Source organism: Acinetobacter sp. SM1B (assembly GCF_003289665.1).
GTDB lineage: Bacteria > Pseudomonadota > Gammaproteobacteria > Pseudomonadales > Moraxellaceae > Acinetobacter > Acinetobacter schindleri.
In genome coordinates this window covers 1,443,436-1,488,259 of record NZ_QMBM01000001.1, presented here as the reverse complement: position 1 = coordinate 1,488,259, position 44,824 = coordinate 1,443,436, and the positions used below count along the sequence as shown (strand labels likewise).

48 protein-coding genes and 1 pseudogene are annotated in these 44,824 nt (G+C 41.8%); 21 read left to right on the top strand and 28 right to left on the bottom strand.

Annotation, left to right across the window (positions count from 1 at the left end; all coding sequences use genetic code 11):
* Positions 1–67: 67 nt before the first annotated feature.
* Positions 68–427, bottom strand: coding sequence for a hypothetical protein (locus tag C8322_RS07150; protein ID WP_004815853.1), 360 nt, complete (start codon positions 425–427; stop codon positions 68–70).
* A 219-nt stretch (positions 428–646) separates the two neighbouring features.
* Here C8322_RS07150 and C8322_RS07145 point away from each other — a divergent pair, with 219 nt between their 5' ends.
* The 3 genes from C8322_RS07145 (at position 647) to C8322_RS07135 (ending at position 1,933) form a co-directional block, all read left to right on the top strand.
* Positions 647–880: a hypothetical protein gene (locus C8322_RS07145; protein ID WP_004815850.1), complete on the top strand. Its 234-nt coding sequence runs from the start codon at positions 647–649 to the stop codon at positions 878–880.
* Positions 881–1,030: 150 nt separating this feature from the next.
* Positions 1,031–1,414, top strand: coding sequence for a DUF2750 domain-containing protein (locus C8322_RS07140; RefSeq protein WP_034424990.1), 384 nt, complete (start codon positions 1,031–1,033; stop codon positions 1,412–1,414).
* 87 nt (positions 1,415–1,501) lie between these two features.
* Positions 1,502–1,933: a CBS domain-containing protein gene (locus C8322_RS07135; protein ID WP_004815846.1), complete on the top strand. Its 432-nt coding sequence runs from the start codon at positions 1,502–1,504 to the stop codon at positions 1,931–1,933.
* A gap of 107 nt (positions 1,934–2,040) precedes the next feature.
* On the opposite strand, the gene trpB is transcribed toward C8322_RS07135, so the two are convergent.
* The 9 genes from trpB to C8322_RS07090 form a co-directional block, all read right to left on the bottom strand.
* A complete protein-coding gene (trpB, locus tag C8322_RS07130) occupies positions 2,041–3,249 on the bottom strand; it encodes a tryptophan synthase subunit beta (RefSeq protein ID WP_008304195.1) in 1,209 nt (402 codons plus the stop codon).
* A gap of 108 nt (positions 3,250–3,357) precedes the next feature.
* A complete protein-coding gene (locus C8322_RS07125) occupies positions 3,358–4,545 on the bottom strand; it encodes a vWA domain-containing protein (RefSeq protein WP_004815842.1) in 1,188 nt (395 codons plus the stop codon).
* 13 nt (positions 4,546–4,558) lie between these two features.
* On the bottom strand, positions 4,559–5,410 hold the full coding sequence (locus C8322_RS07120; RefSeq protein WP_004815840.1) for an AAA family ATPase: 852 nt from the start codon (positions 5,408–5,410) through the stop codon (positions 4,559–4,561).
* Between the two features lie 21 nt (positions 5,411–5,431).
* Positions 5,432–5,815 carry a hypothetical protein gene (locus C8322_RS07115; RefSeq protein ID WP_004815838.1) on the bottom strand — a complete coding sequence of 128 codons (384 nt, stop codon included), beginning with the start codon at positions 5,813–5,815 and terminating at the stop codon, positions 5,432–5,434.
* A 21-nt stretch (positions 5,816–5,836) separates the two neighbouring features.
* A complete protein-coding gene (locus tag C8322_RS07110; protein WP_026056700.1) occupies positions 5,837–6,142 on the bottom strand; it encodes a YcgL domain-containing protein in 306 nt (101 codons plus the stop codon).
* A 151-nt stretch (positions 6,143–6,293) separates the two neighbouring features.
* Positions 6,294–7,436 (bottom strand): ribonuclease D, encoded by a 1,143-nt coding sequence (locus C8322_RS07105; RefSeq protein ID WP_004815835.1) that lies wholly within the window; start codon positions 7,434–7,436, stop codon positions 6,294–6,296.
* 191 nt (positions 7,437–7,627) lie between these two features.
* Positions 7,628–8,224, bottom strand: coding sequence for a recombination mediator RecR (gene recR / locus C8322_RS07100; protein ID WP_004815833.1), 597 nt, complete (start codon positions 8,222–8,224; stop codon positions 7,628–7,630).
* 13 nt (positions 8,225–8,237) lie between these two features.
* A complete protein-coding gene (locus tag C8322_RS07095) occupies positions 8,238–8,567 on the bottom strand; it encodes a YbaB/EbfC family nucleoid-associated protein (protein WP_004815831.1) in 330 nt (109 codons plus the stop codon).
* 29 nt (positions 8,568–8,596) lie between these two features.
* Positions 8,597–9,778, bottom strand: a complete 1,182-nt coding sequence (locus tag C8322_RS07090) for an O-succinylhomoserine sulfhydrylase (protein WP_004815829.1) — start codon at positions 9,776–9,778, stop codon at positions 8,597–8,599.
* A 143-nt stretch (positions 9,779–9,921) separates the two neighbouring features.
* Here C8322_RS07090 and C8322_RS07085 point away from each other — a divergent pair, with 143 nt between their 5' ends.
* From C8322_RS07085 to yddG, 11 genes are all read left to right on the top strand, one after another.
* Entirely contained in the window at positions 9,922–11,019 is a 1,098-nt protein-coding gene (locus C8322_RS07085; protein WP_004815826.1) for an alpha/beta fold hydrolase, read from the top strand.
* Positions 11,020–11,074: 55 nt separating this feature from the next.
* Positions 11,075–11,947 carry an NAD(P)-dependent oxidoreductase gene (locus C8322_RS07080; protein ID WP_004815825.1) on the top strand — a complete coding sequence of 291 codons (873 nt, stop codon included), beginning with the start codon at positions 11,075–11,077 and terminating at the stop codon, positions 11,945–11,947.
* Between the two features lie 109 nt (positions 11,948–12,056).
* Entirely contained in the window at positions 12,057–12,299 is a 243-nt protein-coding gene (locus tag C8322_RS07075) for a YARHG domain-containing protein (RefSeq protein ID WP_372510725.1), read from the top strand.
* Positions 12,300–12,330: 31 nt separating this feature from the next.
* A complete protein-coding gene (locus tag C8322_RS07070) occupies positions 12,331–12,744 on the top strand; it encodes an HIT family protein (protein ID WP_004815822.1) in 414 nt (137 codons plus the stop codon).
* Positions 12,745–13,059: 315 nt separating this feature from the next.
* Positions 13,060–14,139, top strand: a complete 1,080-nt coding sequence (locus C8322_RS07065) for a porin (RefSeq protein WP_004815820.1) — start codon at positions 13,060–13,062, stop codon at positions 14,137–14,139.
* Positions 14,140–14,595: 456 nt separating this feature from the next.
* Positions 14,596–14,787, top strand: coding sequence for a cytochrome oxidase putative small subunit CydP (cydP, locus tag C8322_RS07060; protein WP_004893080.1), 192 nt, complete (start codon positions 14,596–14,598; stop codon positions 14,785–14,787).
* A complete protein-coding gene (locus C8322_RS07055) occupies positions 14,787–16,412 on the top strand; it encodes a cytochrome ubiquinol oxidase subunit I (protein ID WP_004815816.1) in 1,626 nt (541 codons plus the stop codon). Before cydP ends, C8322_RS07055 begins: the two co-directional genes overlap by 1 nt.
* Positions 16,409–17,554, top strand: a complete 1,146-nt coding sequence (gene cydB / locus C8322_RS07050) for a cytochrome d ubiquinol oxidase subunit II (protein WP_004893079.1) — start codon at positions 16,409–16,411, stop codon at positions 17,552–17,554. Before C8322_RS07055 ends, cydB begins: the two co-directional genes overlap by 4 nt.
* Positions 17,555–17,579: 25 nt before the next feature.
* Positions 17,580–17,681 (top strand): cytochrome bd-I oxidase subunit CydX, encoded by a 102-nt coding sequence (cydX, locus tag C8322_RS07045; RefSeq protein WP_004278713.1) that lies wholly within the window; start codon positions 17,580–17,582, stop codon positions 17,679–17,681.
* Positions 17,682–17,684: 3 nt separating this feature from the next.
* The gene (locus tag C8322_RS07040) at positions 17,685–17,987 is read left to right on the top strand and encodes a cyd operon YbgE family protein (RefSeq protein ID WP_004815813.1); all 303 of its coding nucleotides are present in this window, start codon (positions 17,685–17,687) and stop codon (positions 17,985–17,987) included.
* Positions 17,988–18,131: 144 nt separating this feature from the next.
* On the top strand, positions 18,132–19,016 hold the full coding sequence (gene yddG, locus C8322_RS07035) for an aromatic amino acid DMT transporter YddG (RefSeq protein WP_004893078.1): 885 nt from the start codon (positions 18,132–18,134) through the stop codon (positions 19,014–19,016).
* Positions 19,017–19,122: 106 nt separating this feature from the next.
* Here the strand turns inward: yddG and C8322_RS07030 are convergent, their stop codons facing one another.
* The 7 genes from C8322_RS07030 to C8322_RS07000 all read right to left on the bottom strand — a co-directional run bounded on the left by C8322_RS07030 (position 19,123) and on the right by C8322_RS07000 (position 25,795).
* The gene (locus C8322_RS07030; RefSeq protein ID WP_228127674.1) at positions 19,123–19,476 is read right to left on the bottom strand and encodes a hypothetical protein; all 354 of its coding nucleotides are present in this window, start codon (positions 19,474–19,476) and stop codon (positions 19,123–19,125) included.
* A gap of 116 nt (positions 19,477–19,592) precedes the next feature.
* On the bottom strand, positions 19,593–20,729 hold the full coding sequence (gene rodA, locus C8322_RS07025) for a rod shape-determining protein RodA (RefSeq protein WP_004893075.1): 1,137 nt from the start codon (positions 20,727–20,729) through the stop codon (positions 19,593–19,595).
* A 101-nt stretch (positions 20,730–20,830) separates the two neighbouring features.
* On the bottom strand, positions 20,831–21,544 hold the full coding sequence (gene ispD, locus C8322_RS07020; protein WP_004893072.1) for a 2-C-methyl-D-erythritol 4-phosphate cytidylyltransferase: 714 nt from the start codon (positions 21,542–21,544) through the stop codon (positions 20,831–20,833).
* Positions 21,513–21,899, bottom strand: a complete 387-nt coding sequence (locus C8322_RS07015) for a septum formation initiator family protein (protein WP_004815804.1) — start codon at positions 21,897–21,899, stop codon at positions 21,513–21,515. The genes ispD and C8322_RS07015 overlap by 32 nt, the downstream gene beginning before the upstream one ends.
* 13 nt (positions 21,900–21,912) lie before the next feature.
* Complete coding sequence (gene eno, locus C8322_RS07010; protein ID WP_004893069.1) at positions 21,913–23,202, bottom strand: phosphopyruvate hydratase; 1,290 nt, start codon at positions 23,200–23,202, stop codon at positions 21,913–21,915.
* Positions 23,203–23,266: 64 nt separating this feature from the next.
* Positions 23,267–24,124 (bottom strand): 3-deoxy-8-phosphooctulonate synthase, encoded by an 858-nt coding sequence (gene kdsA / locus C8322_RS07005; protein WP_004893050.1) that lies wholly within the window; start codon positions 24,122–24,124, stop codon positions 23,267–23,269.
* Positions 24,125–24,154: 30 nt separating this feature from the next.
* A complete protein-coding gene (locus C8322_RS07000) occupies positions 24,155–25,795 on the bottom strand; it encodes a CTP synthase (RefSeq protein WP_004893048.1) in 1,641 nt (546 codons plus the stop codon).
* 227 nt (positions 25,796–26,022) lie between these two features.
* Here C8322_RS07000 and C8322_RS06995 point away from each other — a divergent pair, with 227 nt between their 5' ends.
* Complete coding sequence (locus tag C8322_RS06995) at positions 26,023–26,457, top strand: hypothetical protein (protein WP_008304156.1); 435 nt, start codon at positions 26,023–26,025, stop codon at positions 26,455–26,457.
* A 24-nt stretch (positions 26,458–26,481) separates the two neighbouring features.
* On the opposite strand, the gene C8322_RS06990 is transcribed toward C8322_RS06995, so the two are convergent.
* From C8322_RS06990 to C8322_RS06980, 3 genes are all read right to left on the bottom strand, one after another.
* Entirely contained in the window at positions 26,482–27,630 is a 1,149-nt protein-coding gene (locus tag C8322_RS06990) for a YheT family hydrolase (protein ID WP_008304155.1), read from the bottom strand.
* A gap of 74 nt (positions 27,631–27,704) precedes the next feature.
* A complete protein-coding gene (locus tag C8322_RS06985; RefSeq protein WP_004815792.1) occupies positions 27,705–28,109 on the bottom strand; it encodes a nuclear transport factor 2 family protein in 405 nt (134 codons plus the stop codon).
* 276 nt (positions 28,110–28,385) lie between these two features.
* Positions 28,386–30,410: an NADPH-dependent 2,4-dienoyl-CoA reductase gene (locus C8322_RS06980; RefSeq protein WP_004815791.1), complete on the bottom strand. Its 2,025-nt coding sequence runs from the start codon at positions 30,408–30,410 to the stop codon at positions 28,386–28,388.
* A gap of 167 nt (positions 30,411–30,577) precedes the next feature.
* Between C8322_RS06980 and C8322_RS06975 the strand changes: the two genes are divergently transcribed.
* The 4 genes from C8322_RS06975 (at position 30,578) to C8322_RS06960 (ending at position 33,791) form a co-directional block, all read left to right on the top strand.
* On the top strand, positions 30,578–31,129 hold the full coding sequence (locus tag C8322_RS06975; protein ID WP_004893032.1) for a PadR family transcriptional regulator: 552 nt from the start codon (positions 30,578–30,580) through the stop codon (positions 31,127–31,129).
* Between the two features lie 24 nt (positions 31,130–31,153).
* Complete coding sequence (locus C8322_RS06970) at positions 31,154–32,083, top strand: alpha/beta fold hydrolase (RefSeq protein WP_004893031.1); 930 nt, start codon at positions 31,154–31,156, stop codon at positions 32,081–32,083.
* A gap of 17 nt (positions 32,084–32,100) precedes the next feature.
* Complete coding sequence (locus tag C8322_RS06965) at positions 32,101–32,808, top strand: SIR2 family NAD-dependent protein deacylase (RefSeq protein WP_004893026.1); 708 nt, start codon at positions 32,101–32,103, stop codon at positions 32,806–32,808.
* Positions 32,809–32,891: 83 nt separating this feature from the next.
* A complete protein-coding gene (locus C8322_RS06960; protein WP_004893023.1) occupies positions 32,892–33,791 on the top strand; it encodes a LysR substrate-binding domain-containing protein in 900 nt (299 codons plus the stop codon).
* A gap of 364 nt (positions 33,792–34,155) precedes the next feature.
* Here the strand turns inward: C8322_RS06960 and map are convergent, their stop codons facing one another.
* On the bottom strand, positions 34,156–34,950 hold the full coding sequence (gene map / locus C8322_RS06955) for a type I methionyl aminopeptidase (protein ID WP_108675289.1): 795 nt from the start codon (positions 34,948–34,950) through the stop codon (positions 34,156–34,158).
* Positions 34,951–35,299: 349 nt separating this feature from the next.
* Between map and brnQ the strand changes: the two genes are divergently transcribed.
* Together brnQ and C8322_RS06945 are read left to right on the top strand one after the other, a co-directional pair.
* Positions 35,300–36,586: a branched-chain amino acid transport system II carrier protein gene (gene brnQ, locus C8322_RS06950; protein ID WP_004893019.1), complete on the top strand. Its 1,287-nt coding sequence runs from the start codon at positions 35,300–35,302 to the stop codon at positions 36,584–36,586.
* A gap of 585 nt (positions 36,587–37,171) precedes the next feature.
* The gene (locus C8322_RS06945) at positions 37,172–37,387 is read left to right on the top strand and encodes a hypothetical protein (RefSeq protein WP_004893017.1); all 216 of its coding nucleotides are present in this window, start codon (positions 37,172–37,174) and stop codon (positions 37,385–37,387) included.
* A gap of 109 nt (positions 37,388–37,496) precedes the next feature.
* Here C8322_RS06945 and C8322_RS14560 read toward each other — a convergent pair whose 3' ends face one another.
* From C8322_RS14560 to C8322_RS06910, 7 genes and pseudogenes are all read right to left on the bottom strand, one after another.
* The gene (locus C8322_RS14560) at positions 37,497–37,982 is read right to left on the bottom strand and encodes a hypothetical protein (RefSeq protein ID WP_008304148.1); all 486 of its coding nucleotides are present in this window, start codon (positions 37,980–37,982) and stop codon (positions 37,497–37,499) included.
* 395 nt (positions 37,983–38,377) lie between these two features.
* Entirely contained in the window at positions 38,378–40,600 is a 2,223-nt protein-coding gene (locus C8322_RS06935; RefSeq protein ID WP_111810748.1) for a DUF6351 family protein, read from the bottom strand.
* 587 nt (positions 40,601–41,187) lie between these two features.
* Positions 41,188–42,410, bottom strand: a pseudogene (gltS, locus tag C8322_RS06930) (sodium/glutamate symporter).
* 124 nt (positions 42,411–42,534) lie between these two features.
* Positions 42,535–42,756 carry a hypothetical protein gene (locus C8322_RS06925; RefSeq protein ID WP_111810482.1) on the bottom strand — a complete coding sequence of 74 codons (222 nt, stop codon included), beginning with the start codon at positions 42,754–42,756 and terminating at the stop codon, positions 42,535–42,537.
* Positions 42,757–42,774: 18 nt separating this feature from the next.
* Positions 42,775–43,314: an adenylyltransferase/cytidyltransferase family protein gene (locus C8322_RS06920; RefSeq protein ID WP_213065967.1), complete on the bottom strand. Its 540-nt coding sequence runs from the start codon at positions 43,312–43,314 to the stop codon at positions 42,775–42,777.
* Positions 43,301–44,146, bottom strand: a complete 846-nt coding sequence (locus C8322_RS06915; protein WP_111810480.1) for a hypothetical protein — start codon at positions 44,144–44,146, stop codon at positions 43,301–43,303. The genes C8322_RS06920 and C8322_RS06915 overlap by 14 nt, the downstream gene beginning before the upstream one ends.
* On the bottom strand, positions 44,146–44,745 hold the full coding sequence (locus C8322_RS06910) for a hypothetical protein (protein WP_111810479.1): 600 nt from the start codon (positions 44,743–44,745) through the stop codon (positions 44,146–44,148). Before C8322_RS06910 ends, C8322_RS06915 begins: the two co-directional genes overlap by 1 nt.
* Positions 44,746–44,824 lie beyond the last annotated feature (79 nt).

Sequence of the window (44,824 nt, the reverse complement as noted above, 5' to 3'; positions counted from 1 at the left end):
ATCTGCTACCACAGAGAGTCTATAAATAACAGTGCGTAAGTCCTACTTTAGTTGAGTATTGCCTGTTCTATTTAAATAAAGCGATAAAAACGGTACTTCCCAGCATACCAGCAGTAATTGCCAGAATCAGGAAGATAGCAAACTTGCTCAGCCCAGACTCTGCACTGGCTGGGTGCAGGCGGTCGGGATCGGCAAGACGTACCAGTTCTGAATTATAAAGTTTGTAGAATTGTTCACGCTGATTCTCGTCTAGCTGACGGGTAAAATCATAGACTGCTTTACGCTGTGCCAGACTATACTCCCCTAAATGGATTTCTTTATGGAAAATAGCTGCATCTAATTTTTTCCGGTGCAGTTGCGCCAATGCCATTACTTGGCCAGCTGTCGGGGGAATATCAAAATCAATTCCATCTAATGTGCGCGACATGTTATTCTCCTTGTTGTTAGCTTAATAGTTACTTCTTATAGTAATAAAAAATATATTTGATGATAGTTTAATCATGTAAACTACATAACAAAAATAAAATTCGATGAAATAATTGACTTTTCACCCATTCTGTAATATTAGTTTAACATTACTCAGTTATATTTGTAGTTAGACTAAAAAGTCTATCCGTAATCATAATTAAAATTAAGGAGTTTTTATATGATTCAACAATTCTCTCCACATGAACTTGAACATCTGTATGCTGAAGCTGTGAATACAATTCAGTCACAAATGAATTTTTCAGATGCTGTCAAACAACTTGAAGATGCTGCACGTGCAGGCCATGGTAAAGCGGCGCTTTTTTTAGCTGAACTTTATTATCAAGGTTTCCGTGTAGAGCGCGACTCAATGAAAGCCCAATACTGGCAAAACATGGCCACCATGCAAGCCTAAAAAAACGTCACCCCGGTGGCGTTTTTTTATATTTACAATATTACTTATACATGATGAAGCATTAACATAACGATTTCTTGCAAAGCTGAAACAGTAATTTCATATAGTTTTCTTAAAATGACAGCGTTGTTCTACGATAGCTTGATCATAATGAAAATGCCAAATATTAAAGATATCCAACCACTGCCTAAAGACCTTGCGGTCAAAATCACCATCCTGAAATCGATGATGTACTGCGGGGTACTTTGGGGACTGTTCCATGAAGGCTGGGGCATGATGCGCGATCAGGATGAAACCCTGTTCCCGTTCTGGCTTAATTCATCTCATGCGGCAAATTATGCCAAAAAGAACTGGCCAAATTATAATCCGCGCAAAATCACGCCTGAGGACTTTGAGCGGGCACTGTTACCCACCTTGCATCGTCTGAATGTCACTCCTGTTCTGGTACGTGGCAGTGGCAAACAAATTAAGCTGACAATTGGACAGGTGCGTCATTTCTTTTTTTCAGGACAAGGGCTGCACTTCGCTGCATAACATGTTATTTATAGAGTCAGTACAGCAATTACCTGAAGATAAACAGCTTAAACTTCAGGATAAATAATAACAGCTAAGGACTTAATAATGACGAATGTAGCGCAAGTACTCAAAGACAAGCCCTCTCAAGAAATCTATACCATTCATCCAGAAGCAACGGTTCTTGAAGCCATTACTTTAATGGCAGATAAAGACATCGGTGCGATTGTAGTGGTCGAAGAAGATAAAGTGGTCGGAATTCTTTCCGAGCGTGATTACACTCGAAAGATTGTGCTGATGGAACGTACTTCCTTTGATACGACTGTCAGCCAGATCATGACTTCTAATGTAATCACGGTAGATTGCCACACTTCTGTGCCGGACTGTCTCAGCTTAATGACCAATAAACATTTGCGTCATTTACCAGTGGTAGAAGCAGGAAAACTGGTGGGATTGGCTTCAATTGGTGACTTGGTTAAAGCGGCCATGAATGATCAACAAATTTTGATTGATCAACTGCAACAATATATTTCGGGTTAAATATTAATTCAAAAAGCCATTTTGTAATGACATTAGATTGACAAAGAGATGATAGAAATAAAAAACCGCTCATATTGAGCGGTTTTTTATTTACAGCTATAGCTAGATTAGTTGAGACCTAACTTTTCAGCCACATAGTCAGAGTCTTTATCACCACGACCTGATAGATTCACAACAATTTTCACATCTTTTGGCAATTTACCTGCTTCACGAATCGCCCAAGCCACCGCATGTGAACTTTCCAACGCAGGCACAATACCTTCTACACGTGATAAAGTCATAAAGGCATCCAGACATTCCTGATCTGTTGCCGTCGTATATTCCACACGACCCAAATCTTTAAGCAGACTATGCTGCGGACCGACACCTGGATAATCCAGACCAGATGCAATTGAATGCACTGGTAAAGGTTCACCCTGCTCATCTTCTAATACATAACATGCCATACCATGAATCTGGCTGGGCTTACCTAAAGTCAGCGTTGCAGAGTGTTTGTCAGTATCCAGACCATGACCTGCCGGCTCTACACCCACCAGTTTTACTTCTGGTTCATTTAAAAACGCAGTAAATGCGCCCACCGCATTGGAACCGCCCCCTACACAAGCTACGACATAATCCGGGTTTGCACCAAAACGATCATTACTTTGTACCTTGATTTCATCACCAATAATCGACTGAAAATCACGTACCATCATTGGAAATGGATGCGGTCCGACCACCGAACCGATGGCATAGATATAATTTTTGGGATCTTTTAAATATTCCTCAAAAGCACTATCTACCGCATCTTTCAAGGTAGCTGTACCACGAGTGACTGAAATCAGTTTGGCACCGAGAATTTTCATTTTCACCACGTTCGGGTGTTCTTTCTCGATATCCACCTGCCCCATATGAATTTCACATGGAATACCAACCAATGCACACGCCGTTGCCAAAGCAACACCATGTTGTCCGGCACCTGTTTCAGCAATCACTTTGGTTTTACCCATGTATTTTGCTAACAATGCTTCACCCAGACAGTGATTGATTTTGTGCGCACCTGTATGGTTTAGATCTTCACGTTTTAGGTAGATCTGCGCCCCACCGAGTTGATCAGATAGACGTTTGGCATGAAATAATGGACTCGGACGACCAACATAGTTTGCAAACAGGTCTTTTAATTCATTCTGAAACTCAGCAGTTTGACGAATTTCCTGGTAAGCAACATTAATATCATCCATTGCCTGTTTTAGATCTGGCGGAATAAACTGACCGCCGTAGTTCCCAAAAAAACCCTCTTCATTTGGCAATGCAATACCATTAATTTGATGATCCATAGCGATCCTTAACAATCTGAACTAAATTTATAAAAACTACTTTATATTAAAATGTTTTGTTTTAAAGGACTAATAACTATAAATAAAGTCATCAATAGATAAATGGAATCAGCGCGCCAGATATTTGGTCATATCTTCAATGCCTTTTAGGGTCATTGGATACATATGCTTTTCAAAGATCTGCTGAATCAATCCGATGGTCTGCGTATAGTGCCAGTAACGCTCTTCTTCCGGATTTAACCAGGCTGTTTTTTCAAAATGCTGACGCAGACGCTGCAACCAGACCTGTCCTGCTTCATCATTCATATATTCCACCGAGCCTCCCACTGAATGCAGCTCATATGGCGCCATACTGGCATCACCAACCACGATTACCCGATAATCGCGACCATAAGTGTTCAGCAGATCCCAGGTATTCATACGGGTGCTGGAACGGCGAAAATTATCTTTCCAGACATAGTCATACAAACAGTTATGGAAATAAAAATATTCCAAAGTCTTAAACTCGGTTTTGGCAGCACTAAACAGTTTCTCACACTGGGTAATGTGTGCATCCATGGAGCCGCCAACATCAAATAGCATAAGCACTTTGATGCGATTACGGCGTTCCGGCACCAATTGCACATCCAGAATGCCCTGCTTGGCTGTTTCAAGAATGGTACTGTCAATATCCAGTTCTTCAGCAGCACCCTGACGGGCAAACTTACGCAGGCGACGCAGTGCCAACTGCATCTGACGGCTACCCAAAATTTGGTCATCATCCAGATTACGGTATTGACGCTGTTCCCAGACTTTGACTGCTGAACGCTTACGCCCCGGCCCGCCAATACGCACACCTTCAGGATGATCGCCATAGGCACCAAAAGGTGAAGTGCCGCCAGTACCAATCATTTTATTGCCGCCCTGATGTTTTTTATGCTGCTCGCGCAAGCGCTCTTCCAGCATTTTCATCAGTTCTTCTAGTGAACCGGCTTTTTTCAGCTCTTCACGCTGTTCTGGTGTCAGATGCTTTTCCAATAGTTCCAGATCAAACCAGTCTTTGGGCAGCTTATGCACCTGATTCAGCAATTCATCCAGATCGAAAGTGGCGATCCCATCAAAATAGTCCTTCATGGCACGATCGAACTTATCGAAATAGCGCTCGTCTTTGACCATGACGGTTTTGGCCAGCTGATAGAACTCGTCCTGATCGGCAAAGACCAGTTCTGCGGCAACTGCCTGATTCAGATCAATCAGCTCACGGGTCGATACCGGTACGCCGTATTTGCGTAAGGTATAAAACAGTCGCACGAACATGCATGTTTCTCCCTTAACGGCGTGACATGAATGCTAGGCGTTCAAGCAGCTGGACATCCTGCTCGTTTTTGATCAGCGCACCATACAGCGGTGGAATGGCTTTAGATTTATCGGCATTACGCAATACATCTTCTGGCATATCATCTGCCATTAACAGACTTAACCAGTCAATTAATTCGGAAGTTGAAGGTGGTTTTTTCAGGCCCGGAACCTGACGTAATTTAAAGAATACTTGCAATGCCTCATTTACCAAGGTTGCTGAAATATTCTCGAAATGCACATCAATGATGTCACGCATGGTTGCTTCATCAGGAAATTCGATGTAATGGAAAAAACAGCGGCGCAGGAAAGCATCCGGCAATTCCTTTTCATTATTTGAGGTGATGATGACAATTGGACGCTGTTTTGCAGTAATAGTTTCGCCTGTTTCATACACAAAGAACGACATCTTATCGAGTTCATGTAACAGGTCATTTGGGAATTCAATATCTGCCTTGTCGATTTCATCAATCAGCAATACACAGCGCTCTTCACTGCTAAATGCTTCCCACAGTTTTCCTGGCTTGATGTAGTTTTTGATGTCATAGACACGGTCATCGCCCAATTGGCTGTCACGCAGACGCGATACTGCATCGTATTCGTAAAGGCCTTGCTGGGCTTTGGTGGTGGACTTGATGTGCCAGGTGATGAGCTTCATTCCTAGGCTTTCAGCCACCTGTTCTGCCAGCAGGGTTTTACCTGTGCCCGGCTCACCTTTGACCAGCAGCGGTTTTTGTAAACTGCGTGCGGCTTTGACAGCCAATTTTAAACTATCAGTTGCAATATACTGACTTGTACCAGAAAACTGTTGATGATCCACAGACATGATTTAACCTTATTTTTTTATTTACAGTGGTGAAGTTTTTTTGTTTACAGCAATCTTTGCTTTATTTGTTACATAGCTTGACCAGCAATAGCCGATCAGTGAAGCAATACCAATCACAAACAGAATGAGTGAGGCATTGATCCAGACCAGTTCTTGTTCCTTGGTCAATACACCAAATATCAGTCCGAAAATCGCTGGGGCTAATGAGGCATTCGGGCCTTCGGATACTGTCGGCGTTAGCAGGATGGCAAACACTAAAATCCAGAGAAAGCCACCTGCCGGTTTTGGCAGGCGCTTAGTCACGCCATACCAGCACAACAGTGCAATTATACTGCCAATCAGGTATACCGCGATGGCAATCGATTCTTCAGGAATTGAATCTAATACAGTTACATAACCATTCATTTCACAACTCCTGAATAAATATTAAGCACCACGAAGACCTTCTGGTTCTACAGCATTCGGGTTAATCAAACCTTCAGGCGGCATTTGCAGGAAGAAACCACGGGTTTCAATCGAGTCGATCACGTGCAGCACATTAGCACGTGCCAGCTTGCGGGTTTCGCTCAGTTCAAGATGCATGACAAAAGTCGCACGACCAAATGCTACGCGGACAGCTTCGCCCAGTACGTGAAGTGGATCGAAAGTTTCAGCTTCATTTTCTTCAGCTGGACGAGCCACATAAAGGTACATTTCATCCTTTTTGCTCGATTTGTAGATAGACACTTGCATGATTTTGATTTAGACAACAATTTAGAAAAATCAGTAGCAAGGATACCTTAAAACGTCACCTGAGGCATTAGCCATAATTAACGCATCAGTCGTGATTTTGTATAATTGCTCTTTCTTTAATCAGTTTTGCAGTTAAGTTTCTATCCAGGCTTTAGTCGACAACTTTCATCTGTCTAGAAAGATAGGATTCATCCTGACGTAGCAGCTCAACCAGGGGCTTGGTCAGATGATCATAACGCCAGCCAAGTAAAAATTCCGGCAAATCCTGTTCATCATTGTGGAAAACAACATGCTGGTACAACGCATTCATCCATTTTTTGCGCATCAGGACTTCTTTCGGGATGGAAGTTTCATCTACAACATTTTGAATGATGGCATCAATTTTTGTACCGACTTCACTTGAAGAATGACGGATTGGACGTGCCAGACGTAATGGCCACTCGGATTGATCTGGCAAAAATTTCAGCAGGTCCAGAATCATCTTGCCATGATCACGAATAATATTGGCACGCAGATCTTTCACAGTGCTGAGCTGGAACATATTCTTAGGGTTCTTTTCCACCAGATTAATCATGGCAGAGTTTTTCATGATGAAACTGCGCGGAATATTCAGTGCCTTGGCAATCTGCTCACGCCATACTGCAAGCTGCTGTAGCTGCATCAGCTGACGGCGTGAATGACGATAGTTGCCAACATCCTGATATAACAAGGCTGTTGGTGTTTCCTCGCCAATTTCCCGGGTCATGAAGCGGCAATCTTCCAGTGCCAAGTCTAACAGGTGCTTTTGTTTCAACTCCTGCTTGATCTGATCACCCAAGTGCACCAGATAATGCACATCATTGGCTGCATACAACAATTGTTCATGACTTAAAGGACGTGCCAACCAGTTTGAACGGGTTTGATCTTTTTCAATTTCTACATCCAGCATCTGCTTCAAGGCATTCTGATAGCTGACCTGCAAACCATGCCCCAGAAACGCCATCCCTACTTGGGTATCAAAAACATTACTTAGAGATTTTTGCTGGGTATAGTGATAGATCAGATCAATGTCTTCTCCACAGGCATGGAAAATGTTCTGTTGTGCTGCAAAGAGACGCTTGAAGAACTCGGTCAGATCCAGCGTTGTGCCGTCGAGCAGATAGACATTGCCACAGACATTAATCTGGAACACACCAAGTTTCGGCCATAAAGTATCGACCTTGATGAACTCTGTATCCAAAGCATAAACCGAGCTTTGATCCATTTGTGCGAGTACTTGATCGAGTCCAGCTTGATCTTGAATAAATTGAAACATAAATGACTGAATCAGCGTAATGTGGATGTCCGAATATAGTTATCTTAACTGATATTTATAATATTTATGATAAAAAAATAAACATTTAGCTATAAAATTTCGCAATAACAATATCGATAAATTAAATGAATATTCTTGTATTTTTTCTAACTTGTTCTTCTCTTTAGTAAAACGCATGCAGAGAAACAGGTTTATTTCATCCGCATGCGGTTATGTACAGCTTGGCTTAAGGTATGGCTGTCTACATATTCCAGTTCACCACCTTGTGGTACACCTTGGGCAATCCGGGTAATCTGAATCGGTAAATGCTTGCTGGCTTCCATGAGGTAGTGCGCAGTCGCCTGTCCTTCTACAGTTGCATTCGTAGCCAGAATCACTTCACGAATCTGACCTCTGTTTAAACGCTCGAGTAGATATGGAATCCCAATTTCTTCAGGCCCAATTCCATCTAGTGGTGACAAATGTCCACCCAATACATGGTATTTACCACGAAAACTGCCACTCTGCTCAATAGCCATCACATCCGCTGGTGATTCCACCACACAAAGCAGCTCATCATCACGTTCAGTTGAGGTGCAGATATTACAGACTTCATCTTCAGTGAGTGAATGACAGATTGAACATTCATGAATATGGTTGGTCGCTTCAGTCAATGCATGTGCCAGACCAATCGCACCTTCACGGTTTTTCATGATCAGATGCAATGCCATACGCTGAGCCGATTTCGGCCCAACGCTTGGCAAGATGCGTAATGCTTGAACCAGTTGATCAAAACGATCACTAAACATTGCGCAAATTTCCTTAGAACAGGCCAGCCAGACCTGGAGGTAAGCCCATGCCCTGGTTTGCAGACTTCATACGTTCTTCTGAAATTGCTTCAGCTTGGCGTGCCGCATCATTCATTGCAGCCGCGATCAGATCTTCAATCATATCCGGATCATCCTGTAGAAGTTCTGGATCGATCTGAATGCGTTTTACCACATTACGTGCAGTCATCGTTACTTTTACCAGACCACCACCCGCTTCAGCATGAACCTCTACCAGCGCAAGCTCTTCTTTGGCTTTTTTCAGGTTGGTTTCTACTTCCTTTTGCATGCGCTGAGCTTGCTGCATCAACATGTTAATGTTCATAAAAATCTCCGAACATAAATTTATAAAAATTAGATTAGATCTAAACCGCGTGTAATGTCACGGATAATATCATCAATATCTTCCAAACCAACAGAAACACGAATTAAACCTTCACGAATACCTGCGGCTTCTTTTGCTTCAGGTGAAAGTTTGCCATGCGTTGTCGTTGCCGGGTGAGTAATCGTTGATTTCGCATCACCCAAATTACCCGTGATGGAAATAAACTGAGTATTGTCGATGACTTTCCAGGCACCTTCACGACCACCTTTCACTTCAAATGATACGATACCACCGAAGCCGGTTTGCTGCTTTGCCGCCAGTTCATGACCTACATGCTCAGGCAGACCTGCGTAGTACACTTTTTCTACTTTTGGATGTGCATTTAAGTATTCAGCGAGTTTCTGTGCACTTGCGGAGTGTTCACGCATACGCAGACGTAAGGTTTCCAGACCCTTTAGGAACACCCAGGCATTGAACGGACTCATAGATGGGCCTGTGGTACGCACATAACCGAAAATTTCTTCAAGCAATTTGTGATTACCGACAACTGCACCACCCAATGCACGACCTTGCCCATCCAGGTACTTCGTAGCTGAATATACAACGAGGTCAGCACCAAATTTGATTGGTTGTTGTAATACAGGTGTACAGAAGCTGTTATCAATTGCCAGTAATGCATCATGAGCATGTGCAAGATCTGAAAGCGCCTGAATATCAGCCACTTCAGCCAGTGGGTTTGACGGAGATTCTACAAAGAATAGTTTCGTTTCGGGCTTGATTGCATTTTTCCAGGCATCGACATCGGTCAAGTCCACAAAATCAACTGCCACACCGAACTTGCCTACATACTTTTCAAACAGAGAAACCGTAGAACCAAATACTGCACGTGAACAGATCACATGGTCACCTGCTTTCAGGAAGGCCATTGCCACTGCCATAATCGCAGCCATACCCGAACTGGTCGCTACGGCGCGCTCAGCACCTTCAAGCGCAGCCAGACGTTTTTCAAACATTGCGACCGTAGGATTGGTAAAGCGTGAGTAAATATTGCCAGGTTCCTGACCTGAGAATTTTGCTGCCGCTTCGGCCGCATTTTCATAGACGAAAGAAGATGTCAGGAAGATCGGTTCTCCGTGCTCACCCTCAAAGCTACGTGTATGACCTGTACGGATGGCTAAAGTATCTAATTGATAATCGTCTTGTTGGCTCATCGCTCTAATTCAGCCCTGGCGGACTGCCTGTTGTAAAAAATTGCCAACATTTTGAGCGCCTATGCTATTTCAGGTCAAGGCATAATAAGCAATTATTGCCTAGACTTCGATCACTCCCTACCGCACACGGACAATTTATCTTTATGATTCAGTTAAAACAAAATCTGCAACGTCAACAGAAAAAACTCAAGCACCTGCGTGCGCGGTTTTTCAACAGCTCCTCACTGGTGCTGTCTCAAAAAAACCCGTTTGAGTACATCAAGGAAACTGAATTATATAAAGTCCGGCATTATCCAGCACCTGAAAGAAAGTTTAAGGAACCTTTGGTATTTGTTGCGCCGCTGGCGATTAACATGGGTATTTATGATCTGTATCCCTACCGTTCATTAGTAAAGCATTTCCAGCATAGCGGTTTTGAAGTATACCTGGTGGAATGGAACCGTTTCAGCTTCAAACACAAAGAGCTGAATTTTCTGTCCTTTATCGATCAATCCATTCCAGATGCCATAGAGCATATTTGCGAACATGCAGACAGTCCCTATATTTCCCTGCATGGCTGGAGTATGGCAGGTGTCTTTGTCACCCTATATACTGCGCTACACTCTCCAGAGCATGTGAAAAACCTGATGGTAATGGGCAGTCCAATTGACAGCTATGCCTCTGGCCGCATCGGTAAACTGTTTGAAACCACCAATAAACTGATTTCACAAAATCCAGCCCTGCGAAATACCGTACATAAGGGATTAATCCCCAAACACTATATTCATACGCCAGGTATTTTGAATGCCTTAGGCTTTAAACTGCTGGATCCTGTGGGTTGGTTTAAAAGTCAGAAACAGTTTTTGCTGAATCTGGAAAAACCCGACTATGTCTATGAACACGCCACCATGGGTCATTTCCTGAATAAAATGATCGATTACCCGGGTGGAGTCAATCAGGATATGGTGCTGCACCTGTGGTTACAGAATCCTCTTAAAGATGGTTCGATTAATCTGCATGGCAATAAGATTGATTTAAAAAATATTTCCTGCTCACTCATGGTCGGTGCTGGTTTGACGGATCAGATTGTTACCCGAGAAGCTGCAGAACCACTCACCCAGCTGACCAGCAGCAAAGATATTACTTTTACCATGATTCCAGGTGGGCACCTTGGTTTAATGTCAAATCAAAAGACAGCCAACACTTTTTGGCCTAAACTAACCACCTGGCTTGAGCAGCGTTCTACTCGACTAGCGCAATAATTCGAGAGATGCCCTCAAGCTTATAATTTTTAATTAAAAGATTTTGAGGGTTATCATGATTCAATCAGTTGCATTTCTTGGCTTGGGTGCTATGGGCTATCGCATGGCTGCGCATTTACCAAAGCATTTTGATACGGTCTATGTCTGGAACCGTACTGCTACCAAGGCAGAGCAGCATGCAACTGAATATGGTACACAGGCAGCAAGTCTGGAACAGGCCATCCAGGCAGATATAATCTTCTCTTGCTTACCCACCAGTGCTGATGTTGAAGCTTTAGTCCAAGGTCTGGAATTAAAAGCAGGCAGTATCTGGGTCGACTGCACCAGTGGTGTACCTGATGCAGCTCGTCGTCTGGAAGAAACTTTAGCAGATCAAGGCGTGATTTTTCTGGATGCACCCGTCAGCGGTCAGACGATCGGTGCTGAAAATGGCACTTTAACTGTTATGATTGGTGGTAGTGCAGCAGGTTTTGAACAAGCCCTTCCCGCGATTCAGGCTTTCGGCAAGCTGATCAAGCATGTTGGTGAATCTGGCGCGGGCTTTGCAGTGAAAGCAGTCAATAATATGTTAATGGCTGTAAACCTGTGTGCAGTTGCAGAAGGCTTTATGACGCTGAAAGCGCATGGTGTAAGTTTGAATGAAGCACTGGAATGTATTAATGCATCAAGCGGTAAAAGTAACGTAACTGAGACCGTGATGCCGCAGCGTATTATGAACCGCAGTTTCCCGCTTACCTTTGCATTACCGTTACTTGCCAAAGATACAGGGATTGCGGTAGATCTGGTTCGTGATGCCAAGCTGTCTGCACCATTGCTATCGCTTACCCAGAACCTGATTCAGGCAGCTAACCTTCAGGCAGAAGAAAATAGTGACTTTTCTGCTGCAATAAAAATGTATGAATCATGGAGTAAAATTACTATTGAGTAATATATCGCCATTGAATCGTGAGAACAAAACCCAATATTGTGTTTAGGTATAGACACATGATTCAACACCAGAGGAAACCCGCATGAAAAAATTGACTGTTGCGACAGTGATGAGTTTTGCAGCATTGCTAGGGGCTTCAACTTCAGTTTTAGCTTCTGAACAAGAATGCAAAAAACTGAAAAATGATCATGATGTGATTTATGCTTCCAAGGGCTTCTGTTTTAAAGATCCAGATGCCAAAGCAAAGTATGGTAATGACAATTGCTACACAACCAAGCCAAAATTTTCAGAAAAAGAGCAACAACGTCTTGACGCGATCAAAGATCGTCAGAAAGAATTGAACTGTAAATAATTTAATTCAATGACGCTCAAGGAATGCCCTCATGACTTACGATGATCAAAATATCTTTGCACGAATTCTGCGCGGTGAACTGCCTGCAATCAAGGTGTATGAAGACGACCAGGTTCTTGCATTTATGGACATCATGCCTCAGGCAGACGGTCATACTTTGGTCATTCCTAAATCGCCTGCGGTGACGCTACTTGATCTGGATCCTGAAGTGGCTGCATATACCATTCAGATCGTACAAAAGGTTGCCAAAGCCATCGAAAAAGGCCTAGGTGTAGAGGGTATCGTGCTGATGCAATTATCAGGTACCGCAGCGGGTCAGACCGTACCCCATGTACATTTCCATCTGGTTCCTACCTCTTTGCACAATCTGGGCAAACATGCCTTGGTCATGGGTGATCAGGAGAAAATCAAGGCGCTAGCTGAGAAAATCAAAGCAGCGTTATAATGCTAGATTAAACCGATATAGAAATGGAGCTTTGGCTCCATTTTTTTTATCACCCAAAAATGAAAAATATTAATCTTGATGAAAGCCGATAAACAAAACAATTTAATATATTGATAAATAATAAATTTCTTAAAATAAAACATATACTATTCATATTTTTACATAACGAAACATTTAATATATTTGAAATATTTCCTTAATCTTATTGTCTTATTTGTAATCGATACTTAGCACCAATACAGGACGGTAGCAAAATTTAACAAAGCTACCACAACATCCTTGTTAGGACCAAAACAAGTCTTATTGGAGCTACACATGAAAAAAACTCTTTGCGCATTGGCAGTTGGGGCAACAATTTTAACACCAGTAATGGCAGCTGCTGCTGACGTTAAAGTATATGGTCGTGCACACGTTTCTCTGGATTATCTGGATGACGGCAAGGACTATAATGAGGTGGCTTTATCCTCAAACTCATCACGCTTAGGCTTTAAAGTCGATCACAAGATTAATGAAGATCTGACTGCATTCGCTCAGATCGAACAGCAAATCAACTTTTCTAGCGGATCGGATGATAGTGAGGATTCTATAAACTTCTCTACCCGAGATACTTATGTCGGAGTCAAAGGTAACTTTGGTCAAGTTAAAGTGGGCCGTTTTGACAGCCCATTTAAAGCGGCACGTGGTCCGGCAAACTTCTTTGGTGACCAGGTCGGCGACTTGCGTAATATCACTCGTGCTTACAATCACCGCTTCGATGAACGTAACCCGAATACGATTGAGTATAAAACACCAAAATTTGGTGGTGGTTTCACTGCAACAGCAGCTTTATCTTTACATGATGGCACGATGATCAGCAATGATACGACTGAGGATAGTAATGAAAAATCTCAAGCGTATGACCTAGGTTTAAATTATAACGCGGGTAACTGGGATGTCGCGGCTGCTTATGAACATTATGCAGAAGATGTGAGCCGCGGTGAACGAGATGGTATCCGTTTAGCAGCAGCTTATAAATTAACGCCTGAACTGAATGTGGGCGCACTTTACCAGTTTACTGCACTGGATGATGGCAGTGGCACCAATGCGGATGCTAATGTTTTCGGTGTAGGCGCGGAATATAAACTAACAGATAAAAATACATTACGCGGTCACGTTTTCCACCGTGATATTGATACAGCTGATGCTAACTCAACCCTACTTGCATTGGGCTTAGAGCATCGCCTAGATAAACAGTTCCGTGTTTATGGCAACCTGGCAGCCATGCTGAATGATGACGCTGCTAACCTGACACCTTGGTCACAAGCACGTAGTAATAAAGCAGGTTCATCCCAAGGTGTAAATGCAGCAGGTGAAACTGCAATGGGCTTGTCTGTAGGTATGCGTTACGACTTCTAAGCTCTACTCTCCTCCAAAAGCTTAAAAAGAACATGCTGCATGTATGTTCTTTTTTTTGCCTGCTTTTTCTCAATAATAAGAATCCACCTCACCTTTAGATTCCACGAAATACCCTTCTCGTTTTAATCCCTAAAATTTTAATCTATTCTCATTTTCAATAAAAATATAATAAACCAAGTAAAATAATCAAGATTTAAAATATTATTTTTTTCTTAATCCAACCATTTTAATAGGATATTAATTTTTAAATATAAGTAAAAAAGTCGGATTTAAAAATAATTATGTTTACACAAAATAATCACAAATATTTTGATTATTCTTTAAAAAACTATAATTTTAATTATTTAATATTCAAATAGTTATAAATATATGTTTATTTAAACTGTTTAGTCTATTTATTTTTTATCATATTAGATTAATAATAAATTAACACGTTATAAAGACAGGCTTATTTACATGAGCTTAGTTCCAGAAAATCTAAATCAAAAAGTTGTAAGAGAGATCACTTTGATTTTAATCATCAAGGTCATTCTACTACTGACAATCAAACATATCTGGTTTGATGCGCCTACGATTCCCAAAAATTTTGACTCTCAAGTTGCCGAGCGTATTGCCGGCAGTCCTTCCCAAATCAAGGAGACACGTTGATGATTGCTGAAAGCGTGGTCGATCTTTCGCGGTTCCAGTTTGCTATGACTGCGATGTATCATTTTATTTTCGTTCCGTTGACCTTAGGCCTGGCCTTTATCCTGGCCATTATGGAAACCACTTATGTGATTTCCGGTAAGGAAATTTATCGGGACATGACCAAATTCTGGGGGAAACTCTTCGGGATTAACTTTGCACTCGGGGTAACTACCGGTCTGACCATGGAATTCCAGTTTGGTACCAACTGGGCCTACTATTCGCACTATGTAGGTGACATCTTTGGTGCACCACTAGCGATTGAAGGCTTAATGGCTTTCTTCCTGGAATCTACTTTCATTGGCCTGTTCTTCTTTGGATGGGATCGTCTGTCTAAGGTTCAGCATCTCTGTGTAACCTGGTTAGTGGCACTCGGCTCCAACATGTCTGCATTGTGGATTCTGGTTGCCAATGGCTGGATGCAAAACCCGGTGGGTTCTAAATTCAACTATGAAACCATGCGTATGGAACTGGTTGATTTTGGTGCACTGATCTTTAACCCGGTCGCTCAAGTAAAATTTGTTCACACTGTTTCTGCAGGTTATGTAACAGGTGCGATTTTCGTTCTGGCAATCTCAAGCTTCTATCTGCTAAAAAAACGTGACTTGCCTTTTGCCCGCCGTTCTTTCGCTATTGCTGCAGTTTTTGGTCTGGCCTCTACACTTTCAGTGATTTTACTAGGTGATGAATCTGGCTACGAAATTGGTGATGTACAAAAGACTAAACTGGCTGCGATTGAAGCAGAATGGGAAACAGAACCAGCCCCAGCTGCATTCACTTTGTTTGGTTTCCCAAATCAGGAAACCATGCGTACAGATTATGCAGTCAAAATTCCTTATGTCATGGGGATCATTGCAACCCGTTCAATAGATACTCCAGTGATAGGGATCAAGGACCTGCTGGTTGAACATGAAGGTCGTATCCGCAACGGTATGCTGGCATACGAACAGCTTGAAAAATTACGTGCAGGCGATCAATCTCCTGAAGTAAAAGCAGCATTTGAAAATACCCAAAAAGATCTTGGTTATGGTCTGCTTCTGAAAAAATACACTCCAAATGTCGTCGATGCTTCTGACGAACACATCAAAGCTGCTGCCAAAGACACTATTCCACATGTACCAAGTCTGTTCTGGGCATTCCGTGCCATGGTAGGTTCTGGCTTCCTGATGTTGCTGCTGTTCGTATTAGCGACTTTTGCTGTAGCGAAACGCAATGCTGAAAACAAACCTTGGTTATTAAAATTTGCCCTGTTTGCTTTACCACTGCCTTGGATTGCTGCACAAACTGGCTGGTATGTGGCTGAAGTAGGTCGTCAACCCTGGACCATTGGTGAAGTATTACCTACCCACCTGTCTGCATCTACTTTAAGCACAGGCGATGTTATGGGTTCAATCCTGGCACTGGCAGCGTTCTACACAGTATTACTGATCATTGAAATGTACCTGATGATCAAGTTCGCTCGCCTGGGACCAAGCTCATTACATACTGGCAAATACCATTTCGAAAAACCTAATTCTCAAGTAACTGCCGAGCAAGAAGACGCAGCTGCAGCTCTTCCAGAAGGTGCAACTGGCGAGGTGAAATCATGATTGAATATGAACTGCTCAAAATTATCTGGTGGGTATTGGTTGGCGTTTTGCTGATTGGCTTTGCACTGACTGATGGCTTCGATATGGGTTCAATGGCGATCATGCCATTTGTAGGTAAAAATGATCAGGAACGTCGTGCGGCAATCAATACAATTGCTCCACACTGGGATGGTAACCAAGTCTGGTTCATCACTGCAGGTGGTGCCCTGTTTGCAGCATGGCCAATGGTCTATGCTACTGCTTTCTCTGGCATGTACTGGGCGCTACTGTTAGTACTATTTGCACTGTTCCTGCGACCTGTCGGCTTCGACTACCGCTCCAAGCTGGAAAATACCAAATGGCGTAATTCCTGGGACTGGGGCCTAGCTGTTGGCGGTGCGGTTCCTGCATTAGTCTTCGGTGTCGCTTTCGGCAACATGTTCCTGGGCGTACCATTCACCCTAGATGAAACTGTTCGTTCAACTTATTCCGGTAGTTTCTTCGCCCTGCTGAATCCGTTTGCTTTAGTATGCGGTATTGTAAGCTTGTCTATGTTGTGCGCACACGGTGGTGCTTGGTTAATGCTGCGTACTGATGGTGCATTACGTGAACGTTCTGCTCAAGCAACCAAAATTATGGGACTGGTTTATCTGGTGACTTTCCTTGCTGCTGGCGCATGGTTATATTTCGGCGGCATTCAAGGTTATACGCTGGTGACTCCATATGACACCAATGGTGTTGCAAATCCACTGGCTAAAGAAGTACTGATCAATGGCAATCCTGGCTGGATGAATAACTATACAACTTATCCAATTACCATGATTGCGCCAATTATGGGTATCTTTGGCGGTATTATTGTCGTGCTGGCTGCCTCTAAAGCTAAAGCAGGCCTGAGCTTCCTAGGTTCATCTATGGCGGTGATCGGTGCCATCCTGACTGCCGGTTTTGCCCTGTTCCCATTCTTAATGCCATCTAGCATTAACCCTGTTGCCAGCTTGACCATGTGGGATGCAGTATCCAGTAAAAATACCTTGACGGTAATGACTGTCGCTGCATGCATTTTTGTTCCAATCATCCTGCTTTACACCACTTGGTGTTACTACAAGATGTGGGGCGTAATCACCAACAAACACATTCAAGAGAATTCACACAGCTTGTACTAAGCCTGTGTCCTAAGGAGACAAAATTATGTGGTATTTTGCATGGATTCTAGGAGTACTTATGGCGTGTTTTGCCAGTGTGATTGCTGCAATTTACATGGAACAGCACCAAGACCTGGATGAGGAATAAATCATGACTGAAGCTGCGCTAGAGAAACCCGTTATAGACAAGAAACCCAACAAATTTGCGATGGTGATTTCCTGCCTGCTGGCATTTCCACTCGCAGCGGTGTTACTGGTACATCCAGCTGCGATGCTGGATGACAATGGTGCATATAGTCATCGAGCCATGATGTTTATTATGATTGGTATTTCTGGAGGCTTTGTTCATGGTGTAGGCTTTATGCCACGCCACTGGTTCTGGAAATGGCTCTTTAGTCCATTTTTAGCATGGCCTTTAATGATCTGGGGCTATTACACCTGGTTCATCGCCTGAGCATTCAAACAAAATTTAAGCTCTTTTCGGAGAGCTTAAATTTGATAAATACAAGATCTTTACTCTCATATTTTTAAAAAGAACAATGATATTTTTATCAATTTTGGCCTAAACTATCTTCTAAATTTATCCTGAACAAGAGTAATGAACTCAAACAAAGCGACATTGATTGGTCTTACGGCAGTTTTCTTATGGAGTCTCATTGTTGCTCTCATCAAAGAAGTCAGTCATTACTTTGGACCGATCGGGGGAGCTGCGTTAATCTATTCATGCGCCTCGATTATTCTATTGTTCTCATTTGGCTGGACACATCTGAAAGAATTCCCCCTTAAATATCTGATTTGGGGAAGCCTGCTTTTTGTGGCTTATGAAATTTGTCTTGCCCTGTCTATAGGTTATTCAAGCAATAACAGACAAGCCATAGAAATCGGAATGGTAAATTATCTGTGGCCGACAGCCACGATTCTATTTTCAATTATTTTTAACAGGCAAAAAGCCAATTTTCTTATCTTTCCCGGGATATGTTTATCTGTGGCAGGGATCTGTCTGGTGCTTGGTGGTGAAGCTGGATTTAGCTTTAAAACAATGCTGTCCAATATACAGGCCAATCCACTGAGTTATGGACTGGCTTTAACCGGTGTCTTTCTATGGGCTGCCTATTGTACCCTGACTGCTCGTGCTGCCAATGGTAAAAATGGTATTACCTTATTCTTTATTTTGGTGTCGATTGTACTATGGACCCAATGGATTTTTTCTGCTGAGCCCATACCGAATTTCGAATTGAATTCCAGCATTTATCTGGTATTAGCTGCTTTTGCAATGGGCATTGGCTATGGGGCATGGAATATCGGAATTATGCATGGAAATGTGACTGTATTGGCAACAGCTTCATACTTTATCCCGGTTTTTTCTTCTGTGGTTTCAGCATTGATTTTGAGCACACAATTAACCTTCAGCTTCTGGAAAGGTGCATTGATGGTGTGTTTTGGTTCACTGCTTTGCTGGATGGCGACTAAAGCAAAATCATAGACCCGAAAAAACCAACCAATGTAAAGCCTAACTTTTAATCAAATAAAAATGCCATTTTTAAAGCGTCTTTATAGCCTTTGTGAACCGTATAGGTAGAATTCACCTCCTACCGTTTTAGGCACTCCATTTCATAAGTAATACCCAAATCAATGAAGGACTGATTAAAGCTTGTATCCAATGAACGAATAAATTGCAGTTCATCCTTAGCTCCAGCCAGATGCAGATTTTGTTCGGAAAACTGCTTAAGCTGTTTTAGATCTCTAGAATATTCACATGCTTTAGCAATCATAATTGTTGGATGCTCGCGACGATCCACCGACACATTGAGTGCAGCCTGTTTTAACTCTAATGCATCATAATGCTGCTTAACTTGAGATTTAAATTCCGCTGAACTCAATGGCTTTGCCGATACAGTTGCTGACAATCCCATAAGTCCAATCACCAACATTAATTTCTTCATCTCGACCCCAATATTGTAAATATAGTTATTTATCTAAGTTATTGAATATTTATAACATAAAATCTCAAGCAATAAAAAAGCCAGAATAAATCTGGCTTTTTCTTTTCTTCTATTATTTAGCGATGGGTATGGATTGACATCACAATACCCATACCGGCGAGCAAAGAAATCACAGCGGTTCCGCCATAACTCATCAGTGGTAATGGATCGCCTGTCACTGGAAGGATACCACTCACCATGCCTGAGTTCAGGAATACGAAAAAGAAAAAGGTTAGACCTGTAGCACCCGCATATAGACGGCCAAAGTTATGAAAGCTGTTCATTCCGATCATCAAGCAACGAATAATAATAGCGGTAAACAGACTAAATAATAAAAATACACCGATAAAACCAAATTCTTCGGCATAAGTCGACATAATAAAGTCAGTATGATGCTCTGGCAGATAACCCAGATGTGACTGTGTCCCTTGCGAATAACCTTTGCCAGTCATTCCTCCAGAACCAATGGCGATTTTAGACTGGATAATATTCCAGCCTGCACCGAGTGCATCTGATTCAGGATCAAATAGCGTCAGGACACGTTTTTTCTGATATTCCTGTAACAGGAACATCCACATTAATGGTGCGACCACAGCTAATGCTGCCATTGCACCGCCAATCAAGCGCCAGGACATACCACTCAGAAATAAAACAAAGATCCCCGGAATCACCAGCCCGATATTCAAGTCAGGCTGCAATGCCACAAGCACAAATGGAATACCCAACAAAATTAAGGCACCGATGATATGCATAAACTTGGGTGGAAATGGCTTACGCGCGAAGTACCAGGCCATCATCAGTGGCATGGCAAATTTCATCACTTCACTCGGCTGCATACTTCCCACGCCCGGCAAAGTAATCCAGCGTGTTGCTCCAAGTCGTCTTTCACCAATCACAAAGACCAGCAATAGCATAAAAATCCCGAAGGCATAAAAATACGGGCTTGCGGCTTGATACACTTTTGGCGGAACCTGCGCACAGATAAACATCACCACAAAACCGACACCAAAACTGATCGCCTGACGGATCACCATGCCTGAGTTTTCAGAGGTCGCACTATAAACTACCATCAACCCCAAGGCAGCATTCAGTAAAAGGAAGCATAGCAACCACGGGTCCAGATGTAGCTTGGTCCATCTTGAGGAATCGTGTTTTATACTCAATCCATCACGTGCGGATTGTCGTAAAAAACGATACTGCTGTGAAGGTATCATTGTGACAAAAGGTTCAAAACTAACAATGGCGAAATTATAAGTGAAAGCAGCGGAGAATTGATCGCCAGTGCTCTATTTATTATGTATTTCTTCAAATAAATTTAGGCTTGTGCTGCCAGAATCAGACGAGCCAGTTCCAGGTCATCCGGATAGGTAATTTTGAGATTATCAGATCGCCCCTGAACTACACGTACGGTTTCACCTACATGCTCAAGTGCACTAGCTTCATCGGTAATATTGGCACCATCTTGTAATGCCTGTTCAATGGCATGTTTTAACCGGCCTAGTTTGGCCATTTGTGGTGTTTGAGCCTGCCAGAGAGTCGAACGGTCTACTGTAGTTTCGATATCCTGACCTTGTACGACGCGCTTTAAGGTATCGCGGACTGGAATTGCCAAAATAGCAGCTTGATCAGTTTCAGTCGCCGTATTGACCAGATCAATCAATGCATTTTGACTGACACATGGACGTGCCGCATCATGTACCAATACCCAATCTTCTTCTGAAGTGATTTCAGTTAGGTAAGCTAAGGCATTGAGGACAGAATTGACCCGCTCTGTACCGCCGGCACAAAAATGGGCTTTATCCTGATTGGAAAATGGCAAGGTTATAGCAACATTATCCTGACTACCGATCGCCAGCACATAACCGGTCAGTGGAAGTTGATTCAGACGTGCAACCGTATGTTCAAGAACAGTACGCTTCTGAATCATTTGATATTGCTTTAGTTCTGTTTTAGAGAATCTGCTACCCGAACCTGCAGCTGGAATGATAGCCCATAATTTATGGTGTGCTTGAATTTTCAGCTGACTCATTGGTACGCAGGTCTACTTTAGAATTTTGATCGAGATAAATCGGTTTATATTGAGTACTGATGGTACTCATCTGCACAAAAGTTTCATGCGGCTTAATTAAGCCCAGATCCAGACGTGCATGTTCTTCAATGGCTTGATCACCATTTTTCAGATCATAAACTTCAGCTGCCAGCACACGGTTGCGCTCTTTCAGCTCTTCATTCAGTTCTACTTGTTGTTGTATTTTCTGTGTCAGTGCCTGATGGTCTTGATAACCACCCTCACCAAACCAGTATAAATATTGAAACCCTGCGATCACAAGGATCGCAAGGCCCAACAGTACTTTACTCATCAAAGAGTCGAATACATTTAACATCAACGATAATCGCTTAGTTCAAACCTTTGAATTCAGCTTTACCGCGATATGCAGCATTAGTCAATTCTTCGATACGAAGTAATTGATTATATTTCGCTACACGGTCAGAACGGCAAAGTGAACCAGTCTTGATTTGACCTGCTGCTGTACCTACTGCAAGATCCGCAATAGTTGAATCTTCAGTTTCACCTGAACGGTGAGAAATTACAGTAGAGTAACCGTTTGCTTTTGCAAGGTAGATTGCATCTAAAGTTTCAGTCAAAGTACCGATCTGGTTGTACTTGATTAGAATAGAGTTACCTACTTTCTCATTGATACCACGTTGCAGAATCTTAGGATTCGTAACGAACAGGTCATCACCAACCAGCTGGATCTTGTCACCCAGAATCGAAGTCAGGTAAGACCAGCCTTCCCAGTCAGATTCATCCAGACCATCTTCAATCGAGATAATCGGGTACTGATTTACCAGACCTGCAAGGTAGTCAGAGAACTGGTTGCTTGTGAATGCTTTATTACCTTCACCTGCAAGAATGTACTGACCATCTTTGTAGAATTCTGAAGACGCACAGTCAAGCGCAAGCATGATGTCAGAACCCGCTTTGTAGCCAGTTTTTTCAATTGCTTCAAGAATAACAGTGATCGCTTCTTCGTTTGAACGTAAGTTCGGAGCAAAACCACCTTCATCACCAACAGCAGTATTTAAACCCTGTTTTTTAAGTACTGATTTAAGTGAATGAAAGATTTCAGCGCCAGCGCGAAGTGCTTCAGAGAATGAAGTGAAACCTACAGGCTCAATCATGAACTCTTGAATGTCAACGTTGTTGTCCGCATGTGAACCACCATTCAGGATGTTCATCATTGGAACAGGCATTGTCAGAATGCTGTTGTTACGAAGGTCTGCGATGTATTGGAAAAGTGGGATTTTCTTTTCTTCAGCCGCAGCACGTGCAGCAGCAAGCGAAACTGCCAGAGTTGCGTTTGCACCTAGTTTTTCTTTGTTTTCAGTACCATCTAAAGCGATCATCGTGTTATCGATGTCTTTTTGTTCAAATACTGATTTACCAACCAAAGCTTCACGGATCAAAGTGTTTACGTTGTTAACCGCAGTTTTAACACCTTTACCCAGGTAACGTGCCTTGTCGCCATCACGAAGTTCTAAAGCTTCACGAGAACCAGTTGAAGCACCAGATGGTGCACATGCACGGCCAACTACGCCAGATGCTAAGATAACGTCTGCTTCGATGGTTGGATTACCACGAGAGTCCAAAATTTCACGTGCACGAATGTCAACGATTTGACTCATGAACTATTCCTCAGTTGATTAATAAAAATGATGCGTCAAAAAAGACGCATCAATGTGTATTGAATTAATGTGTATCTAGCTTTGCGAAACCTTTGACCAAGGTATCTAATTCTTTCAGCTGCGCCAGGAAAGGCTCAAGCTGTGACAGGCGCAATGCGCAAGGACCATCACACTTGGCTTTTTCCGGATCCGGATGTGCTTCCAGGAACAGGCCTGCAAGACCTGTTGCCATACCCGCGCGCGCCAGTGTCGTGATCTGGGCACGACGACCACCAGCAGAGTCAGCACGACCGCCTGGCGTTTGAAGCGCATGGGTAACGTCAAAGAACACCGGTACATTCATTTCCTTCATGATGTCGAAGCCCAGCATGTCTACAACCAGATTGTTATAGCCAAATGCCGAACCACGTTCACAAAGAATCAGTTTGTCATTTCCTGCTTCCAGACACTTGTGCAGAATGTGGCGCATTTCATGTGGAGCAAGGAACTGGGCTTTCTTGATGTTGATAATAGCATCAGTTTTTGCCATTGCTTCAACCAGGTCAGTCTGACGACTTAAGAAAGCTGGCAACTGAATAATGTCGGCAACCTCTGCCACAGGAGCCGCTTGATACGGCTCATGTACATCGGTAATGATCGGCACATTAAAGTGTTTTTTAATGTCCACTAACCACTCAATTCCTTTTTCGAGCCCAGGCCCACGGAAAGAGTTCAAACTTGAACGGTTGGCTTTATCAAAACTTGCCTTGAATACGTATGGGATTCCCAAACGTTTACAGATATCTACATAAGTTTCTGCAATTTCAAAAGCCAGGTCTTTGGACTCGAGTACGTTCATCCCGCCGAATAGTACAAATGGCAAATGATTTGCCATTTGTATATCGCCTAAACGTACAATCTCTTGTGGTTTTAACTGCGACATTTAAACTTCCTAGTTGTGTCCTGACACCAATTATTGTGCTTTTTGATGCTGTTTTTTTGCAGCGTCGATGAAGCCAGCAAATAATGGATGACCATCACGTGGTGAACTTGTAAATTCCGGGTGGAATTGTACCGCAATAAACCAAGGATGTTCAGGAATTTCAACAGTTTCTACTAAATGTTGTACTGGTGAATAACCAGAAATCTTCATGCCTTTCTCTTCCAGCACTGGGATATAACGGTTGTTCATTTCGTAACGGTGACGGTGACGCTCGATGATTTCATCAGAACCGTACACAGCAGCAGTCTTGGTCCCTGGTACCAGTTCAGACTTCTGTGCACCTAGACGCATGGTACCGCCAAGGTCAGAATCTACAGAACGCTGTTGCACTTCACCACGCTCATCTAACCATTCAGTGATCAGACCAATCAATGGAGATTTGGTTGAACGGTTGAATTCAGTCGAGGTTGCATCAGCAATACCAGCCACGTTACGTGCATATTCAATTACCGCAAGCTGCATACCCAAGCAGATACCCAGGAATGGTACGCCATTTTCACGGGCGTATTTGATTGCCTGCATCTTGCCTTCAGTACCACGTTCACCGAAACCACCTGGAACCAAGATCGAGTCAGCATCTTTCAGTACTTCGCTTACATCCTGACTTTCAAGCTCTTCAGCATTCACATAGTCGATCTGAACTTTAACGCGATTTTGAATCCCTGCATGTAAAAGTGCCTCATTCACAGATTTATATGCATCTGGAAGTTCAACGTATTTACCGACCATTGCAACACGCACTGTGTATTCAGGATTCAGTAAAGCTTCTACAACGTTATCCCAATCTGTTAAGTCAGCTTCAGGAAGGTCGTTATAACCAAAACGTTCACAGATTAAATCGTCAACATTTTGTTCGTAGAATGTACGTGGGATCTGATAAATCGTACGCGCATCTTTACATACGACAACTGCACGTGCTTCAACGTTAGTGAACAGTGCAATTTTACGCGTAGTATCTGCATCAACATCGTGTTCAGTACGACAGATCAGAATGTCTGGCTGAATACCAATCGACAGAAGTTCTTTAACAGAGTGCTGTGTTGGTTTGGTTTTTAATTCTGCTGCAGACTTAATGTATGGGAGTAACGTTAAGTGCATAAGCATCGTGCGCTTGTGACCAAGTTCAACCATTAACTGACGTACAGATTCCATGAATGGGAGAGATTCAATGTCACCTACTGTACCGCCGATCTCAACGATCGCAACGTCATAACCTTCACCGGCGCGAAGTACACGTTCTTTAATATTATCAGTAATATGTGGAATAACTTGCACAGTACCACCCAGGTAGTCACCACGGCGTTCTTTATTCAGAACATCCTGGTAAACACGACCTGATGTGAAGTTATTCAGTTTGGTCATTTTCGCACGACGTAAGAAACGTTCGTAGTAACCCAAGTCTAAGTCTGTTTCAGCACCGTCTTCTGTAACAAAAACTTCACCATGTTGGAATGGGCTCATGGTCCCCGGATCGACATTAATGTATGGATCCATTTTTACCATGGTCACTTTTAAACCACGGGCTTCTAAAAGTGCAGCAACAGAAGCAGCTGAAATACCTTTACCTAGTGATGATACAACACCACCAGTAACGAAAATAAAATGGGTCATTGGGTTTCTCGTACAATCGAGCCTAAATAGGCCTGCAATGTTGCGCAATTTTACTTTACCTTGCACCTAGAAAGCAAAGTCAATCCGCATCAATTCAAAGAACAATAAACAATTGACTATTCTAGCAGCATTTCCGATAAAAAATTAGAGTAAGTTCAGATCATTTCTATCTGCTAATTTACTGCTATAATATTGTAATCCCCTCTACATTTACCTATGAAGTAATGATGAATAAGAAACTTTTAATCTGTGGCGCGCTTGCAACCGGACTTTTACTTACTGCATGTGTAAAGAAAGAAGCTCCAAAGGAAGAGGAACAGACTGAAGTTGCTGCAGCATCGGAAGCAACCCCAGTAGAACAGCCGAATTTCGAAACACTGGAACCAGCAGAACAAGATCAGCCTTTAATTGAAGAAATTCCTGAAACAGTTGAAGTGATTCGTGAAGAAACGCCGAATACCACAACTGAAATTCGTCGTGAAACTCGACCTGCTCAAAGTACTCCTGCTACAGCACCGGCAGCATCACAACCTGCTCAAGCACCAAACACCCAGGATTCTGAGACTGAATACAAGCCTAAAACCAATTCAGGTGCAGAACAGTCAGAGGATGATGCTGTGGCAGAAGCCATTGCAGCTGCTACGCCAGCACTTGAAAACTGATTATTTTTCAGTTAAAAACCCAGCTTATGCTGGGTTTTTTAATGCTACGTATTCAGGTTCTGCTTCTTCTATTTCTGCCGCGGCCATAGAAAGCTGCTTCAGATACTGTGCCATAAGACGAGTAGCCCATGATTCAGTTCTGGTGAAGCCCTGATAAAAACCGCAATGACTGCCCCTTTTCGTAGTAACTACAATAATATTCGGCATGGCACGAATACGGTCTTTATATGGATGCAGATTGTTAATATGACAGACTGGGTCGTCTTCTGCATTCAGAATCATCAATGGGATTTTGACATTTTCAAAGACATAAATTGGGTTCGTGGCCTTGGTATAGGTTTCATAGTCTTCATAGCCAGCCAACTGAAAATACAGCTTCTCAAAATCGGCCAGATTTTGAACGGAAAGAATCTGCTCCCAGGAAGGTATATTTTTCCAGGTGTCCTGATAAGGATGAATAAATTTTTTCAGTAATTTTTTAGCCATAACCTTGCTATAAAATGGATGCACATAAGCAAAACCACTTTCAGTGTTATAGCCCGGACACAGTGCAAAAGCTGCTTTGAGTGGGGTTTGCTCACCCTCTTCCCCCAGATAGCGCACCAACAAACCTGTTCCAGCGGAAGAACCTACACCATATAGTTCGGATTGCGGGAATTTATCCTGAATATAAAGTAACTGTTCACGTAAATCTTGAGTGGAGCCAAACAGGTTCATTTTCGGAACAGGCATCGGTAAATTGGCATGACCACGGCGTAAACATAATGCCACTCGCCAACCCGTGTGCAGATGCAGATCTCTGACCAGCTCACCCATTGATTCTGGTGAACCGGTAATGGTATGTAGTAAAACAATCGTTGGCGTATCTACTGGCAGGTCGAGTCCATACCAGGCAATACCAGTGATTCCGCCATCAGACATGTTCAGCTGCTCAATTGCATCATATTTTAGTTTGATAGTTTTCTTTTTGATCAAGTCAAAATACAGAATATGGGCATGCGCATTGCATAGCCACGGTGTAGGACGGTATTTTTGCTTTAATTGTGGTAAATGATCAATCAGGTTCTGAAATACGCCATTTGGGTTGTAATATAAAGTAGGCGTGTCCGCACCAATCACACGGTCCAAATATTCACCTGAAAGCTGAACTACTTTTTTTATCAACATTTTCATTTGTCTTTCCATCCAGTTGTCCTTCAGTGACTTACAAATTTCATGCCGGGTTATATGATGGCTCCTGAATCAGACTAGTTTTGGAAGGCCATCATCCGCTGTCCCATTTGTGCAGCAAGCGCTTCAAGACCTGACTTCGGCCGAATCATCACTTCGAAGTCGATAATTTTTCCTTCATCATTGAACTGAATCATATCGATACCCTTTAATTTCTTATCCCCCACATTGGCAGAAAACTCAAGTACAACATGGTTACCGTCTTCTGAATAGAAAGTACGGTGATAAGTAAAGTTCTCGAATACCTGAATCACATTAGTCAGAATAAAAAAGACTACAGGCTTACCTGAGTATGGATTAAATGCCACTGGTGAACGAAATACCACTTCATCTGCCAGCAGTTCATTCAGAATATTCATGTCACGGCTTTCCAACATTTCGTGCCAGAATACGAGTGAAGTTTTGGTGGTTTGTAGAGTCATTTTTGGGTCCTTTTTTGTTATTCGTATTTTTTAATTTAGAGCTCCTCCCTGAGCAAGTTTTAAAGCAGTGCTTTAAAATGAAGCGCAAGAAAGGGAGGTTGGAAGGGATTTTTCATATTTTCAATCCCCTTAAATCCCCCTTTTTCAAAGGGGGACTTCCTTAAGCATTTTATTTAAAAGTAGTTCCCTCTCCTTTAAGGAGAGGGTCAGGGAGAGGTAAAGAATTCAATTACCCTCTCCTAAATCCTCTCCCAGAGGGAGAGGACTTGAAAGCTATTAAATCACCGCTGCCAATTCAGCACCTTGACGAATCGCGCGCTTGGCATCCAGTTCACCGGCTTCTTTAGCTCCCCCGATCAGATGCACGCTCTTGCCTGACTGTTTCAGCTCATCAAACATGGCAGTATAAGATTCCTGACCTGCACAGATGATGACATTATCTACTTCAAGCAACGTTGGCTGACCGTTGACTGTAATATGCAAGCCCTGATCATCCACTTTTTCATAGCTGACACCAGGGATCATTTTTACGTGGCGGTGTTTCAGACCTGTACGATGAATCCATCCGGTTGTTTTACCCAGGTCTGCGCCCACGGATTTTGCTTTACGCTGCATCAAGTAAATTTCACGACTTGGCTGCTCTACACTTGGCTGTTTTAAACCACCGACATTGTCATAATCGGTATCGATTCCCCATTCATCATAGAATTTCTGCGGATTGACGCTGCCACTTTCACCTTCATGGCTTAAATATTCCGCGGTATCAAAACCAATACCGCCTGCACCAATAATGGCAACATGCTGACCCACAGGCTTACGCTCTTTTAGCACATCCAGATAAGACAGCACTTTTGGATGATCAATGCCTGGAATATCCAGTTGACGTGGATTCACCCCAGTCGCTACGACGATTTCATCAAATTCTGAAGACAGCAGCTGCTCAAAAGTCGCTGTATGATTCAGTTTGAGCTGAATACGGGGTTGCAATTCGATCTGGCGTTTAAAGTAACGAATGGTTTCGTAGAATTCTTCTTTGCCCGGAACAGTTTTGGCAATATTAAACTGACCGCCAATCTGATTGGATGCCTCGAAAACAGTGACATGATGACCACGACCTGCAGCATAAATCGCGAAACTTAAACCAGCTGGACCCGCACCAATTACTGCAATATTTTTTGGTGTAGACACTTCTTTGAAAATTAGTTCAGTTTCATAGCAGGCGCGCGGATTGACCAGACAGGTCGCAATTTTCATCGAGAAAATATGATCCAAACAGGCCTGGTTACAGCCAATACAAGTATTGATTTCATCACTACGGCCCTGCTCGGCTTTCACGACAAATTCGGCATCCGCCAGCATCGGCCGCGCCATGGAAACCATATCCGCATGACCGGCAGCCAGGACATATTCTGCCATTTCTGGAGTATTGATACGATTTGAGGTAATTAAAGGAACTTTGACTGAACCTTTTAGCTTTTCAGTTACCCAGGTAAAAGCTGCACGTGGCACTTTGGTCGCAATGGTTGGAATACGCGCTTCATGCCAGCCAATCCCTGTATTGATAATTGTTGCACCTGCTTTTTCGATTTCCTGTGCCAGCTGAATCACTTCTTCCAGCGTTGAACCACCTTCAACCAGATCCAGCATCGACAGACGATAGATGATAATAAAGTTCTCACCTACGCTTTCACGGGTCCGGCGCACAATTTCAATCGGGAAGCGGATGCGGTTTTCATAACTGCCACCCCACTCGTCATCACGATGGTTGGTACGTGCGGCAATAAATTCATTGATCAGATAGCCTTCCGATCCCATGATTTCCACACCGTCATAACCGGCATATTGGGCTAAGCGTGCACAGTTGGCAAAATCATCAATAGTCTGCTGGACTTCACTCGAAGTTAGGGCATGTGGTTTGACCGGATTGATTGGCGCCTGAATCGCAGACGGCGCGACATTTTCAGCCTGATAGGAATAACGTCCGGTATGCAAAATCTGCATGGCGATCTTGCCGCCAGCTTCATGCACTGCTTGAGTAATTACCTTGTGCTTCTCAGCTTCTTCTATCGTATCGAGCTTAGAGCCACCTTGGAAAGTCACACCGTGATCATTTGGCGAAATGCCACCAGTCACAATCAGGGCCACACCCCCTTTGGCACGTTCAGCATAGAATGCCGCCATACGATCATAACCACCTGGGGCTTCCTCCAACCCGACGTGCATAGAACCCATCAAAACCCGGTTTTTTAATGTGGTAAAGCCCAGATCTAATGGGGCAAGTAAATGCGGATACTTTGACATTTCGACTCCTTAGCGTGCCTGTCAGCTGGCTATTTTTATATCGGCTGATGTGAAATTCCCCTCAGTCATCAGCTTTTATGCAACTTGTTGCATTAATTTATAGTTCAGAATTGATTTTTATGCAACATGTTGCATAATAATCTCGAGTCATTTTTCTTGAGACGTTTATGTCTTTATCGCATGTTCTATTGACCAGTTTACTGGAAAAACCAAGTACCGGTATTGAGTTAGGACGCCGTTTTGACCGTTCGATGGGCTTTTTCTGGAATGCCACCCATCAGCAGATCTATCGTGAACTGAATGCCATGTTACAAAAAGGCTGGATCTCTACCATAGAAGATGAAGATAGCGGTTCACGTAAAAAGACTTATCAGGTAGAACGTCCAGGACGTGAAGAACTGGCCAACTGGATGCTGGAACAAAGTCCACCGGCTCAACTGCGTGAAGAACTAATGGTACGCTTACGTGCTGAAGCCCAAATGGGCAGCAATACTATTTTGCCAGAATTGGAAAGGCATCTAGAGTTGCACCGGGAAAAACTGAATATTTACCGACAGATTTTTGCCAAAGATTTTGCAACAGCTGACGAAAATAACCGCACACTGTATATTCATAAAATGATTCTGCAACTGGGTATCGATCTGGAAGTAGGCTGGATTAGCTGGTTAGAAATCATGATTCCAAAATTAAAACAATTTAATAATGCAGCTGCTGGCTAGCATATAAAAATAAGGACTCAGTCGATGTCATATTACAAAATGCCCGATGGCGAAATGCTTTTTGTACGCGAATATGGACAGGGTCAGCCGGTACTGGTGTTGTCCGGCCTGGGGATGTTGAGCTGGCAATGGGCGGCTTTCCTCTATCCGCATCGGCATCAGTTCAGATTTATTATTCCGGAGTGGCGCGGTTTTGGTGCTTCCAGTGATTGCAAGATTCCAGATATGGATGCGATTTCCAGTCACTGGCTGGATGTGCAGTCGGTAATCCAGCAATTACATCTTGATAAGGTGATGGTGATTGCATATTCCATGGGTGCTACTACGGCCATGCATGGTATGCACTATGCTGATTTCGCCGAGCATATCACTGCTTATCTGCATATTGACCAGACCCCAAAAATCCCGGTAGATGACAGTTGGGGCTATGGCCTGTTTGGTGAACATCATCCGGTATTTATTTCTATTCTGACCCAGATTTCAGAATTACTGGCACCACATCAGAATGTAAAATACATTAAAGATTTGGACAGTAACACTCGCCATCAGATTGCCAAACTTTGGCTGCAGTTTATTGGCTTGCAAAATAACAATAAATACAGCCTGAAAGCCTTTGAATGGATTATGAATCAGCCACGCCTGCAAAGTCTGCTATTACCATCAAACCGGGTCGACTATATGGCCTGGTATATCAATAATTATCTTTACCATCGAGAGGATTACCGTGCGGCGATTCAAAAACTAAAATGCCCGGTGACTTTCCTTAGCGGCTCACAATCCAAACTTTATCCAGTTGAAGGTCAAACCCTGATTACCCAAAGCATTCCACATGCCAAACAGGTACGTTTTGAAAAATCCGGGCATACTCCACTTTTGACTGAACCGGTAAAATTTAGCAAGGAAATCGCGGCATTCTTAAAAGCCAGTGCTAAGCACAGCAATCACGCAGCTTAGAGGAAAAAAGAAACAAAATGAAAAAACTGGTGGTCTTTTCTGGTGCAGGTATGAGTGCTGAAAGCGGAATCAATACCTTCCGCGACAGTGATGGTCTTTGGGAACAGCATCGCGTAGAAGATGTGGCAACACCAGAAGCATGGCGACGTGATCCCGAACTGGTACAGCGCTTCTATAATGAACGGCGCAAAAAGATTCTGGCTGCACAACCCAATGCTGCGCATCAAATGATTGCTGAATTGGAAGTTGCTTATGACATACATGTGATTACCCAGAATATTGATGATCTGCATGAACGTGCTGGAAGTTCAAAAGTTATTCACCTGCATGGCAATATCCGGCTGGCAAAAACGTCTGGACCAAAAGCGCAATACACCACCGAGTTTTATCCAATTGATGGAGCTGAACTGGATCTCAATAAACACCTTTGTAAGGATGGCTATCCACTGCGTCCGCATGTCGTGTGGTTTGGTGAAGCTGTACCTGCTTATGCAGAAGCACAGGACTGTGCGCAGGATACTGATATTTTCATTGTGATTGGTACCAGCTTGCAGGTTTATCCGGTTGCTGGCTTGATTCATGAGATTTCATCGAATTGCAGCGCTTACTATATTGATCCTAAAGCCAATCAGCAGCACTTACCTCCTCAGTTTGAGAAAATTGCCATGACTGCTACCCAAGGCATGCAATATCTGAAAGATAAACTGCTCAATGAAGCTAGATAGTCAATAAAAAGACAAAGTCAGCATTGACACATTGCAACAATAATTCTTTAATCACCTTATTGTTGCGTATATGGAATGAACTCATGCTGACAGATCTGGATGACTTTTATTGTTTTGCCCAAGTGGTGGAACATGGTGGCTTTAGTGCAGCAGAACGCGCCACTGACATTCCCAAATCCAAACTCAGTCGCCGGGTTTATAATCTGGAAGAACGTCTCGGTGTTCGGCTAATTCAACGTAGCTCACGTCATTTTGCTGTGACTGATATCGGTATGAACATTTACCGTCATGCCCAGGTTATGCTCAGTGCCGCCCAAGCCGCCCATGATCTGGTCGATCATCTCAGTACTGAACCACGCGGCATTATTAAACTCAGCCTGCCAGTTTCTATTGCACAAAACGAAATCGCACGGATTCTCCCTGCATTTCTGAAACAATATCCTGAAATCAAAATTCAGATGATGGTCACGAACCGTCGTGTGGATATCATCAATGAAGGTTTTGATATTGCCCTACGCGTCCGTTCCAGTCTGGATGATGATCCAAATCTGGTAATCCGTCAGTTTGACCAGATCGAACAGCATCTATTTGCCAGTCAGGGCTATCTGAATGAATTTGGTCATCTGAAAAATCCGGAAGAATTGTCCGAGCATAAAATCCTGAGCATGGCGGATGAACATACTGAACAGTTTTTGATATTACACAATAATATGCAACAACAGAAAAAGATCCGCGTTATGCCGACAGTGCTTGGTTCCGATCTAAGTATGCTGGCACAACTGGCTGCTTCAGGCTGTGGTATCACCCTATTACCTGATAACGTCGTGCAGCAATATGTGGAACGTGGTGAACTGGTACGTGTACTTCCGGAATGGAAAGCAGCACATGGTATTTTCCATATGGTTTATCCGTCACGTCGTGGCTTGTTACCTGCTGTTCGGGTCTTTATCGATTATCTGGTTGAGCACCTGCATCATGATTAGATTAATGAGCATCTAAGTAAAATAAAATAATAAGTAAAAAAAGCTCATCTACGGAGGATGAGCTAGTCAGAGTCACTACAGCATTAAGGGGTAACAATATTTACTCTGTAAATCAAAAAATATATCGCTTAGATCATTATCTTGGCTCTTAATCAGTTAATTATACGAGCAAGAATAAATAAAAGAGATTGATACAGCTTATCTATCTAACTCATATAAATATAGAGAATGAATCTCATTTGCACCACTGCAAGGCGTAATATTTTGTATTGTTTTGAAAACGTATGTGTATGCTCATTTACAATTAAAAAAACACTGATTTTTTAAAAATCAGTGTTTTCACAATCAGAGATTTATCTTTTATTTAAATTGCAGGATAAGAGCCCGTGCCTTCTGGCCATGGAGATAACAATTCAAAGCCAGTGTCAGTCACATAAACCATATGCTCCCACTGCGCAGATAACGATTTATCTGCAGTCACCACTGTCCAGCCATCTTTAAATTCTTTAACACGCGCTTTACCCAGATTCACCATTGGCTCAATAGTGAATACCATGCCTTTTTTTAGTACCAGACCCTGACCCGGTTGACCATAGTGCAGAATGTTTGGCTGTTCATGGTACACCTTACCTATGCCATGACCACAGTATTCACGTACGATACTATAACCTTCACGATGTGCCACAGACTGGATGGCATAACCAATATCACCCAACGTTGCACCCGGTTTAACCGCATGAATACCGGCGACCATTGCTTCATAAGTGGTTTCAACCAGTTTTTTTGCTTCAGCCGAAGGCGTACCAACATAGTACATTCTACTAGTATCACCAAAATAGCCATCTTTAATAATCGCAACATCGATATTGATGATATCGCCATCTTTTAATACGGTAGTTGCTGATGGAATGCCATGACACACCACTTCATTAGGTGAAATGCAGGTAGTCTTGGTATAACCGTAATACCCCACATTCGCCGGAATAACATGGAGTTTATTCACAATAAAATCATTACAGATGTCATCCAGGTATTCTGTCGTGACACCTGGCTTCACATGCTCTCCGATCATTGCTAAAACCTCAGCAGCCAGACGGCCCGATATACGAAGTTTTTCGATATCCTGTTCAGTTTTAAGACTTATCGTCGAAGCTCTCATGTGTTCATCCTCTTGGTCAATCCTTGAATTATAGACCCTTTTTTCGAAAGATGCGGTGAATTCCTTCAATAACAGTGATCGGAAAATGTATATTTAAAACATGTATTGCTTATAGATTAAACAAATAAAACTATTCAGGATTTTTTAAAAATATTGATAATTTATGATGATTTTTATGAATTATAAATTTATTTGATTGAATTCATAAATTTATTTTCACCAAAGTTCTACCTATCAGTTAAACAGAAAATTACTCAAGGAAATTCATCGAGGCTCAAGCCAAAAGGTGCTCCAAAAATCAGCATATTTCCTTTAAAATCGCTTTCTTTTGTGCGTTTATTCTCCCTCTATGACAAGTCTCCGTACTCGGGATATTGTTGCCTTAGGTTTTATGACCTTTGCACTGTTCATCGGTGCCGGCAACATTATCTTTCCACCGATTGTGGCTCAACAAGCCGGTGAGCATGTATGGTTAGCTGCTCTAGGTTTCCTGGTTACTGCAGTTGGCCTGCCTGTTATCACCATCGTGGCACTGTCTCGTGTTGAAGGTTCAATCCAGATCTTAAGTTCACCTTTAGGTAAAGCCGCAAGTCTTTTACTGACCGTGGTTTGTTATCTCACTGTTGGACCTTTATTCGCAACACCACGTACTGCAACCGTTTCCTATGAAATTGGTTTCTCCTCTTATTTTGGTAATGAGCCAAGTAATCTGCTGATCTATAGTGTGATCTATTTTGCTGTAGTGACACTGGTTTCGCTGTACCCAAATAAAATTCTGGATACTGTGGGTTACTTCCTGTCTCCATTGAAAATTATTGCCTTGGTCATTTTAGGTGTAGCTGCAGTTCTTATTCCTGCCAGTAATCCACCTGCTGCGATTGGTAATTATGTTTCTAGCCCGGTCACTGAAGGCATCGTCAATGGTTATCTGACCATGGATACTTTGGGTGCCTTGGTCTTTGGTATCGTGATTGTGCGTGCAATTACTTCTCGTGGGGTCACTGACCGTAAGCTGATTACCAAATATGCGGTAAATGCTGCCATTATTTCCGGGATCGGCCTAACCTTGGTTTACCTCAGCCTGTTTAAATTGGGTCTGGGTAGTCATGAAGTTGCCCCAAATGCTGCCAATGGTGCGATTATTCTACATGCTTATGTACAACATGCCTTTGGTGATATGGGTGCCTATTTCCTTGCAATTATGATCTTTGTTGCCTGCATGGTAACTGCGATCGGGCTGACCTGTGCATGTGCTGAATATTTCTCATCGATTACTCGTTTACCATACAAAGCCTTTGTATTTGTTCTGGTTGGCTTCTCGCTGGTGATTTCAAACCTCGGTTTGACCAAACTGATTGCCGTTTCTGTGCCTGTACTGAGCGCGATTTATCCGCCTGCAATTGCATTGATCCTGCTGAGCTTCTGTGGACATTTCTTTAAAAAGCCTGCTCAAGTTGTTGCACCAACCACACTGGCTGCATTTATTTTCGGTATATTTGATGGTCTTAAAGTTGCCGGTTTTGATTTACCTGCTGCACTTCAGAATTTGCCGCTTTCTGAGCAAAACATGGCATGGCTTATCCCAGCCCTGATTGTTCTCGTGATTTCAGCTGTAATTGACCGTATCAGAAACTAATCTTTCTGCGCAGTGTCAATAAATCGTCTTTTTACCCAGAATACGATTTAAGCATGATCAATAATTGTCAGGTTTTACCCAAACGGACATTTATTGGTTCAATTCACTGCATGATTATCACTAAGCAAGCGTTCAGTTAAAAGTAGATAAAATTTAGCTGATACACAATTTAACCATTCGTTTAGCTAAACTACCCTAATCATTTCCAAAATTATTCAATTTCATTTACTTATATCAATATTCTAACAAATTTTATAATTCTTCAGCATCCCGCATACACGTGCTTACATTCTCTGTCGAGTAAACTACATATTGTGGCGTAAAATTTGCATTTTTCCGCTTGTGCCATTTAAGTTTTATCACCCAGCACTGCCTTAAACCCTAATTTAAGCATTTAAATGGTTCAGGTAAATTGCTGTACTTTGATAATTTTTATAGCTCTACGACTAAAGTTGCTGTATTTCACCAGAACAGTCATCCGGAGCTATTGAAAAGTTCTGGTATTCGAAGTACAACTGTATGTTCAATTCTGATCAATCCACTCAGTTTTGGACATCAATAACACTAAAAATAGGAGGGATGGAGATGTTATCAGTACATTTCAAAAAGCAAGTCTTCATTGACGCTCTTAAAGCCAATTCTAACCTTGTGGTGTTTCTAAGCACTACCTTTGCGCTAATGTTGACTTTAATCGTTCACTGCGTAATTCAAGGCAATTTAAAGCCAGAGTATTTAGCGTATGCGCTGATCGTCTCGGCTGCATTTTACCTATGGGTGGTCATTGACCAGAAATATCGCTAATTAACCTTGATGTTGAACCACATGGATGACTTGGCCACTCATCCATGTGGTAGAAGAAAAAGAAAAGTCCAATTCAAGTATTTCTCCTTCCAATCAGAATAAAAATAATCTAAAACAGCCCCTGTGTTGCGCCCCAAAGTAAGATTCCTGTTCCACCTAGTTCTGCCACAATTAACCCGATCATCGCCAAAGTCATTAATATGCCCGGTAACTGAACCTTGCCCAATTGATGCGGTTTTTTGAATTGGTTGGTGGTGTCTTTCAGCACGCCATGCAGAATATAAGCCCCAATTGAGAAGCTGAAAAAAGCAAGATTCAATACTACACAGATCAGATTTATAGTTTCTGAAAATTGAGAATAATAAGCCAATACCGCAAGAATTAGTGTGGCTGGTGCATACAACAAGCTGCTACGATGATGATATTGAATAATAGTGACCGAAATTGCCTGCGGGTCATACAGATATTTCTTTAGCTCCTTTTCACAGGTTAACGTAAACACCTGCTGATCAAACTCGGCAATTTTTTCAAAAAAATAATCTTGTTGTTGTGTGGATAAGGCTTTGAAGTCAAACACCGTCTCAGTGATATCCATAATCCTTCACCCTATGATTGTTTTAATTTTTCAGACTCATTTTAGTGTCACAACCCGGAATCAGTTATCACTATTTTCCTGGATTTGTCCATTTTGTGATAAATCATTGTAATTATATGAAATAATTCATATTAATCAAAATAATTGTGAGTAAATTTAATCTAATGATTTTACAACGCTTATCTGGGCTTTCTCGCTAAAAAACCTGATAATTCAGCGAATTAATGAGATCTGGTTAACATTTTAATTCGACCAAAGGTTATCTGCCTGCCATCTACACAACGGCGAAATAACCGTCGTTATATTACATGAATTTTCAACTAAAAATCAAAATGAATCATAAAAAAACCAGTGAAAAATCACTGGTTTTTGTGAAACAAAAAATGTGTGAAGAATTAAAACAACTGGAAAGCTTTAGATGCCCAGCCGCGTGCAGCCGATGAACTGACCGCAGGCAAAGGTTGTCCTCCATAAACTACGCTGCCCTGCCGATCCTGATAACTCATCCAGCCAATGGTGTCAGCAAAGCCAACTGGGGCTTGGCTATAGTCACACACGCCTTGCGGGAAAACCCGATGCAATCGCTGGAGCTGTTCATTGCTAAAGCGGACCGTATTGCCATAATCCGACACATTTAAAGGTTTCAGCTGACACTTGTTGGCATAGGTGGTCAGGCTGTCCCCGGCCACCATACGCGGTGTGCTATATACCGGTAATCTGCGCGTGCTGCACAGATTCTCGCGGTTAATGATGCCGGCAGTAATACAAGCATCTTTTACATCTGCCGGTTTGTTTTGGGTCAGTTTGGTGGCAATAGGCAAATCACTTAAGTCTTTTTCGACATTGCTTAACCAGCGGTCCATATCATTAAAGCTGATTTCCAGACATTTGACATCGGCAATCATGACCAGATCACCGCCATAAATCACATGGTTATTATAATTGCCATGCGCTTTTTCCAGTCGCGCCCGAATGGCAAAGGTACGATAGGCGTCATGGAACAGCGCCGGGTCCGGACCTCGACAGTCAATAATCGCCACTTTATTCAGGTTGTTCCCAACATTAATTAAGCCACTGCGATAGGCATTGTTCAGCGCCGTATAATTGGCTTCTAGACGTTTAGGCACCGCCTGAATATCAATATCCACACCGCCTATTTTTTCGTTTAACTGTACAAACTGTTCTGGGGTGATGATATTTTTCATCAAGCTGTCTAGGCCATATTGTACCCCGACATTATCCATCGGCAGGCCGGCAAAACCGCGACCAATGCGTTTTTCAGTTTCGGTCCACAGCTCCGTTGGACGTGGGGCCAGCAAATTAATTGCAGCATCCTGAATCGAGCAACGAATGCCTTGAGGATTATTGGTGGCATGATATAACTGCGCCGATGAAATTCCCTTGCAGATGGTATTTGGCCGCGCCACATCAAACTGGGCCAGCTCACTGACATAGCCATTAATTTCAGAAATATGTCCCTGAACATGCGCAATCTGATGCGGCAAGAAGCTTAAACGGCCTTCTGGAGTCTGGAAATAATTAATCATCAGGTGATAATCGGCGAACTGTGAAGCGGTACTCCAGGCATCAGGGAATGAGCAAGTGGGTAAAATCCCCTGATAAATTCCCGGATAGGCATTGGCTACCCATTGCGCTGCCAGCGCACCACCTGAACAGCCCTGCCCGATGGTATAGCGTAAGGTGCCATATTGCTCAATAAAACGCTCTTTGGCCATAATCAGCGATTCTGCCTGAATCGCCAGATTACAGTTATGACCACTATGGGACAGGGCGGTCGACATCACCCCAAAGCCGCGGCCTAAAGCCAAAATGGTGACATCAGGCAAAATGGAACTTGAAGTGGCAATGACCGTTGGCGCAGAGGCAGACTGGTAATCATTACCACAGCTTTGGCCATGCGTGACCACCAGTTTATGGTTAAATTGCGCTTGTGGCTTTAAGGCGGTCCACGGCTGGTTCGGATCATACAACACCGCAAAACGGTATTCATCGCGGTTCTGATAGCCCACTTCCTCACGCACAATAAATGGCACCGTTAGTCCTTCATCGGTAGTGGTGGTGGCAATATTCTGACTGGCCGGCGGTTGTGCCGGGTCATAACTTTTAATGAGTCCCAAGCGATTTTTATAGTAATAGTTATATTGCACAGCCTTTTGACAGAACTGATCGGTCGACGCATTAGTACAGGTCCAGGGCTTTAACTGCGGGCCAGACAGTAATGGTCCACTCGAAGGATGATTGATCAGGCTTAAATGCTGATAATAACGCCCTGCTTCAACCTTGAGTTGATTATCGCCCAGCTTAAGTCCTTCAACTAAGGCTTGGCGCTGCTCATTGGCAAATGCATCACTAATATTTTGTCCATTCAGGGACACTTTCAACGCCGTAGTTTGAATATCATCGGGCAGATCCAGTTTCAGCAATACATCCGAGTCTGTAATTAAATCTGGCCGGGTGGATAACACCTCCACCATTTCCCGTTCTACTTTTGAAGATGTTCCTGAACCGGAAGAATCTCCACCTCCGCCACCACAGCCATACAATATGACACTACACACCGCAATATTGAGGCTATTGAATACCAGTTTTCCTTTCATACGCTCATCCATAAATTATTATTTTCTGAAGTTTTTATCTGTATAACTTCATTCATGAGCATAAAGATAATTTAACAACAACCATTGTCATTATTGTTACTTATTGTTTTATGGGCTATTTGAAAAAATCACCAAAATCAGGGATAAAAACTCAATTAAGCGTTTAAATATTTGATTTAATTTCAAGCTATTTTGCATGACTTAAAAGATGAATAGTTATATAAATTTTACTTTAATTAACTTGGTAAATGATTAAATTCTTTTATTCTTGTGTAATATTTTCCATCTTATTGGAAAACTTTTGTAACTATTTAGCGATGAAATGAGAAATTCAAAACATCCAAATTTCAGATAAAAATGCTTAATTTTGAGCGATAAAACTTGCTCCTCCCCCCCACTTTTGACTATGACCTTCCATTTATAACCAGCAGATCAGAAAAACTTTCGTAGGTTTAAGTAAAAGAATGTGCTTTAATACGCTGAGTATGAGATGAGCCTCTTACAGTATGTGCCTCAGATGTGCATACGACTAGCCCCTAACCATGGGGCTTTTTAATGTCTATATGATTTTGAAGTCGTATTAAAATTTAACCGGAAAATGCAATGATACTCTGAATCACCACAGCATTCACAATATCAATAAAAAATGCACCACACAGCGGTACGATTAAAAAGGCTTTATGTGATGGACCATAGCTATTGGTGACCGCCTGAATATTGGCAATCGCAGTCGGGGTTGCTCCCATACCAAAACCACAATGCCCTGCTACCAATACGGCTGCATCGTAATTTTTCCCATGATTCTAAAGGTCACAATTGCGGTAAATAAAATCAGTACCGCTGTCTGCGCAAACAAAATGGTAATGAGCGGGCCTGCCAAATCGGCCAGCAACCAGAGTTGCAGTGACAGTAAAGCCATAGATAAATACAGGGACAATGACGCGTTGCCAAATACATCAATGGCACGGTCGAAAATATCGACTTTCAGTACATGCTCCAGAAAGTTACGTACAATTACTCCTGTACCTAAAGCCCAGACAAAGGTCGGCAGTTCAAACCATCTTCCCTGACTGATCTCTGTCATTTCATTCGCAACAAAAATACATAGCGCAAACATCCCCAAAGTCGACACTGCATTACTGGCTGTAATCAACCGGGTTTTCTTTGGATATTCGAAGGGTGCGGTGTTGATGCTAGTATCGAGTTGTTGTTCATTGGTCTCTTGCGCTACTGTCTCTGCCAACTGATTTCGTTTAATCAAGAATTTGGCAACCGGACCACCCACAAGCCCACCAATAATCAAACCAAAAGTAGCACTTGCCATTCCGAGGACAATTGCCCCCTGTATTCCATATTGAGTTTCAAGCACTTCACCCCAAGCACCGGCAGTACCATGTCCACCCGTTAAGGTAACAGAACCGACAATCAGACCAATCAATGGATCAAGCCCAAGTGCTGTGGCTAAACTCATGCCAACCGCATTTTGTACAACTACAAATAGAATGACACAGACCAGAAAGATCAGCAGTGATTTCCCACCTTCTTTGAGCTTGGTAAAGTCTGCACTTAAACCAACAGAGGTAAAGAACATCAGCATCAGAATGGTTTGAATTTCTGAGTCAAATGTGGCACTGATATTAAAAAATTTATAGAGAATAAAAGCTGTAATCGCTGCGATTAGACCGCCGATTACAGGTTCAGGTAAGTTATAGTTTCTAAAGAAGCCAATTTTACTAACAAGATACCGCCCAATAAAAAGAAAAAATACTGCAATCACCAAGGTGCCAAAGGCATCGATTTCATAATTCATAACATTCCCTATTAGCTTTATTTTCATACAGTTTTAGGAAAACAGTATGAAAAATCAATTTTAGAAATGTTATGCAAGTTATTGTTTCTAGTAATTGTTTAATTTATGTCCTAAATAGATTCAATTAATACGATGGAATATCATAAACCCAATTGTGTGCTTGCTGGTCTGTCGTACTTTCACAAACATAATAATCATGATCCCAAGCATCTTGATGGAAGATTTCCTTTTTATGGTAATTCACCTGTTTACCATTTTCGACGCAGACAAAGCTGTCGCCTTGGTCTTTGACTTGTGTTCCAATGAGGAAACCGCCAATACAGAGGAATCGGGATTGTGAGGGCATTTAATTAAATCCTTTATTCTACTTCTGTATCTTAAGTATATCTTCAATAATAGATATAGCTCCACTTGGCACATATTGCTTCCAAGATTCATCATTTTCTCTAATTAATTTACGAATAGTTGTCGACGACATTTTGTTAATAAGTAAATCTTTATAAAGAATATCAATCTGATAGCCAGCATTTCTTAGCTTATTAAGTTTATGTTCATTCCAAATTTCCACAATATTTGATACACAGATAATGTCTTTAGATAAAGTTATGTTTTCAATCTGATCAATATCAAAAGGTAAAAAACTAAATCTATCTTTATTGATACCACTTTCAACTAAAGAGGATTGAATAATTTTACAACGCTGTTCATAACTAAAAATATTATTCTCTGGATCATCTCTGTACATTTTATCCAAGAAATCTGTTTCAGAAATATTAGAAATATCAGGCTTAGTAATTCCAATATATAAATAATTATATTTTTCAAAAGCTTGCATAAAATATTTTAAATGCTCATTATGAAATGGCTGAAATCTACCATGTATGCAAGCTTTAGAATAATTCAATTTTTCCACCCTGATCACATTTCTTACAAAAACCAATTTTAAAACAATTATCGATCTCATTTAATGGACTTAAAAAAAGTATTGGTCCATTAAATTCACTACCGAATATTTTTTGACTTTCAATATTTGTAAAATCCTTTTCAAATTCATGAAACATATTTCTTTTAGCACTACAATCTAAATGGTCTACATTTTCAAAAACAGAAGGTATTTGATTGAGAAATATATTAATATTAAATTTATAAATTTTATTAAATAAGAACAACTCATTATATAAACCATAACCAGATATATCAGTTGCAAATAGTATATTATTAAATATATTCAGAATAAAACTATTATCTTTTTCTAGCAAATCTATAGATGACTTATTATTTTCATAATTATATCTACCACCTAATGGTTTTGTTAAAAATAAATTACCCTCTTCAAGCTTCTTTTTACTACCTATATTATCCGAAATAAGTGTTAAAGAAATAAAAGATTTTTCAGCAAATACTGTATGTGCATTTATCAAATTAATATTCTTATTTTTTAAATAATCTATTATATATTTAATTTGGCAACTTCTTTCTTTAACAGATAAATTATAATTAATACCAAAATTTAAAAAAGCATACTTCGCAGTCTCACCTGAAACCAATAAATCATTATTACAATGTTTAAAAGATATATCTACAAATTTTTTAAACGGCAAAGTTCCTTGATACACTAAATCCGTCGTTCCAAGTCCACTCATAATATTTTGATTATTAAAATTCAAGTAATCATAATCATGATTAAAATATTCTAACATTTCTGCAAAAGAAATTTTGTTGGAACAACCAATCACTACTCTAACTCCAATATTTGGGATTCTGGTATCGACTCCCAAAGATGATCAAAATATTTTTCAAAACCTGAATATAAAGATACATCATATCCATTTGTATTATATTTTTCTTTCAAATGTAATTGTGCCAATTGCTCACCTTGATGAGAGGGATCATTAAATAATGAATAACTTACTAAGCAAAAATTATTATTTATTAATGATAATCTAAACATAGGCATTTTAAATATTTGGTCAGCTTTATATAATTTAACTTCAATAGTAAGGTTGTAATCATTAACTAATTCCTTTAGTGTTTCTTGAGAACTTTTCACATTCTGTTGAAATGATGCTTCCTTTATCCCATTTTGTTTAGTTTGAGCATTTTTAGCTAATAGTTTTAAAGCTTCACTTTGCGGATCACATAAAATTAATCTAAATTTACCATTCTTGGAATTAACTCTTCTCACTGCTTCAGCAAACGCTTCTCTATTTTTAGTTAATTTACTTGCACCAACACCAATAAAACGAAAATCTTGGGTTATTAATTTTAATGTTCTATTATAATCAATCCCATTTTCAATTGTTTCATCAGCTCCACAAACTCCATTCTGCTCCAATCTAAATAAATAGTACCAAATTATAATTAGGCGAATTCAAACATGAGGTGCGACAGTTTGAAAAGTCTTATGATAATCA

What these genes read in the sequence shown, in the direction of transcription:
- C8322_RS07150 (WP_004815853.1), bottom strand. Translation starts at nt 427, where the DNA reads ATGTCGCGCACATTAGATGGAATTGATTTTGATATTCCCCCGACAGCT.
- C8322_RS07145 (WP_004815850.1), top strand. Translation starts at nt 647, where the DNA reads ATGATTCAACAATTCTCTCCACATGAACTTGAACATCTGTATGCTGAA.
- C8322_RS07140 (WP_034424990.1), top strand. Translation starts at nt 1,031, where the DNA reads ATGAAAATGCCAAATATTAAAGATATCCAACCACTGCCTAAAGACCTT.
- C8322_RS07135 (WP_004815846.1), top strand. Translation starts at nt 1,502, where the DNA reads ATGACGAATGTAGCGCAAGTACTCAAAGACAAGCCCTCTCAAGAAATC.
- trpB (WP_008304195.1), bottom strand. Translation starts at nt 3,249, where the DNA reads ATGGATCATCAAATTAATGGTATTGCATTGCCAAATGAAGAGGGTTTT.
- C8322_RS07125 (WP_004815842.1), bottom strand. Translation starts at nt 4,545, where the DNA reads ATGTTCGTGCGACTGTTTTATACCTTACGCAAATACGGCGTACCGGTA.
- C8322_RS07120 (WP_004815840.1), bottom strand. Translation starts at nt 5,410, where the DNA reads ATGTCTGTGGATCATCAACAGTTTTCTGGTACAAGTCAGTATATTGCA.
- C8322_RS07115 (WP_004815838.1), bottom strand. Translation starts at nt 5,815, where the DNA reads ATGAATGGTTATGTAACTGTATTAGATTCAATTCCTGAAGAATCGATT.
- C8322_RS07110 (WP_026056700.1), bottom strand. Translation starts at nt 6,142, where the DNA reads ATGCAAGTGTCTATCTACAAATCGAGCAAAAAGGATGAAATGTACCTT.
- C8322_RS07105 (WP_004815835.1), bottom strand. Translation starts at nt 7,436, where the DNA reads ATGTTTCAATTTATTCAAGATCAAGCTGGACTCGATCAAGTACTCGCA.
- recR (WP_004815833.1), bottom strand. Translation starts at nt 8,224, where the DNA reads ATGTTTAGTGATCGTTTTGATCAACTGGTTCAAGCATTACGCATCTTG.
- C8322_RS07095 (WP_004815831.1), bottom strand. Translation starts at nt 8,567, where the DNA reads ATGAACATTAACATGTTGATGCAGCAAGCTCAGCGCATGCAAAAGGAA.
- C8322_RS07090 (WP_004815829.1), bottom strand. Translation starts at nt 9,778, where the DNA reads ATGAGCCAACAAGACGATTATCAATTAGATACTTTAGCCATCCGTACA.
- C8322_RS07085 (WP_004815826.1), top strand. Translation starts at nt 9,922, where the DNA reads ATGATTCAGTTAAAACAAAATCTGCAACGTCAACAGAAAAAACTCAAG.
- C8322_RS07080 (WP_004815825.1), top strand. Translation starts at nt 11,075, where the DNA reads ATGATTCAATCAGTTGCATTTCTTGGCTTGGGTGCTATGGGCTATCGC.
- C8322_RS07075 (WP_372510725.1), top strand. Translation starts at nt 12,057, where the DNA reads ATGAGTTTTGCAGCATTGCTAGGGGCTTCAACTTCAGTTTTAGCTTCT.
- C8322_RS07070 (WP_004815822.1), top strand. Translation starts at nt 12,331, where the DNA reads ATGACTTACGATGATCAAAATATCTTTGCACGAATTCTGCGCGGTGAA.
- C8322_RS07065 (WP_004815820.1), top strand. Translation starts at nt 13,060, where the DNA reads ATGAAAAAAACTCTTTGCGCATTGGCAGTTGGGGCAACAATTTTAACA.
- cydP (WP_004893080.1), top strand. Translation starts at nt 14,596, where the DNA reads ATGAGCTTAGTTCCAGAAAATCTAAATCAAAAAGTTGTAAGAGAGATC.
- C8322_RS07055 (WP_004815816.1), top strand. Translation starts at nt 14,787, where the DNA reads ATGATTGCTGAAAGCGTGGTCGATCTTTCGCGGTTCCAGTTTGCTATG.
- cydB (WP_004893079.1), top strand. Translation starts at nt 16,409, where the DNA reads ATGATTGAATATGAACTGCTCAAAATTATCTGGTGGGTATTGGTTGGC.
- cydX (WP_004278713.1), top strand. Translation starts at nt 17,580, where the DNA reads ATGTGGTATTTTGCATGGATTCTAGGAGTACTTATGGCGTGTTTTGCC.
- C8322_RS07040 (WP_004815813.1), top strand. Translation starts at nt 17,685, where the DNA reads ATGACTGAAGCTGCGCTAGAGAAACCCGTTATAGACAAGAAACCCAAC.
- yddG (WP_004893078.1), top strand. Translation starts at nt 18,132, where the DNA reads ATGAACTCAAACAAAGCGACATTGATTGGTCTTACGGCAGTTTTCTTA.
- C8322_RS07030 (WP_228127674.1), bottom strand. Translation starts at nt 19,476, where the DNA reads ATGAAGAAATTAATGTTGGTGATTGGACTTATGGGATTGTCAGCAACT.
- rodA (WP_004893075.1), bottom strand. Translation starts at nt 20,729, where the DNA reads ATGATACCTTCACAGCAGTATCGTTTTTTACGACAATCCGCACGTGAT.
- ispD (WP_004893072.1), bottom strand. Translation starts at nt 21,544, where the DNA reads ATGAGTCAGCTGAAAATTCAAGCACACCATAAATTATGGGCTATCATT.
- C8322_RS07015 (WP_004815804.1), bottom strand. Translation starts at nt 21,899, where the DNA reads ATGTTAAATGTATTCGACTCTTTGATGAGTAAAGTACTGTTGGGCCTT.
- eno (WP_004893069.1), bottom strand. Translation starts at nt 23,202, where the DNA reads ATGAGTCAAATCGTTGACATTCGTGCACGTGAAATTTTGGACTCTCGT.
- kdsA (WP_004893050.1), bottom strand. Translation starts at nt 24,124, where the DNA reads ATGTCGCAGTTAAAACCACAAGAGATTGTACGTTTAGGCGATATACAA.
- C8322_RS07000 (WP_004893048.1), bottom strand. Translation starts at nt 25,795, where the DNA reads ATGACCCATTTTATTTTCGTTACTGGTGGTGTTGTATCATCACTAGGT.
- C8322_RS06995 (WP_008304156.1), top strand. Translation starts at nt 26,023, where the DNA reads ATGAATAAGAAACTTTTAATCTGTGGCGCGCTTGCAACCGGACTTTTA.
- C8322_RS06990 (WP_008304155.1), bottom strand. Translation starts at nt 27,630, where the DNA reads ATGAAAATGTTGATAAAAAAAGTAGTTCAGCTTTCAGGTGAATATTTG.
- C8322_RS06985 (WP_004815792.1), bottom strand. Translation starts at nt 28,109, where the DNA reads ATGACTCTACAAACCACCAAAACTTCACTCGTATTCTGGCACGAAATG.
- C8322_RS06980 (WP_004815791.1), bottom strand. Translation starts at nt 30,410, where the DNA reads ATGTCAAAGTATCCGCATTTACTTGCCCCATTAGATCTGGGCTTTACC.
- C8322_RS06975 (WP_004893032.1), top strand. Translation starts at nt 30,578, where the DNA reads ATGTCTTTATCGCATGTTCTATTGACCAGTTTACTGGAAAAACCAAGT.
- C8322_RS06970 (WP_004893031.1), top strand. Translation starts at nt 31,154, where the DNA reads ATGTCATATTACAAAATGCCCGATGGCGAAATGCTTTTTGTACGCGAA.
- C8322_RS06965 (WP_004893026.1), top strand. Translation starts at nt 32,101, where the DNA reads ATGAAAAAACTGGTGGTCTTTTCTGGTGCAGGTATGAGTGCTGAAAGC.
- C8322_RS06960 (WP_004893023.1), top strand. Translation starts at nt 32,892, where the DNA reads ATGCTGACAGATCTGGATGACTTTTATTGTTTTGCCCAAGTGGTGGAA.
- map (WP_108675289.1), bottom strand. Translation starts at nt 34,950, where the DNA reads ATGAGAGCTTCGACGATAAGTCTTAAAACTGAACAGGATATCGAAAAA.
- brnQ (WP_004893019.1), top strand. Translation starts at nt 35,300, where the DNA reads ATGACAAGTCTCCGTACTCGGGATATTGTTGCCTTAGGTTTTATGACC.
- C8322_RS06945 (WP_004893017.1), top strand. Translation starts at nt 37,172, where the DNA reads ATGTTATCAGTACATTTCAAAAAGCAAGTCTTCATTGACGCTCTTAAA.
- C8322_RS14560 (WP_008304148.1), bottom strand. Translation starts at nt 37,982, where the DNA reads ATGGATATCACTGAGACGGTGTTTGACTTCAAAGCCTTATCCACACAA.
- C8322_RS06935 (WP_111810748.1), bottom strand. Translation starts at nt 40,600, where the DNA reads ATGAAAGGAAAACTGGTATTCAATAGCCTCAATATTGCGGTGTGTAGT.
- C8322_RS06925 (WP_111810482.1), bottom strand. Translation starts at nt 42,756, where the DNA reads ATGCCCTCACAATCCCGATTCCTCTGTATTGGCGGTTTCCTCATTGGA.